Genomic DNA, 55067 nt, shown 5'->3' with positions numbered 1-55067 from the left:
CAGCACATAGCCGCCGATAGTGTCGAAGCTGCGCCCGCTGGCCAGGTTTTCGAAACCGGTGGCCAGGTGCGAGGCTTCATCGAGCAGGGTCTGGGACAGGTTGAAGATATTGCTCGCCGAGGCGCGCACCTGGAACAACTGCGGCGAGGTTTCGAGGATTTCATCCACCGAGCCGGACACGAACTCGAACAACTCGGAGATTTCCGCCAGCCGCGCGCGGGCATCGCGGTCTTCAACCTGGGTGATGCGCAGTCCTGGGTTGCCGTTGAGCATGCCATTGAGCACCTGGCCGAAGCGGTTGGCGTCACGGCCAAAGGCGTCGGCGGCTTGCACGGCGGTTTCGTCGCCGGCCAGCACGGTGTTGACCGCGCCCAAGATACGTTCGGCCAGCAACGATTGGCGCTGGGCCACGGCCACCTGGCTGGCGGGCGCGCCGCGCTGCAACAGGATTTCGACGACTTTTTCCGACTCCATCTGCAATTGCGGCACGGTTTCGGCCAGGGTCGCGGCCACTTGATGCAGGGACAGCACCGTCTGTTCGCTGGCCAGAATCGCGTCGGTGTTCTTCAGCAGGGCTTCCCAATCGGTCTGCACCGCGCGCATTTCGGCGCGCACGGCGCTGGGGGCGGCGGGCAGGCCGGTTTGCGGGTCGCCTTTTTTCAGGTAGCCCCAGCGCTGGGCAAAGTCGTTGCGCGCCTCGCCCAGCAGCTTGAACGCCGCGGCTTTGCCGGCGGCGGCCTCGGTGGCGTTCTTGGCGATACGTTGGGACAGCACGCGCAATTCACCGGCGTGGCCGATGTACTGTTTGTCGTAGGTGGACTGGGTATTGAGGTAGGCGAAGTTGGCGAACAACAGCATGATGAACACGATCAGCGCGATAAACAGCACGATGATCTGCGAGCGGCTACGCGAGCCGGCCTGGGGTTTGACGGTGGTCGCGGTGGTCATGGGGCAACATCCATGAAACCTGGCGTCTGGGCCAGGGCGAACGGGCTGAAGACCTGCCACGACGGGTCGCCGTCGAAATGCCCCTGAATAAACGGCGCGCCCGGCGCGGCGTTGGCCAATAAGGCGTCCTGTGCGAAATGCTGCATGCCCACCACCTCGTCCACCAGCAACCCAACAAACAGGTCATTGAATTCCACCACCAGCACCCGCCGTTGCTTGCGCGCCCTGGACAGCGCCTCGCCAAGGAACCCACCAAGGTCCATCACCGGCAATAAACGCCCGCGCAGGTTAGCCACACCTCGTACCCAGGTCTTGACCCCGGGCATTAAAGTGCAACGTGGCTCATGCAAAACTTCGGCGACTTCTCCCATTGGCGCCACGAACCAATGGGCGCCCACCCGAAAGCCGATCCCGCTCCAGCGCTGCAAGCCGGACTCCTGGGAGGGCAGGTCGGCGGCCAGCAGGCGGCAGCGGCGGTCGATGTCCAGCAACAGCTCGAAGGCGGTTTGCGACTCGGTCATGATGGCGTGCCGTCAGCCGGCCAGCACCTTGTTCAGGGTGGCGATCAGGGTGTCTTCGTCCACCGGTTTGGTCAGGTAATCCTTGGCACCCTGGCGCGCGCCCCAGATTTTGTCGGTTTCCTGATCTTTGGTGGTGATGATGATGATTGGGATGCCGTTGGTTTCCGGCTCTTTGGACAGCTGACGGGTGGCCTGGAAGCCATTGAGGCCCGGCATCACGATGTCCATCAGCACGGCGTCGGGTTTTTCCTGGCGGGCCAGGGCCACGCCGTCCGCGCCGTTTTCGGCCTTGAGCACTTCGTGGCCGTGCTTTTCCAGCATGCCGGTGAGTTTGTACATTTCGGTCGGCGAATCGTCGACGATCAGAACACGTGCCATGGTTTTTCCCCGCTACATTGGTCGGCGCCGGCCCTTGTGAGGCGACGTCAGTGTGCTTGTTCCACTGCGGCGAACCCAGGCACATAGGCCTTGATTGCACCCAGCAGTTCTTCCTTGCTGAAAGGCTTGGTCAAAAACTGATCGACCCCCACGATGCGTCCCTTGGCCTTATCGAACAGGCCGTCCTTGGACGACAGCATGATCACCGGGATCGCCTTGAACGCCGGGTTGTTCTTCACCAGCGCGCAGGTCTGATAGCCATCCAGGCGCGGCATCATGATGTCGACAAAGATGATGTGCGGGTGATGATCCACGATCCGCGCCAGGGCATCGAAACCGTCGATGGCCGTAATGACATCGCACCCCACGTTCTTCAACAGCGTCTCGGCGGTGCGGCGGATCGTTTTCGAATCGTCGATCACCATCACTCTCAAGGCGTTGGAATGCTGTTCCATATCTGCTCTACCATCGCCACAGCGAATCGGTTTTCGGTGTGTACTGCCTGACATTGCCCAAGATGAACGCCGCAAGCCTTGGAATTCAAGGGCTGCTGCGCCGTGGCAGCCTTTTTAGCACAGTCTCGGGGAGCAATCTATCGAGGCACTGGCCAGGTGGTTTTTCCTTGACCCACAACAGCGTCAGCGCCACTCTGACGCCACTTTTATGCGCCCCATTTGCTAGAGGAAATCCCCCATGAGCGTTCGCGTCGGCATTGTCATGGACCCTATCGCCAGCATTTCCTATAAAAAGGACAGCTCGCTGGCCATGCTCCTGGCCGCCCAGGCCCGCGGCTGGACCCTGTTCTATATGGAGCAGCGCGACCTGTACCAGGGTGAAGGCCTGGCCCGCGCACGCATGCGCCCGTTGCAGGTGTTCGCCAACCCTGAAAAGTGGTTCGAACTGCAAGACGAAATCGACAGCCCCCTGAGCGACCTGGACGTGATCCTGATGCGCAAGGACCCGCCGTTCGACATGGAATTCGTCTACTCCACGTACCTGCTTGAGCAGGCCGAACGCGACGGCGTGCTGATCGTCAACAAGCCGCAAAGCCTGCGCGACTGCAACGAAAAGCTGTTCGCTACCCTGTTCCCACAATGCACCCCGCCCACTGTGGTGAGCCGCCGCGCCGATGTGCTGCGTGAATTTGCCGCCAAGCACGGCGACGTAATCCTCAAACCCCTGGACGGCATGGGCGGCACTTCGATCTTCCGGCACCGCGCTGGTGACCCCAACCTGTCGGTGATCCTGGAAACCCTGACCGTGCTGGGTAGCCAGCAGATCATGGGCCAGGCATACCTGCCGGCGATCAAGGACGGCGACAAGCGCATCCTGATGATCGACGGCGAGCCGGTGGACTACTGCCTGGCGCGCATTCCTGCCGCCGGCGAGACCCGTGGCAACCTGGCCGCCGGTGGGCGCGGTGAGGCGCGGCCGCTGTCGGACAAGGACCGTTGGATCGCCGCCCAGGTCGGCCCGACCCTGCGGGAAAAAGGTCTGCTGTTTGTCGGCCTGGACGTAATCGGCGAGCATCTCACCGAAATCAACGTGACCAGCCCGACGTGCATTCGCGAGATCGACAACGCATTTGGCACGAACATCGGCGAAATGTTGATGGCCGCGATAGACGCGAAGCTGCAGGTGGCAAGCTCCAAGCGGCAAGTTTAAGGCCGACCGCGCCAAAGCTTGTAGCTTGTAGCTTGTAGCTTGTCGCTTGTCGCTTGTCGCATGAAGCTAAAAACCAACATTGCGTTATCACGCCGAACCTCGAAATACGCGATGTTGGTTTTTATGTCCCGCCGGTCCGAAACGCATTTGGCACGAACATCGGCGAAATGTTGATGGCCGTGGTAGACGCGAAGCTGCAGGTGGCAAGCTCCAAGCGGCAAGTTTAAGGCCGACCGCGCCAAAGCTTGCAGCTTGTAGCTTGTCGCATGAAGCTAAAAACCAACATTGCGTTATCATGCCGAACCTCGAAATACGCGATGTTGGTTTTTATGTCCCTCCCGTCCGAGCTGCCCCCCGAACTCTCCCACAGTGGCGTGCGCCCGGCTGATCGGCTCGGTTTCACCCTGTTCCTGGCGGCGTTGATTCACCTGGCCGTCCTCCTCGGCGTGAGTTTCACCATGGTCGAGCCCAAGCAGATCACCAAGACCCTGGAAATCACCCTCTCCACCTTCAAAAGCGAAAAAAAACCCGAGAAGGCCGATTTTCTTGCTCAGGACAACCAGCAAGGCAGCGGCACGCTGGACAAGAAAGCCATCCCCAAGACCACTGAAGTGGCGCCTTTCCAGGACAACAAAGTCAATAAAGTCACGCCGCCGCCAGCGCCCAAGCCCGAGGTCAAACAGGCTGCGCCCAAAGCGGCCGTGACCACCGTCGCCCCCAAGCCGCAGAAAGCCCCGACCACGCGCGAAAAGACCAAGACCGAGCCGCAGCCCGAACCGGTGAAACCGGCGCCGACGTTCGACAGCTCACAGTTGTCCGATCAGATCTCCAGCCTGGAAGCCGAACTGGCCAACGAACAACAGCTGTACGCCAAGCGCCCGCGTATCTACCGCCTGAACGCCGCCTCCACCATGCGCGACAAAGGCGCCTGGTATAAGGACGAATGGCGCAAGAAGGTCGAGCGCATCGGCAACTTGAATTACCCGGAAGAGGCCCGCCGCCAGCAGATCTACGGCAATTTGCGCCTATTGGTGTCGATCAACCGCGACGGCACCCTGTATGAGGTGCAGGTGCTGGAATCCTCCGGCCAGCCGCTGCTGGACCAGGCCGCGCAACGCATCGTACGACTGGCTGCACCGTTTGCGCCCTTTACCGGGGACTTGAACGATGTGGACCGCCTGGAAATCATCCGCACCTGGAAATTCGCCAGGGGCGATCGCCTTTCCAGCAACTGATCAGCGCTCACACCCGGCTTGTCAGTTCGCCCCTGCGCCGCCACACTAGCGGGCATGAAAAATGTTAGCCCGACCTACCTCAAGCACCAATTCCTGATCGCCATGCCCCATATGGCCGACCCGAACTTTGCGCATACCTTGACCTACATCGTCGAGCACACCGCCAAGGGTGCCATGGGGTTGGTCGTCAATCGCCCGCAAGAGCTGAACCTGGCCGATATCCTTGAGCAATTGCGCCCCGAAGTCGACCCGCCTGCTCGTTGCCAGGGCGTGCCGATCTACATTGGCGGCCCGGTGCAGACCGATCGCGGCTTCGTGCTACACCCCACCGGGCCGACGTTCCAGGCCACGGTGGACCTGGACGGTGTGTCGCTGTCCACTTCCCAGGACGTATTGTTCGCCATCGCCGACGGCGTGGGGCCCCAGCACAGTGTGATCACCCTCGGCTATGCCGGCTGGGAGGCAGGACAACTGGAAGCCGAGCTGGCCAGCAACGCCTGGCTGACCTGCCCGTTTGACGCCGAGATTCTGTTCGGCACCGCCAGCGAACTGCGCCTGGACGCAGCGGCGGCCAAGCTGGGGATCAACCTCAACTTGTTGACCAGCCAGGCGGGGCACGCCTGATGGCTTTGCGCTTGATCCTCGGGTTTGACTACGGCACCAAGCAGATCGGCGTGGCGGTCGGCCAGGTCATCACCGGCCAGGCCCGCGAACTGTGCACGCTCAAAGCCCAGAACGGCATCCCGGACTGGAATCAGGTCGAAGCCCTGATCAAGGAATGGAAACCCGACGCCGTGGTGGTCGGCCTGCCCTTGAACATGGACGGCACGCCCAGCGATATGTGCCTGCGGGCGGAGAAATTCGCCCGCCGCCTCAATGGCCGCTACAACATCCCCTTCTATACCCACGACGAACGCCTGACCACCTTCGAAGCCAAAGGTGAACGCAGAGACCGTGGCGGGCAGAAGGGCAGTTACCGCGACAATCCCGTGGATGCCATCGCCGCCGCCTTGCTGCTGCAGGGTTGGCTGGATGAAAACACTGCTTTATTTGAATCCTGACTGACGCGGCTTGCCGCGTCTTTTTACGTTTGAGCCCGAACCCTGCCGCCACCTCGACGCGCAAGGCCTAGAAGGAGCCACCATGAGCCTGCCCAATCCCGCCGAACTGATCAGCCAGATGGCGATACGCCTCAAGGCGCACCTGGAACACCGCGGCATCCGAGAACCGCGTTTTATCGGCATCCGCACCGGTGGCGTATGGGTCGCCCAGGCGTTGCTCGAAGCGCTGGGCAGCGACGCGCCACTCGGCACGCTGGATGTGTCCTTCTACCGCGACGACTTCAGCCAGAACGGCCTGCACCCGCAAGTGCGCCCCTCCGCCCTGCCCTTTGAGATCGAAGGCCAGCACCTGGTGCTGATCGACGACGTGCTGATGAGCGGCCGCACCATTCGCGCGGCCATGAACGAATTGTTCGACTATGGCCGCCCGGCCAGCATCACCTTGGTGTGCCTGCTGGATCTGGATGCCGGCGAGCTGCCGATCAGCCCCGATGTGGTGGGCGCCACCCTGTCTTTGGCGGCCCATCAGCGGGTAAAATTGTCCGGTCCCACGCCGCTCGAACTCGAACTGCAAGACCTCGCCCCTTAAACCGCCTTGTAAAGAGTCCCCGCGATGACGCCTCTAGATGCCAAGCGCCCGCTGCAGCTCAATGCTCAGGGCCAGTTGCAACACTTCTTGTCCCTCGATGGTTTGCCCCGCGAACTGCTCACCGAAATCCTCGACACCGCCGATTCGTTCCTCGAAGTCGGCGGCCGGGCGGTGAAGAAAGTTCCGTTGCTGCGCGGCAAAACCATCTGCAATGTGTTCTTCGAGAACTCCACGCGCACCCGCACCACCTTTGAACTGGCGGCCCAGCGGCTGTCGGCCGACGTGATCACGCTGAACGTGTCCACCTCGTCGGCGAGCAAGGGCGAAACCCTGCTCGACACCCTGCGCAACCTGGAAGCCATGGCCGCCGACATGTTCGTGGTGCGCCACGGCGACTCCGGCGCCGCGCACTTCATCGCCGAACACGTCTGCCCGCAGGTGGCGATCATCAACGGCGGCGACGGCCGTCACGCCCACCCGACCCAGGGTATGCTCGACATGCTCACCATCCGTCGGCACAAGGGCAGCTTTGAAAACCTCTCGGTGGCCATCGTCGGCGACATCCTGCACTCGCGGGTGGCGCGCTCGAACATGCTGGCCCTGAAAGCTCTGGGTTGCCCGGATATCCGCGTGATCGCGCCGAAAACCCTGCTACCCATCGGTATCGAGCAGTACGGCGTGAAGGTCTACACCGACATGACCGCAGGCCTCAAGGATGTGGACGTGGTCATCATGCTGCGCCTGCAACGCGAGCGCATGGCCGGCGGCCTGCTGCCGAGCGAAGGCGAGTTCTACCGCCTGTTCGGCCTGACCACCACGCGCCTGGCCGGCGCTAAGCCGGATGCCATTGTGATGCACCCGGGGCCAATCAACCGCGGGGTGGAGATTGAGTCGGCGGTGGCCGACGGCAACCAATCGGTGATCCTCAACCAGGTGACCTACGGCATCGCCGTGCGCATGGCGGTACTGTCCATGGCCATGAGCGGGCAAACCGCGCAACGTCAATTCGAGCAGGAGAACGCCCAGTGAAGCTCAGCATTCTCGGCGCCCGAGTCATCGATCCGGCCAGCGGCCTGGATCAAATCACCGATCTTCATGTGGAAGCCGGCAAGATCATCGCCATCGGCGCCGCCCCTGGCGGTTTCAGTGCCGGTCAGGTTATCGACGCCAAAGGCCTGGTGGCCGCACCTGGCCTGGTGGACCTGAACGTCGCCCTGCGCGAGCCGGGTTACAGTCGCAAAGGCAGCATCGCCAGCGAAACCCGCGCCGCCGCCGCCGGTGGCGTGACCAGCTTGTGCTGCCCGCCGCACACCAAGCCGATCCTGGACACTTCGGCGGTGACCGAGCTGATCCTGGACCGCGCCCGCGAAGCCGGCAATTGCAAAGTATTCCCCATCGGCGCCCTGAGCAAAGGCTTGGAGGGCGAGCAACTGGCCGAGCTGATTGCCCTGCGCGATGCCGGTTGCGTGGCGTTCGGCAACGGCCTGGAAAGTTTCCGCAGCACCCGCACCCTGTGCCGCGCTTTGGAATACGCGGCCACCTTCGATCTGACGGTGATCTTCCACTCCCAGGACCGCGACCTGGCCGAAGGCGGCCTGGCCCATGAAGGCGCCGTGGCCAGCTTCCTCGGCCTGCCGGGCATTCCCGAAACCGCCGAGACCGTGGCCCTGGCCCGTGACCTGCTGCTGGTGGAACAAAGCGGCGTGCGCGCGCATTTCAGCCAACTGACCAGCGCCCGGGGCGTGGCCCTGATCGCCCAGGCCCAGGCCCGCGGTTTGCCGGTGACGGCGGATGTGGCGTTGTATCAGTTGATCCTGACGGATGAGGCGCTGATCGACTTCTCCAGCCTGTACCACGTACAACCGCCCCTGCGCACCCTGGCCGACCGTGACGGTTTGCGCGCAGCGGTGAAGTCCGGCGTGGTCTCGGCGATATCCAGCCATCACCAACCCCACGAGCGCGATGCCAAACTGGCACCGTTCGGCGCGACCGAGCCCGGCATCAGCAGCGTCGAGCTGTTGTTGCCAATGGCGATGACATTGGTGGAAGAAGGCTTGCTGGACCTGCCGACGCTGCTGGCACGCTTGAGCAGCGGGCCTGCCGAGGCATTGCGCCTGCCGGCGGGCAAGTTGGCGGTGGGGGCGGCGGCGGACCTGGTGCTGTTTGATCCGGCCCGTTCTACCGTAGTGGGCGAGCAGTGGCTGTCCAAGGGCGAGAACTGCCCGTTCATCGGCCATAGCCTGCCTGCGAGCGTGCGCTACACCTTGGTGGATGGGCGCATCAGCTACCAGGCCTAAAAGGTCGTCGCGAAAAAGGGTGGGAGGGAGCTTGGCCCCTCCCACCTTTTCAGCTTGAGAGATCAGCGCCCGTTATTGCGCTCGGCATTGCGGATGGATATCTGGGTATTCAACGTCCAGAAGTCATACAACACCCCCACCAGAAACAAACCACCGGTCAGCAGGTAGATCAAACCGGTGATCCACTTGCCCTGGTACATGCGGTGCACGCCGAATACGCCAAGAAATGCCAACAGTATCCATGCGACGTTGTATTCGATGGGCCCGGCGGTAAATCGCAGGTCAGCTTCGCGGTCCATGGCGGGAATCAGAAACAGGTCGATCAACCAACCGATACCCAGCAAGCCAAACGTGAAAAACCAGATCGTGCCGGTCACGGGCTTGCCGTAATAAAAGCGATGGGCACCGGTAAAACCGAAAATCCAGAGCAGGTAACCAATCACCTTGCTGTGGGTATCTTGCTGCGGACCAATCTGTTGATAGGTGTTCATCGCGTACCTCTTTTGCCTCGATAGATAAATTTTTTCACTTTCTTTGTGACTTTTTTACAGGCGCCCGACGTACGGCAAATGGTATCTTCGCTTCCCTGAAAGCCTTATGCCACCTGACCTGTGTAGGACAATTGCGGCGATTCGTCGCGTTTTTCCTGAATTTGACCCCAAGGTTCAGTCGACAAACGGCCTGAGAACGACACAAAAAGCTGTTATAAAGTTGCGCGCAAACCCATAAGAGCCACGCCTAATGCGACCATTTTTCAAGACATGGCTAACCATTTGCCTATTAATGCCACTGGCCGCCCACGCCACCAATCGTGAGCAACGACTTCCCAACGTCAACGGTTTCACCCCTAAAGTCCACAGCACACCGAGCACCGCCAAAGCGGCCAAGCCGACCGTCAGCCGTCCGACTCAACTGAGCAAGGCCCACGGTAAAACGACGCCAGGCCTGATGGCCGTCAACACCAAGCAGAGCAGCAACGTGCTCAGCCGCGCGGTGAATGTGCTCGGTACTCCTTATCGTTGGGGCGGCAGCAGCCCAAGTAAAGGGTTCGACTGCAGTGGTTTGGTGAAATATGCCTTTAACGATGTAAAAGCGGTGGATTTGCCACGCACCTCCAACGCCATGGCTGCCGGCCACGGCTTGAAGGTCGACCGCAAAGACCTGAAACCGGGCGATCTGCTGTTCTTCAAGTTGAAGAGCCGCCAGGTCAACCACGTTGCCATCTACCTGGGCAATGACCGTTTCATCCACGCGCCACGGCGCGGCAAGTCGGTGAGCATCGACACGCTGAAAAAGCCGTTCTGGGACAAGAACTACGTGATTGCCAAGCGGGTTCTGCCGAAAGAGCAGAACAACAACCTGCGCATCGTGCAACGCTGATCCTGAACTGAAATGCAGTAGTAAATGTGGAAAGGGGCTTTTGGCCCCTTTCCACATTTGATTTGTGTCACCCACAAACCATCAGATATCCCCAGGCGCCCTCGCCTTCTCCCGCGCCTCGTCCCGACTGATCGCGCCCTGGGCAACCAGCGCCTTCAAACTCATATCCAGTGTCTTCATACCCAACGCCGCGCCGGTCTGCATCGCGGAGACCATCTGCGCCACCTTTTCCTCGCGGATCAAATTACGAATGGCTGGCGTACCCAGCATGATTTCATGAGCCGCCACGCGCCCGCCGCCGAGTTTTTTCACTAACACTTGCGATACCACCGCTTGCAGCGACTCCGACAGCATCGAGCGCACCATAGCCTTTTCCCCTGCGGGAAAGACATCCACCAGCCGATCCACAGTCTTCGCCGCCGACGTGGTGTGCAAGGTGCCGAACACCAGGTGCCCGGTCTCGGCGGCGGTCAATGCCAGGCGGATGGTTTCAAGGTCGCGCAGCTCCCCCACCAGGATGACATCCGGGTCTTCCCGCAAGGCCGAGCGCAACGCGACTGAAAAACTGTGGGTATCACGGTGCACCTGTCGTTGATTGATCAGGGCGGTTTTTGGAGTGTGGATAAATTCGATGGGGTCTTCCAGGGTCAGGATGTGCTGGCGACGGTGCTGGTTGAGGTGGTCGATCATCGCCGCCAGGGTGGTGGACTTGCCTGAACCGGTAGGCCCGGTCACCAGCACCAGACCGCGTGGCAACTGGGCGATACGCTGGAATACATCGCCCAAGCCCAGTCTCTCCAAACTCAGCACCTCGTTGGGAATGGTGCGAAACACGGCCCCCATGCCACGGTCCTGTTGGAACACATTGACGCGGAATCGCGCCACGCCGGGCAATTCGAACGCAAAATCCGTTTCAAGAGATGTTTCGAAATCCTTTTGCTGATAGTTGTTCAGCAAAGGGCTAAGCAGATCGGCCACTTGGGGCGCAGAGAGTGCCGGCCAGTCCATCGGCCAAACCTCTCCATCCACACGTAGCATCGGCGCCAGGCCGGCCGATAAATGCAGGTCGGAGGCGCCACGGCGCACGCTGGCCTCCAGCAATTGAGTGATATCCATAGGGCTTTCCATTTCCAGTAGAATGCCGCGGACTCCATATCCACGGGCGCAACTTGAATGTCGACGATAGCAGACAACATTGGCGTGGTTAGCCAGCGCATCCGCGCCGCGGCCGAGGCCGTGCAACGTGACCCCGACAGCGTCCACTTGCTGGCCGTGAGCAAGACCAAACCCGCGCAAGCCGTGCGCGAAGCTTGCGCCGCCGGCCTGCGTGACTTTGGCGAGAATTACCTGCAAGAGGCGTTGAGCAAACAGGTCGAATTGACCGACCTGCCCTTGAGTTGGCACTTCATCGGCCCCATTCAATCGAACAAGACTCGTGCGATCGCCGAGCACTTCGCTTGGGTGCATTCCGTGGACCGTCTGAAAATTGCACAACGCCTGTCCGAACAACGCCCAGCCGAGCTGCCGCCCCTGAACATTTGTATTCAGGTCAACGTCAGCGGTGAGGCCAGCAAATCCGGCTGTACGCCCGCCGACTTGCCGGCACTGGCCAACGCCATCAGCGCCCTACCGCGCCTGACGTTGCGTGGCCTGATGGCTATTCCGGAGCCGACCGATGATCGCGCCGCGCAAGACGCCGCGTTTGCCACGGTGCGCGACCTGCAAGCCAGCCTGAATCTGCCGCTCGACACACTTTCCATGGGCATGAGCCACGACCTTGAATCGGCCATCGCCCAAGGCGCCACTTGGGTGCGGATCGGTACTGCCCTGTTTGGCGCCCGCGACTACGGCCAGCCATGAAATGGCTGACTTCCCTCTGAGTAAGGACCTGTCATGAGTAACACGCGTATTGCCTTTATCGGCGCCGGTAACATGGCGGCCAGTCTGATCGGCGGTCTACGGGCCAAGGGGCTGGAGCCGGCGCAGATCCGCGCCAGCGATCCGGGCGCCGACACCCGTGCCCGCGTCAGCGCCGAGCACGGCATCGAAACCTTCGCCGATAACGCCGAGGCCATCCGTGGCGTCGACGTGATCGTACTGGCGGTCAAGCCGCAGGCCATGAAAGCGGTGTGCGAAAGCCTGCGCCCCCATCTGCAGCCGCATCAGCTGGTGGTGTCCATCGCCGCCGGCATCACCTGCGCCAGCATGAACGCCTGGCTTGGCGCACAGCCGATCGTACGTTGCATGCCCAACACCCCGGCGCTGGTGCGCCAGGGCGTGAGCGGGCTGTATGCCACCGCTCAAGTGAGCGCCGAACAGCGCGACCAGGCGCAGGAACTGCTGTCCGCCGTGGGCATTGCCCTGTGGCTGGAGCAGGAGCAGCAACTGGACGCAGTCACCGCCGTGTCCGGCAGCGGCCCGGCGTATTTCTTTCTACTCATCGAATCCATGACCGCCGCCGGCGTGAAACTGGGCCTGCCCAAGGACGTCGCCGAGCAACTGGCCGAGCAGACGGCCCTGGGCGCCGCGCATATGGCCGTGTCCAGCGATGTGGACGCCGCAGAGTTGCGCCGCCGCGTGACCTCGCCGGGTGGCACCACCCAGGCCGCCATTGAATCGTTCCAGGCCGGTGGCTTTGAAGCCTTGGTGGAGAAAGCCCTGGGTGCCGCGGCACACCGTTCGGCCGAGCTGGCCGAGCAACTGGGCAAATAATCGTCCCTTACGAAGGAATTAATGATGCTTGGACTCAATGACGCCCTCATCTTCATCATCCAGACCCTGGGCAGCCTGTATCTGCTGATCGTGTTGATGCGCTTTATCCTGCAATTGGTGCGGGCGAACTTCTACAACCCGCTGTGCCAGTTCGTGGTCAAGGCCACCCAGCCGCTGCTCAAGCCGCTGCGTCGGGTGATCCCGAGCCTGTTCGGGCTGGACATGTCGTCGCTGGTGCTGGCGCTGCTGCTGCAAATCCTGTTGTTCGTGGTGGTGCTGACGCTGAACGGCTACCAGGCCTTTACGGTGCTGCTGTTGCCTTGGGCGCTGATCGGTATCTTCTCGCTGTTCCTGAAGATTCTGTTCTGGTCGATGATCATCAGCGTGATCCTGTCCTGGGTGGCCCCAGGCAGCCGCAGCCCAGGCGCCGAACTGGTCTACCAGATCACCGAGCCAGTGTTGGCGCCGTTCCGTCGCCTGATCCCTAACCTGGGCGGCCTGGATATTTCGCCGATCTTCGCGTTTATTGCCATTCAACTGATACAGAGTTGGGTGATTCCGCGCCTGGCGTTCTATGCATTCATGCCCAAAGAGCTGTTTGGCCTGATCTGACGCGCCGCAACGGTGGGAGGGAGCTTGCTCCCTCCCACTTTTTGTATCTGCGCCATTGGATTGCATCCATGCAGGCCTTTGCTTGCCGCTGGAGTCCCCGCTCTTTAGACTTACGCCTCATTTAAACGAGAGCAGGGTCGATGCCAGCTGCCTTCCCCCCCGATTCTGTTGGACTGGTGGTGCCCCAAGTGGCGCACTTCAGCGAACCGCTGGCCCTGGCCTGCGGCCGGTCGCTGCCAGCCTATGACCTGATCTACGAAACCTACGGCCAACTGAACGCCACGGCGAGCAACGCCGTGCTGATCTGCCACGCCTTGTCCGGCCATCATCATGCGGCGGGCTTCCACAGCGTCGACGAGCGCAAGCCCGGCTGGTGGGACAGTTGCATCGGCCCCGGCAAGCCCATCGACACCAACAAGTTCTTTGTGGTCAGCCTCAACAACCTCGGCGGTTGCAACGGCTCCACCGGCCCCAGCAGCCTCAACCCGGAAACTGGCAAACCATTTGGCGCCGATTTCCCGGTGCTCACCGTGGAAGACTGGGTACACAGCCAGGCCCGCCTGGCCGACCTGCTGGGCATCAGCCAATGGGCCGCGGTAATCGGCGGCAGCCTGGGCGGCATGCAGGCGCTGCAATGGACCATCACCTACCCGGACCGCGTGCGCCATTGCCTGGCTATCGCTTCGGCGCCCAAATTGTCGGCACAGAACATCGCCTTCAATGAAGTGGCACGCCAAGCCATCCTCACCGACCCCGAGTTTCACGGCGGCTCGTTCCAGGAAGCCGGCGTGATTCCCAAGCGCGGCCTGATGCTGGCGCGCATGGTCGGCCACATCACTTACCTGTCCGATGACTCCATGGGCGAGAAATTCGGCCGTGGGCTCAAGAGCGAGAAGCTCAACTACGACTTTCACAGCGTCGAGTTCCAGGTGGAAAGCTACCTGCGTTATCAGGGCGAGGAGTTTTCCGGGCGTTTCGACGCCAACACCTACCTGTTGATGACCAAGGCCTTGGACTACTTCGACCCGGCCGCCCAATTTGATGACGACCTGGCGAGAACCTTCGAAGCCGCTAAGGCCAAGTTCTGCGTGATGTCGTTCACCACTGACTGGCGGTTCTCGCCGGCCCGCTCCCGTGAGCTGGTGGACGCCCTGATGGCCGCGCGCAAGGATGTCTGCTACCTGGAGATCGATGCTCCGCAAGGCCACGATGCCTTCCTGATCCCGATCCCGCGCTACCTGCAAGCCTTTAGCAACTACATGAACCGCATAACTGTGTGAGAACGCCATGAGAGCCGACCTGGAAATCATCCAAGACTGGATACCCGCCGGCAGCCGCGTGCTCGACCTGGGCTGCGGTGATGGCGAACTGCTGAGCTGGCTGCGGGACAACAAGCAAGTCACCGGTTACGGCCTGGAAAACGACCCGGACAACATCGCCGAGTGCGTGGCCAAAGGCATCAACGTGATCGAGCAGGACCTGGACAAGGGCCTGGGCAACTTTGCCAGCAACAGCTTCGACATCGTGGTGATGACCCAGGCCCTGCAAGCCGTGCATTACCCGGACCGCATCCTCGACGAAATGCTGCGCGTGGGCCGTCAGTGCATCATCACCTTCCCCAATTTCGGGCATTGGCGCTGCCGCTGGTACCTGGCCACCAAGGGCCGCATGCCAGTTTCGGATTTCCTGCCCTACACCTGGTACAACACGCCGAACATCCACTTCTGCACCTTCGAAGACTTCGAAGCCCTATGCGGTGAGCGGGAAGCCAAGGTGATCAACCGCCTCGCCGTCGACCAACAGCACCGTCACGGCTGGGCGAGTAAACTATGGCCCAACCTGTTGGGCGAAATTGGCATCTACCGGGTCAGCAGCCCCGGTCTGGCCGACCACAAGATTGCCGTCTAATCACTTTCAAGAGGGACGCTCATGAGCCGCCTGGCTGTATTTCTATTGACCGCGTGCCTGGGCGCCAGCGCCATGGCCGCAGACGCTATCGACGCTAATCGCAAGAAAGACTTCGGTGATATCACCGTCCACTACAACACCTTCACCTCCAGCTTCCTGCAACCGGAAACCGCCCAGAACATCGGCGTGGTCCGCAGCAAAGAGAAAGGTCTGATCAACGTCACGGTGATCAAGGGCGTCACCCCGGTGGCCGCGCAAGTGACGGGCACTATCAAGGATTTGGGCGGCAAGAGCGAAATCCTCACCTTCAAGCAGATCAACGAGAAAGGTGGCATCAACTATCTCGCGCCGTACTCAGTGACCCAGCGGGAATACAAAACCTTCACCATCAACGTTGAAACCGGCGGCAAAGCGCATAGCTTCCAATTCAACCAAGAACTGTTTCCGGCCGAATGATGAACCTTAATCAACTGGTACTGGCCAGCCATAACGCCGGCAAACTCAAAGAACTGCAGGCGATGCTCGGTGAATCCGTGCAACTGCGCTCGATTGGTGAATTCAGCCAGGTGGAGCCGGAAGAAACCGGCCTGTCGTTCGTCGAGAACGCCATCCTCAAGGCCCGCAATGCGGCGCGCATCTCCGGCCTGCCGGCGTTGGCGGATGACTCGGGCCTGGCCGTGGACTTCCTAGGCGGTGCCCCGGGCATCTACTCGGCGCGCTATGCCGACGGCAAGGGCGACGCGGCCAACAACGCCAAGCTGCTCGATGCCCTTAAGGACGTACCGGATGCCGAGCGCGGCGCGCAATTCGTCTGTGTTCTGGCGCTGGTACGGCACGCCGATGACCCGCTGCCGATCCTCTGCGAAGGTTTGTGGCACGGGCGCATCCTGCACGCGGCCAGTGGCGAGCATGGGTTTGGCTATGACCCGCTGTTCTGGGTGCCGGAGCGCAATGTTTCCAGCGCCGAACTGAGCCCGGCCGACAAAAACCAGATCAGCCATCGCGCCCGTGCCATGGCGTTGCTGCGCCAGCGCCTGGGCCTGAAATGACCCAGAATACCTCCGCGCAGCCGCTGATCCACGGCGGCGCGCAAACTCCTCGGGCGGCCTTGCCGGTGCTGCCGCCCTTGGCGCTGTACATCCATATCCCGTGGTGCGTGCGCAAGTGCCCCTATTGCGACTTCAACTCCCACACCGCCGGCCCGGCGTTGCCGGAAGAGGCGTATGTGGACGCCCTGTTGGCCGATCTCGACCAGGATCTGCACGCGGTGTATGGCCGGGAATTGAGCTCGATCTTTTTCGGCGGCGGCACTCCGAGCCTGTTCAGCGCGACGGCACTGGGCCGTCTGCTGGAGGGCGTGCAAGCGCGGATCCCGTTCGCCGACGATATCGAAATCACCCTGGAGGCCAACCCCGGCACCTTCGAGCAAGAGAAATTCGTGGCCTATCGCAAGCTGGGGATCAACCGCTTGTCCATCGGCATTCAGAGTTTCCAGCAGGACAAACTCGAAGCCCTGGGCCGCATCCACAACGGCGACGAGGCCATCCGCGCTGCCGGCATGGCGCGGCAGGCCGGTTTCGATAACTTCAACCTGGACCTGATGCACGGCTTGCCCGATCAGTCCCTGGATGACGCCCTGAGCGACCTGCGCCAGGCCATCGCGCTCAAACCGACGCACTTGTCGTGGTACCAACTGACCCTGGAACCCAACACGGTGTTCTGGAACCAGCCGCCGGCGCTGCCGGAAGATGACACGTTGTGGGATATCCAGGAAGCCGGCCAAGCCCTGCTGGCTGAACACGGTTACGCGCAATATGAAGTGTCGGCCTATGCCCAACCGGGGCGCCCGGCGCGGCATAACCTCAACTACTGGAGCTTTGGCGACTTTATCGGCATCGGCGCCGGGGCCCACGGCAAGCTCAGCCATCCGGATGGGCGCATCGTGCGCACCTGGAAAACCCGCGCACCGAAGGACTACCTCAACCCGGCCAAAAGCTTCCAGGCCGGCGCGAAGGAGCTGACCAACGAAGAACTGCCATTCGAGTTCCTGATGAACGCCCTGCGCCTCACTGATGGTGTCGACGCAAGGCTCTACACAGAGCGCACAGGCCTGGACCTGGCCAGCCTCGACGAAGGGCGCCGCGACGCAGAACAAAGCGGCTTAATGCAGGTCGAACCGTCACGCCTGGCGGCGACCGACCGCGGGCAACTCTTTCTCAATGACCTGTTGCAGAAGTTTTTGAGCTGACGCTCTAAGGAATTCGAATGGATTTGGTACTCGACCTGCTCGCCACCGTATCCCGCTGGAGCCGCAGCAACCTGTCGGAAATCTCCCTGGCACTGGTCGGCTGCTTGCTGGTGCTGTTCGGCGCCGACATCAAAGGCTGGGTCGAAGCCCGCCTGGGCAGCATCGCCGGCGCATTGCGCGTGCCCTTGATGGCGCTGGTCTGCATGATCGGCAGCGGCGCCGCGCTGATCTACGCCACACCGTGGATCGTGCGCGGGTTGAGCCAGTTCAACAACTACAGCCTGGCGCCGGTGCTGGTGGTGGTGCTGGTGTTGATTGGGGTCGTCGCGGATCGCCGCTGATCTCAAATCCAACACAAAAAAATGTGGGAGGGGGCTTGTCCCCTCCCACATTGAGTTGCCTTTCAAGTCAGTGGCGCGTTACGCCAACTTCTCGAACTTCAAATCCCACACTCCATGCCCCAACCGCTCGCCACGGCGTTCGAACTTGGTAATAGGGCGTTCGGCCGGGCGCGGTACGCATTTGCCGTCTTCGGCCAGGTTGCGGTAGCCGGGGGCGACGTTCATCACTTCCAGCATGTACTCCGCGTAGGGCTCCCAGTCGGTGGCCATGTGCAGGATGCCGCCCACTTTCAGCTTGCTGCGTACCAGCTCCGCGAAGGAAGCCTGCACGATGCGGCGCTTGTGGTGACGGGCTTTGTGCCATGGATCGGGGAAGAACAGCATCAAGCGGTCGAGGCTATTGTCGGCGATGCAGCGGTTAAGCACCTCGATCGCGTCGCAGTCGTACACCCGAAGATTGGTCAGGCCCTGGGTTAGCACGCCGTTGAGCAGCGCGCCGACACCCGGACGGTGCACTTCCACCCCGATGAAATCCTGGTCCGGCGCAGCGGCGGCCATTTCCAGCAAGGAATGGCCCATGCCGAAGCCGATCTCCAGGGAACGCGGGGCCGAACGGCCGAACACCTGGTCATAGTCCACCGGCGCGTCGGCAAGCGGCAGCACGAACAGCGGCGCACCTTGCTCCAGGCCCTTTTGCTGGCCTTCGGTCATGCGACCGGCGCGCATCACAAAACTCTTGATGCGGCGGTGCTTGGACGCGTCGTCGGCTTCGGGTGTGTTCGGCGTTTCGTGTGATTCAGTCATCAATGGCTCTTACTTGATCAGACCATCCAGCGGCGAAGAGGCGCTGGCATAGAGTTTTTTCGGCATGCGCCCGGCGAGGTAGGCCAGGCGGCCCGCGACGATGGCGTGGTTCATGGCTTCGGCCATCATGATCGGTTGCTGGGCATGGGCGATGGCCGAGTTCATCAGTACCGCGTCGCAGCCCAATTCCATGGCAATGGTCGCGTCGGAGGCGGTGCCAACGCCCGCATCCACCAATACCGGGATCGTGGCTTCTTCGAGGATGATCTGCAGGTTGTAGGGATTGCAGATTCCCAGGCCTGAACCGATCAGGCCGGCCAGCGGCATCACCGCGATACAGCCGATCTCGGCCAATTGGCGCGCGATGATTGGGTCATCGCTGGTGTAGACCATCACGTCGAAACCTTCCTTGACCAGGGTTTCGGCGGCCTTGAGGGTTTCGATCACGTTGGGGAACAGGGTTTTCTGGTCGGCCAGCACTTCCAGCTTGACCAGGTTATGACCGTCGAGCAGCTCACGGGCCAAGCGACAGGTGCGCACGGCTTCGACGGCGTCGTAGCAACCGGCGGTGTTCGGCAAGAAGGTGTAGCGGTCCGGCGACAGCATTTCGAGCAGGTTCGGCTCGCCCTCGATCTGGCCGAGGTTGGTGCGGCGTACGGCGAAGGTCACGATTTCGGCACCGGAGGCTTCGATGGCCAGGCGTGTTTCTTCCATGTCGCGGTACTTGCCGGTGCCGACCAGCAGACGGGACTGGTAGGTACGGCCGGCCAGGACGAAGGGCTTGTCGTTACGAACGATGCTCATGGGAAATCCTCGTAATGGGGTGAGGTTCTGCAGAATCCGGGCGGCGCCATCGCGCCAAGGGGGCGACTAGCCGCCGCCGATGGCGTGGACCACTTCGACCTGGTCGCCGTCGCTCAACGTGGTGCCCTCGTGCTGGCTACGCGGGACGATGTCCTGGTTGAGTTCCACTGCGACGCGACGCCCGGTCAAGTCCAGGCGGGTCAGCAGGGCCGCGACGGTTTCACCGTCGGGCAGTTCAAAGGATTCGCCGTTCAACTGAATGCGCATGCCACGGGCCGCCATCGTTTTAAGGGGCCCGCATTCTAGCTCGATTGGCCGCCAAAGGTCAGCTCCAAGCGTCAAGCGGTCAGTTGCATGCGCCAGGCAGCCAGGCCCAGAAAGAACCAGCCAAGCAGAAAGGCCAGGCCACCGAAGGGGGTGATGATGCCGAGCTTGCTGATACCGGTCATGGTCAGCACATACAGGCTGCCGGAGAACAGCAGGATGCCGACGACAAACGACACGCCCGCCCAGGTCACCAGCCGACCGGGAATGTGAGCGGCCAGCAAAGCAACGCCGAACAGTGCCAGGGTATGCACCAACTGGTAGGTTACGCCGGTGTGGAAGATCGCCAGATAATCGGCGCTCAGGCGGTTTTTCAGGCCATGGGCGGCGAAGGCGCCAAGAGCAACGCCCGTGAAGCCAAAAAAGGCAGCCAACATCAGAAAACTACGCAGCATGGGAACTCCAGTCAGACTCATCGGGCAGGGTCTGTATAATGGCCCGCTCAACGGGTTCGGCCAAGCCATCTCTATGCTGCGTGTCCTCTTCAGTCGCTTACTCAAAGTCGTGAAATGGTTTGCCATTGGCAGTGTGTTGCTGGTGCTGCTGTTCCGTGTCGTCCCACCGCCGTTCACTGCGCTGATGGTGGAGCGCAAGATCGAGTCTTGGGTCGACGACGAGCCCATCGACCTGCAGCGCACCTGGGTGCCATGGAATGAGATCTCCGACGAGCTCAAGGTGGCGGTGATAGCCGGCGAAGATCAACGTTTCCCACAGCACTGGGGCTTTGATTTCGGCGCGATCCAAGCGGCATTAGCTCACAACGAGCGCGGCGGCTCGATACGCGGCGCCAGCACATTGAGCCAGCAGGTGTCGAAGAATTTGTTCCTCTGGTCCGGCCGCAGTTACCTGCGCAAAGGCCTGGAAGCGTGGTTTACCGGACTGATCGAGGTGCTGTGGCCCAAGCAACGGATTCTTGAGGTATACCTCAACAGCGTGGAATGGGACGACGGGGTGTTTGGCGCGGAAGCGGCGGCGCGGCATCACTTTGGAGTGAGTGCCAAAGGGCTTACCCGTCAGCAGGCCAGCTATCTGGCGGCCGTTCTGCCTAACCCTCGCGTGTGGAGTGCCAGTCACCCAACAGCGTACGTGGCGCGGCGCGCGGCGTGGATTCGACAACAGATGAGCCAGCTGGGCGGGGATGGTTATCTGGCGGAACTGAACAACGCGCGAAAAGCCCCCTGGTCCGACTGACTCAACACAGAACAAATGCAGGAGGGGGCTTGCCCTCGATGACGGAGTGCCAGTCAACTTCTGTGTGACTGATCCACCGCAATCGGGGGGCAAGCCCCTCCCACATTGTTAAGCGGCGATGGACAATTTCAGCTTGTTCATCGCGCTTTTTTCAAGCTGGCGAATCCGCTCAGCCGACACGTTGTACTTCTGCGCCAAGTCGTGCAGCGTGGCTTTTTCTTCCGCCAACCAGCGCTGGTAAAGAATGTCACGGCTGCGCTCGTCCAGCACTTCCAGCGCTTCGTGGAGGTTGTGATTGGAGTTGTCGCTCCAGTCCGCATCTTCCAGCTGACGCGCCGGGTCGTACCGGTGGTCTTCCAAGTAATTGGCCGGCGATTGGAAAGCGCTGTCGTCGTCCGCTTCGGCGGCCGGGTCAAAGGCCATGTCATGGCCAGTCAGACGGCTTTCCATCTCGCGCACTTCACGGGGCTCCACGCCGAGGCTTTCGGCCACGCGGTGGACTTCCTCGTTGTTCAGCCACGCCAGGCGTTTTTTCTGGCTGCGCAGGTTGAAGAACAGCTTGCGCTGAGCCTTGGTGGTGGCGACTTTCACGATGCGCCAGTTGCGCAGGATGAACTCGTGAATTTCCGCCTTGATCCAGTGCACGGCAAACGACACCAGGCGCACGCCCATTTCAGGGTTGAAGCGCTTGACCGCCTTCATCAGGCCGACGTTACCTTCCTGGATCAGGTCAGCCTGGGCCAGACCGTAGCCGCTATAGCTACGGGCGATATGTACGACAAAACGCAGGTGGGCGAGCACCATCTGCCGAGCCGCCCCCAAATCCTGCTCATAGTAGAGACTCTCGGCCAGTTCACGCTCCTGCTCAGGCGTCAGCAATGGAATGCTGTTGACCGTGTGCACATAGGCTTCCAGGTTCGCACCTGGGACCAAGGCATAAGCAGGTTGCAAAGAAGTGGTCATACGAAAAAACCTCCGACTCACATAACTCGTGCAGTTCAGCACTGCGAAAATTGACCGGGAACCGTAGGACAAGTTCCCTAAACCACTGATACGGTCAATACAAACGAAACCACATTAATCTGACATTAACTACTTCGGTGCCAGCTCGCGTAAATGCCGTGCGACCGCAATCCACGCACCGATATACCCCAACAATACCGCGCCGAGCAAGAGTGACAGACCATCGGCAACCGGCACGCCCGCCAGGGCGAAATCGCTGCCGTACAGCCCGGCCAGCCCGACCACCGCATCGTTCAGCCAGTTCAGCCCGAACGCCAGCACACCCCAGGACAAAATCCCCGCACCGAAGCCATAAAGCGCGCCCATGTACAGAAAAGGCCGACGCACATAGCTGTCCGTGCCGCCGACCAGTTTAATCACTTCTATCTCGGTGCGACGGTTTTCAATATGAAGACGAATGGTATTACCTATCACCAAAAGTAATGCAGACACCAACAACACCGTCAAACCGAACACAAACCGGTCACCCAGCTTGAGAATCGCGGCCAGGCGCTCTACCCAGACTAGATCAAGTTGCGCTTGTTGCACCTTGGGCAGCTCTGCGAGTTTTTGTCGCAGGGCTTCAAGGGCGGTCTTGTCGACCTCGTTCGGCGTCACCAGCACCACGCCCGGCAGCGGGTTCTGCGGCAGCTCCTTGAGCGCCTCGCCCAGGCCGGACTGTTGCTGGAACTCCTCAAGCGCCTGATCACGGCTGACGTACTCGGCATCCGCCACGCCCGGCATGTTCTTGATGTCATCGCGCAGCGCTTCGCCCTCCTTGGCGCTGGCGTCCAGATTCAGATACAGCGAAATCTGCGCCGCGCGCTGCCAGGAACCACCCAGACGCTCCACATTATTGAGCAACAGCGACAAACCCATCGGCAGGCTCAGGGCCACGGCCATCACCAGGCAGGTGAAAAAGCTGCCGATCGGCTGCTTGCCCAGGCGACGCAGGCTGTCCAGCAAGCTGGCACGATGGCTTTCGATCCACGCGCGCAACAGGGTGCCGAAGTCCGGCCCGTCGTCATCGTCGTGTTTTTTCTTCTTCGGTTGCGGATCGGCGGGCTTGGGGGCCACGCGCTCGGAAACCTTGGGACTGCGTGTTGCACTCATACGCCAGCCTCCCCGTCACCGATCAAACGACCGCGCTGCAAGGTCAGCATGCGATGGCGCATGCGCGCGATCAGCGCCAGGTCGTGACTGGCGATCAGCACGCTGGTGCCCAGTCGGTTGATATCTTCAAACACCCCCATGATCTCGGCGGCCAGGCGCGGATCGAGGTTACCGGTGGGTTCGTCCGCCAGCAGCAAGGCCGGACGGTGGACGATGGCGCGGGCGATACCGACGCGCTGTTGCTGGCCGGTGGACAGGTCGCCGGGGTAAAGGTCGGTCTTGTCCGACAGCGCTACGCGCTCCAGGGCCGAATCCACGCGCTTGATGATCTCGGCCTTGGACAACCCGAGAATCTGCAACGGCAACGCGACGTTATTGAACACCGTGCGATCAAACAGCAACTGGTGATTCTGGAACACCACGCCGATCTGGCGGCGCAGGAAAGGAATCTGCGCATTGCTGATGGTGGCCAGATCCTGGCCCGCCAACAGCAGCTTGCCGGTGGTCGGGCGTTCCATGGCCAGCAGCAGGCGCAGCAGGGTGCTTTTGCCCGCGCCCGAATGGCCGGTCACAAACAAGAATTCGCCGCGACGCACTCGAAAGCTCAGCTCATGCAAGCCGACATGCCCGTTGGCATAGCGTTTACCGACCTGTTCGAATCGAATCATGAACGCTCCCGCTCGGCAAACAGTGCCTGGACAAAGGGTTCGGCTTCAAAGGTGCGCAAGTCGTCGATACCCTCACCGACACCGATATAGCGAATCGGCAACCCGAACTGTTTGGCCAGGGCGAAGATCACGCCGCCCTTGGCCGTGCCGTCGAGCTTGGTCAAGGCCAAGCCGGTCAACTGCACCGTCTGGTTGAACTGCTTGGCCTGACTGATAGCGTTCTGGCCCGTGCCGGCGTCCAGCACCAGCAGCACTTCATGGGGCGCGTCGGCATCGAGCTTGCCGATCACGCGACGCACTTTTTTCAGCTCTTCCATCAAGTTGTCTTTGGTGTGCAGGCGACCGGCGGTATCTGCAATCAGCACATCAATGTTGCGGGCCTTGGCGGCCTGCACAGCATCGAAGATTACCGACGCAGAATCGGCGCCGGTGTGCTGGGCGATGACCGGGATCTTATTGCGCTCACCCCAGACTTGCAGTTGCTCCATGGCAGCGGCGCGGAAGGTGTCGCCGGCGGCGAGCATGACTTTTTTGCCTTCCGACTGCAGCTTCTTGGCCAACTTGCCAATGGTGGTGGTTTTACCGGCGCCGTTGACGCCTACCACCAGAATCACAAATGGTTTGTTCGGCGTGATCACCAGCGGCGCTTCGACCGGTTTGAGCATCGCGGCCAGTTCGGCCTGCAGAGACTTGTAGAGCGCGTCGGCATCGGTCAACTGTTTGCGCGCGACCTTCTGGGTCAGGCTCTGGATGATCACCGCAGTGGCTTCGACGCCGACGTCAGCGGTCAGCAGACGGGTTTCAATGTCTTCGAGCAATTCGTCATCGATGGTCTTTCGGCCCAGGAACAGGCTAGCCATGCCTTCGCCGATACTGGCGCTGGTCTTGCTGAGGCCCTGCTTGAGGCGGGCAAAGAAACCGGTCTTGCTGGTTTCGGCGGGCGCCGGGGCGATGACCGCAGGCGCGACCTCCTGCACTGGCACCGCAGCAGGCGTCGGCTCGACGACCGCAGGTTGCAGCTCGGGCTCGATCACCGGCGGAATCGGCGGCACCACATGCTCAGTCTGCACATCGTCGACCAGCGCAACTGGCTCCTCGGCCACCGGCAGTTCCGGCCACGGCTTGTGCTCTGGCTCTGGCGCCGCTTCGACCACCGGCTGCAATACCGGCTCGGCCAGAGGCAACACCACGGGCGCCGGCGCCTCGGCAACCGGTGCGGCTTCTATCAGAGGCTCGGGAATAGGCTCAGGTTGAACCTGGGGCTGTTCGACGACGGTTTCCTGCGGCTTTTTGCGCAGCCATCCGAACAGGCCTTTTTTCTCGCCAGCCGCAGCTGGGGTCTTCTTGTCGTCGTTGGAACCAAACATGGAGGACGGCTATCTCAAAGTAGCGACGCGCCAGGGCGCCTCGGTAAATAAAATTCGATGCAGAACAGACTGCTTTAACGCCCGCTTGTTCATGCGCAACATTTTGTAAGGCCAAATAAAGCCTCAGAAAAACGATTCAATACAGGGCTTTAGCGACACAAAATCGGCGAAAAATAGAATAACGTCAGGGAAAACCACTGTTTATTCCATGATTCCTACGGCTGCATACGAGGCGACGTAAGCACCCCGAGCCTGATAGCCGTGGCCGTCGTTAAATCGGATCAGTATCCTAGCACCTCCTCGCCCGCCGACGCTAAGACCAAGCGGGCCGCCCAACAGGTTAAAAAACGAATGAATGCTCTCGCCCGCCGCGCCGCAGGCCTGCTGTTCAGCACAGTTTGTCTGCCTCTTTCAGCCTTGGCTGCCGATCCACAACCGACCCATGAATTCACCCTCGATAACGGCCTCAAGGTGGTCGTACGCGAAGACCATCGCGCGCCTGTGGTGGTTTCCCAGGTTTGGTACAAGGTCGGCTCAAGCTATGAAACCCCGGGCCAGACCGGTTTGTCCCACGCTCTGGAGCACATGATGTTCAAGGGCAGCGCCAAGGTCGGCCCGGGCGAAGCCTCGCTGATCCTGCGCGACCTCGGCGCCGAAGAAAATGCGTTCACCAGCGACGACTACACCGCCTACTACCAAGTACTGGCCCGCGACCGCCTGGGCGTTGCCTTCGAGTTGGAAGCGGACCGCATGGCCAGCCTGCGCTTGCCGGCCGATGAGTTCAGCCGCGAGATCGAGGTCATCAAGGAAGAGCGCCGTCTGCGTACCGACGACAACCCGATGTCAAAAGCCTTCGAACGCTTCAAGGCGATGGCTTTCCCGGCCAGCGGCTATCACACGCCGACCATCGGCTGGATGGCGGACCTGGAACGCATGAAGGTCGAGGAGCTGCGCCACTGGTACCAATCCTGGTATGTGCCCAACAACGCCACCCTCGTGGTGGTCGGCGACGTGACCCCGGACGAGGTGAAGAACCTGGCCCAGCGCTACTTCGGCCCGATCCCCAAACGTGACGTGCCACCGGCCAAGATCCCCATGGAGCTGGCCGAACCCGGCGAGCGCCTGCTGACAATGCGCGTGCAGACCCAACTGCCAAGCGTAATCCTCGGCTTCAACGTACCCGGCCTCGCCACTGCCGAGGACAAACGCTCGGTGCAGGCCCTGCGCCTGATCTCGGCTCTGCTGGATGGCGGCTATAGCGCGCGTATTTCCGAGCAATTGGAACGTGGTGAAGAGCTGGTATCCGCCGCCTCTACCAATTACGACGCTTATACCCGTGGCGACACCCTATTCACCCTCTCGGCCACGCCGAACCAGCAGAAGAAAAAGACCATCGCCCAGGCCGAGGCCGGCCTGTGGCGCCTGCTGGACGAATTGAAAGCCAAACCGCCGACCGCTGAAGAACTGGAACGCATCCGTGCCCAGGTCATCGCCGGCCTGGTCTATCAGCGGGACTCCATCACCAGCCAGGCCACGGCCATCGGCTCCCTGGAGACGGTGGGGCTGTCATGGAAACTCATGGACAGCGAACTCGCCGACCTGCAAAGCGTGACCCCGCAAGACATCCAGAAAGCCGCCCGCACCTACTTCACCCGCGAACGTTTGAGCGTCGCCCATGTTCTGCCCGAGGAGACCGCTCATGAGTGATCGCAAAAGCAGCCGTCTGATTCTGCCCGGCTTGATCGCCGTTACCTTGATCGCCGCGAGCGCCGTGTACTTCCTGCGGCCCAGCGAGTCGGTGGCCAGTCAGGCGCTGGATCAAGCGCAATCGGCCAACAAGCTGCAATCCCTGGCAGAACTGGACGGCAAGGCGCCGACCAACCGCAAGCTGGATGTGCAAACCTGGACCACCGCCGAAGGCGCCAAAGTGCTGTTCGTCGAAGCCCATGAACTGCCCATGTTCGACATGCGCATCCTGTTCGCCGCCGGCAGCAGCCAGGACGGCGACGTGCCAGGTCTGGCGTTGATGACCAACGCCATGCTTAACGAAGGCGTGCCGGGCAAGGATGTCAGCCAGATCGCCAGTGGTTTTGAAGGCCTGGGTGCCGACTTCGGCAATGGCGCCTACCGCGACATGGCGCTGGTGTCCCTGCGCAGCCTCAGCGACAGTGCCAAGCGCGATGCAGCCCTGGCGCTATTCGACCAGGTGATCGGCCAACCGACTTTCCCGGCCGATTCCCTGGCGCGCATCAAGAACCAGATCCTCGCCGGCTTCGAGTATCAGAAGCAGAACCCCGCCAAACTGGCGAGCCTTGAGTTGTTCAAGCGCCTATATGGCAATCATCCGTATGCCCATGCCAGTGAAGGCACGCCAGAAAGCGTGCCGAACATCACCCTGGCGCAGTTGCAGGCCTTTCACGCCAAAGCTTATGCCGCCGGTAATGCGGTGATTGCGGTAGTGGGCGACTTGTCCCGCGCCGAAGCCGAAGCCATGACCGCCAAGGTGTCCGCCTCGCTGCCCAAGGGCCCTGCCCTGCCGAAAATCGCCCAGCCCGACGAGCCCAAGGCCGGCCTGAGCCATATCGAGTTCCCTTCCAAGCAGACTCACCTGCTGTTCGCCCAACTGGGCATCGACCGCGCCGACCCGGACTACGCAGCCTTGTCCCTGGGCAACCAGATCCTCGGTGGCGGCGGTTTCGGCACACGCTTGATGAGCGAAGTACGCGAGAAGCGCGGCCTGACCTATGGCGTGTACTCCGGTTTCTCGCCGATGCAGGTGCGTGGCCCATTCATGATCAACCTGCAGACCCGCGCCGAAATGAGCGGCGGCACCCTGCGCCTGGTGGAGCAAGTGCTGGCCGATTACCTCAAGACCGGCCCGACCCAGAAGGAGCTGGATGACGCCAAGCGCGAGCTGGCCGGCAGCTTCCCGCTCTCGACCGCGAGCAACGCCGATATCGTCGGCCAGTTGGGGGCGATGGGTTTCTACAACCTGCCGCTGAGCTATCTGGAAGATTTCATGAAACAATCCCAGGCTTTGACCGTAGAGCAGGTCAAGGCTGCGCTGAACAAACACTTGAGCGCCGACAAGATGATCATCGTGACCGCCGGCCCGACCATTGCGCAGAAGCCACTACCGCCCCCTACTGATAAACCCGCCGAGCAGCCGCTCGGGGTCCCGGAGCATTAATGGCCAGTTCATCTCGCCCGAAAAAACCTGTCCACAACGTACATAACGGTGTGGGCCAACTGCGCATCATTGGCGGTGAGTGGGGCAGCCGCAAGCTGAGCTTCCCCGACGTGGTGGGCCTGCGCCCAACACCGGATCGCGTGCGCGAAACCCTGTTCAACTGGCTCGCGCCGTACATCGGCGGGGCCAAGGTGCTGGACCCGTTTGCCGGCAGCGGCGCGTTGTTCCTGGAAGCGTTGTCCCGTGGCGCCGCCCAGGCCCAGGCGCTGGACGCCAGCAATGTCGCGGTGTCCAGCCTCAAGGAGCATCTGGGCACCTTGCGCTGCACCAATGGTCAGGTGCAAACCGCCGACGCCCTGCGCTATCTGGAAACCCAGCCCGCCAGTGAATACGACGTGGTATTCCTCGACCCACCGTTCAACCAGAACCTGTTGCCCACGGTGTGTGCGCTGCTGGAAGAACGCCAATGGCTGGCAGCCGATGCGTGGATCTACACTGAAAGCGAAACCGCACCCTCTACCCTGGGCCTGCCTGGCGCATGGCGCCTGCATCGGGAGCAAAAATCCGGGCGGGTGTTTTACGCGTTGTGGCATCGGTTGGTCGAAAGCGGCGCTTAATGCTTTTCAGCACGCGGATTCTTGTGGCGGGCAGGCTCGCCACAGACTGAGAGTTTCATGACACCGACCTCCCACCTGTTCACCCCCGCCTTCGGCCTCGGCAACCCCCACCTGCAAACACTGTGGGGGCCGCTATTGCGCCCCACAACACATATTGAGCGCCAACGCGAGCGCCTGTGGCTGGACGATGGCGACTTTCTCGACCTTGACTGGCATGGCCCTCACGACGCACACGTGCCGCTGGTGCTGGTGCTGCATGGGCTGACCGGCTCATCCAACTCCCCCTATGTCGCGGGCTTGCAGAAAGTCCTCGCCGGTCAGGGCTGGGCCAGTGTCGCGCTGAACTGGCGGGGCTGCTCCGGCGAGCCGAACCTATTGGCGCGCAGCTATCACTCCGGCGCCAGCGAAGACCTCGCGGCGACCATTACGCACCTGCGCGCCAAGCGACCGTTGGCGCCCTTGTACGCGGTGGGTTACTCCCTGGGTGGCAACGTGTTGCTCAAGCATTTAGGGGAAACAGGGGAAATGTCCGGCCTGCAAGGCGCAGCGGCGGTGTCGGTGCCGTTTCGCCTGGATCAGTGCGCCGATCGCATCGGGCTGGGGTTTTCGCGGGTGTATCAGAAACACTTCATGCGCGAGATGCTGGCGTATATCCGCGTCAAGCAACGCCGCTTCCTACAGGATGGCCAGGTCGAGGGATTGAAAACCCTGGAGGCCCTCGGCTCGCTGGAGAAGATGCATACGTTTTGGGACTTTGACGGCCGGGTCACCGCGCCGCTGCACGGCTTTCTGAGTGCCGAGGATTATTACCGCCGCGCGTCGAGCCGTTACTATCTGGGCGGCATCCGCACCCCAACCCTGATTATCCAGGCCGCCGATGACCCGTTCGTGTTTGCCCATAGCTTGCCTGAGGCCAGCGAGCTATCGGATTGCACCGAGTTTGAGCTAACGACCAAGGGTGGCCATGTGGGCTTTGTCGATGGCTCACTGAAACGCCCCGGCTACTACCTGGAGCGTCGAATCCCCCAATGGCTATTGGCCCAGCACGGCTAAACGAGTGGGCGATCAATCGCCCGTAGCAATCGCCCGCTTCGAATCGGTGATCCACTCGCTCCACGACCCCGCATACAACTTACCCAGTGGATAACCTGCCAGGCTCAGGGCGAACAGGTTGTGGCACGCCGTCACTCCCGAACCGCAATAGGCCACCAGTTCTTCCGGCGAGCGCCCCTGCAACTGCGCAGCGAAGCGTTGCTTGAGTTGTTCGGCCGGCAGAAAGCGCCCGTCGCTGCCGAGGTTTTCATTGAATGCCGCGCACTGCGCACCGGGAATATGCCCGGCAATTGGGTCGATGGGTTCGACTTCGCCGCGAAAACGCGCGGGGGCGCGGGCATCGATCAAGGTCATGCCCGGCTGGCCCAGGCGTTTTTGCAGGTGTTCGGCGTCCAGCAGCAGATGATTGTCCGGCTGGCCGACAAAGCTCCCCGGCTCGGTTAGCGGCACGTCAAGGCTCAATGGGAACCCAGCCCTGTGCCAAGCCTTGAGGCCGCCATCCAGAATGGACACGCCGTCGCGCTTGCCCAGCCAGGCCAGCAGCCACCATGCCCGCGCGGCATAAGCGCCGGGGCCGTCGTCGTACAGCACGATATCGGTGTCGGCACTGATGCCCCAGGCCCGCAGTTGCTCGGCGAAGGTGTCCGCCGCCGGTAAAGGGTGGCGGCCGGTCACGCCTTTTACCACCGGACCGCTGAGGTGGCGCTCAAGATCGGCATATTGCGCGCCCTCGATATGGCCTTCGGCATAGCTGCAACGCCCGTATTCCGGGTCTTCCAGGGCGAAACGGCAATCCAGGATTACCAGGCCTCCGGCCTTGCGGCGCTCGGCCAATTGCTGGGGGCTGATCAGTTGGGCAAGCGGCATGGCGGACTCCTGTAAACAGATTCGAGAAAGGGCCTACTTCACTTCTTCCAGTGCCTGATTCAACGGCACGTAAAATTCTTTGAACAATGCGTCCACCGCATCTTTCGCCTGGGGCGTGACGAAGCCGGCCTCCAGCACCAGTACCTGATACACCCCGCGCTTGATCGCTTCGGCACTCAGGTGGGCAGAATTCTCATTGGTGGTGCACAGAAAACGCACCCAGGACGTGAGGATAATCCAGGCATTCAGGGTCAGGGCTTCGGTTTGCACCGGGTCCATATTGAGAATGCCGGCATCGACAAACCCCTGGTAGATAGCGCCGCCCTGGATCAGGCAACGCTGGGAAAAACGCCGATAGCCAGTGGCCAATTCCGGGTCGCTTTCCAGCAGGTGCTCAAGGTCGCGGTGCAGGAAACGGTAGCGCCACATGCCGGCCAATACGGCTTGCAGGTAGAAACGCTTATCCTCCACCTGCATCGCACGCCCTTGGGGCGGACGCAGGAAACTGTCCACCAGCGCTTCGTACTCGCGAAACAGCACGGCGATGATCGCCTGCTTGTTGGGGAAGTGGTAGTACAGGTTGCCCGGCGAAATTTCCATATGGGCGGCGATATGGTTGGTGCTGATACTGCGCTCGCCCTGCTGGTTAAAAAGCTCCAGGCTGGTTTGCACAATACGCTCGCTGGTCTTTACTCGTGGTGCCATAGGGGATCAGCTTCTATACACGGGATGGAGCATCTTACGGGCTATCCCGGCCTGGATAAATCCATCATGTTGCTGCAATGTTATTTGACAATTTAGAGTAATGACTCTAAAAATCCACGCAGACCAATAACAATCGGTACTGCGCCATGTCTGCCAACGTTGCCTACCTGCAAGATTCTCAGGCACTGGATCAACTCCAGGGTCTGTTCGACGCACAGCAGCGTGCCTACGCTGCCAACCCCATGCCGCCGGCTGCGCAGCGTCAACAATGGCTCAAAGCCCTGCGGGATCTGCTCAGCAATGAACGCCAGGCGTTGATCGATGCGATCAGCCAGGACTTCAGCCACCGCAGTGCCGACGAAACCCTCTTCGCCGAACTGATGCCCAGCCTGCATGGCATTCACTACGCCAGCAAACACCTCAAGCGTTGGATGAAACCATCCCGACGCGCCGTAGGCATTGCCTTCCAACCGGCGTCAGCCAAAGTCATCTATCAGCCGCTGGGGGTCGTTGGCGTCATCGTGCCGTGGAACTACCCGCTGTACCTGGCCATCGGCCCGTTGGTCGGCGCGTTGGCGGCCGGTAACCGGGTCATGCTCAAGCTCAGTGAATCCACGCCGGCCACCGGGCAACTGCTCAAGAAGTTGCTGGCGAGAATTTTCCCCGAAGACCTGGTGTGCGTGGTGCTCGGCGAGGCCGATATGGGGATCGCGTTTTCCCGGCTGCGCTTCGATCACTTGCTCTTCACCGGCGCCACCAGTATCGGCAAGCATGTAATGCGCGCGGCGGCGGAACACCTCACGCCGGTGACCCTGGAACTGGGCGGCAAATCGCCCGCCATCGTTTCCACGGAGGTACCGCTCAAGGACGCCGCCGAACGCATCGCCTTCGGCAAAGCGCTGAACGCCGGGCAGACCTGCGTAGCGCCGGATTACGTGCTGGTGCCAGAAGACCGTGTCGAGGGGTTTGTCGAGGCTTACAGCAACGCCGTTCGCGGGTTTTATCCCACGCTGGCCGACAACCCGGACTACACCGCAATTATCAATGAGCGACAACTGGCCAGGCTCAACGCGTACGTCAAAGACGCCACAGACAAGGGCGCCACCCTGATCCCGCTGTACGACCAAGGCCAGGGGCGACGCATGCCTCACAGCCTGCTCCTTAACGTCAGCGACGACATGACCGTGATGCAGGACGAAATCTTCGGCCCGGTGCTGCCGATCGTGCCGTATCGCGGCCTCGATCAGGCCTTTGCCTACATCAACCAACGGCCTCGCCCGCTGGCGCTGTATTACTTCGGCTACAACAAGGGCGAACAACAGCGCGTGCTGCACGAAACCCATTCCGGCGGCGTGTGCCTGAACGACACCCTGCTGCACGTCGCCCAGGACGATATGCCGTTCGGCGGCATCGGCCCCTCGGGCATGGGCCACTACCACGGTCACGAAGGTTTCCTGACGTTCAGCAAGGCCAAGGGGGTGCTGATCAAGCAACGTCTGAACGCGGCGAAGCTGATCTACCCGCCCTACGGCAAGTCCATACAGAAGTTGATCCAGAAGCTGTTCGTCCGCTGATTCCGCCACCTACGGGATAACAACAACAATGAACCCTAGCCTCACGGATTCCCCCGCGCTGTCACGGCGCGGCGTCTTGAAAATCGGCCTGTGCGCCAGTGCCTTCCTGGCCACAGCAGGGCTGGGCGCCAGCCTTACTGGCTGCTCCAGCAGCACTCCGGCCAGCGGCTTTGCCATGCTGCGCAACAGCGATCTGCCGTTTTTGCGCGCGGTGATCCCTGTCTTACTGGAGGGCGTGGCCAGCGCCCAGGCGGTCGCCAGCGGCATCGACGGCACTCTGAAAAAACTCGACTTCAGTCTGCAGCACCTGTCGCCGGAAATGTTCAAGCTCACCCAGCAATTGTTCGACGTGCTGAGCATGGGCCTCACTCGCGGCCCGCTCACCGGAATTTGGGGCAGTTGGGAAAACGCCAGCGTTGAACAGATCCGCCACTTTCTACAGCGCTGGGAAAACAGTTACCTGAACCTGCTCCGCATGGGCCAGGGCTCGCTACTCAAACTGGTGATCATGGCCTGGTACTTCCAGCCGGTGTCCTGGGCCCATTGCGGCTACCCCGGGCCGCCGAAGATCTGATCCGCATCCCCCACAATAAAAACAAGAGACGACCCTGATGCCCGTACCCGATCTGTTCCGCGAAGGCCTGGCCCGTGGCTGGAAAACCCACAATGGCAGCGCCCTCGATCAAGACCTGACCCTGGAAGCCGACGTGGCGATCATCGGCAGCGGCGCTGGGGGCGGCACCACTGCTGAAATTCTCAGCGCGGCCGGTTACAAGGTGCTGCTGATCGAAGAAGGCCCGCTCAAGACCAGCAGCGACTTCAAGTTGCTTGAGGACGAGGCCTACACCAGCCTGTATCAGGAAGGCATTGGCCGCATGAGCAAGGACGGGGCGATCACCATCCTCCAGGGCCGCGCGGTGGGCGGTACGACACTGATCAACTGGACCTCAAGTTTTCGTACACCGGACGCGACCCTTTCCCACTGGGCCAGCGAATATGCGGTCAAGGGCCACAGCAGCGCCGAGATGGCGCCGTGGTTCGAAAAAATGGAGCAACGCCTGGGCATCGCCCCGTGGGCCGTCCCGCCCAACCCCAACAACGATGTGATCCGCAAGGGCTGCGAAAAACTCGGCTACAGCTGGCATGTGATCCCGCGCAACGTGCGTGGCTGCTTTAACTTGGGTTATTGCGGCATGGGCTGCCCGGTCAATGCCAAGCAATCGATGCTGGTCACCACCATCCCCTCCACCTTGGAACACGGCGGGGAGCTGCTCTACCTGGCGCGGGCCGAGCATTTCAAATACCGCGGCGACACCGTCAGCAGCCTGGAATGCATGGCGATGGACGCCCGCTGCGTAGCACCCACAGGGCGCAAAATCACGGTCAACGCCAAACACTATGTACTGGCCGGGGGCGGCATCAACAGCCCGGCGTTGCTAATGCGTTCGGACGCGCCGGACCCACATTCGCGGCTGGGCAAGCGGACCTTTCTGCACTTGGTGAATTTCTCCGCGGCGCTGTTCGACGAGGTGATCAACCCGTTCTACGGCGCGCCGCAGTCGATCTACTCCGACCATTTCCAATGGCAGGACGGCACTACCGGTAAAATGTCCTACAAACTCGAAGCGCCACCGCTGCATCCGGCGCTGGCCAGCACTCTGCTGGGCGGCTACGGCACACAGAATGCGCTGGATATGAGCCAGTTGCCCAATACCCACGCGATGCTGGCGTTGCTGCGCGACGGTTTCCACCCTGACAGCCCGGGCGGCAATGTGGAACTGCGCGGCGACGGCACGCCAGTGCTCGACTATCAGGTCTCAGATTACGCCTGGGACGGTCTACGCCGGGCCTTCCAAAGCATGGCCGAGATCCAGTTCGCGGCGGGCGCCAAGTCCGTCAAACCGCTGCATCACGATGCACGCTATGTGAAAACCCTGGCCGAAGCCCGCACGCTGATCGAGGGTCTCAATCTGGAACTGCACCGCACCTGCCTGGGCAGCGCTCATGTGATGGGCGGTTGCGCCATGGGTGAAGACCCCAAAATGGCCGTGGCCGACAGCCTTGGCCGTCATCACCAATTGCGCAATCTGTCCATCCACGATGGCTCATTGTTCCCCACCAGCATCGGAGCCAACCCGCAATTGTCGGTGTATGGATTGACCGCGAAACTGGCGACTTCATTGGCCGAACGTCTGAAAACGGCGTGAAAACACCTAGGATTCACGGCATTTATCTACGTAAGTCGACTTGGCCGACCGGGAAGGCTGCGATACCATCCGGTTCCCCAACGGACTCCGCCAGGACGACGCGATGAACCGAGTGTTGTACCCAGGTACCTTCGACCCGATTACCAAAGGCCATGGCGATCTGGTCGAACGCGCCTCTCGCTTGTTCGACCATGTGATCATCGCGGTCGCTGCCAGCCCCAAGAAAAACCCGCTGTTTCCCCTGGAACAGCGCGTGGAGCTGGCGCGTGAGGTCACCAAGCATTTGCCTAACGTGGAAGTCGTCGGCTTCTCCACGTTGTTGGCGCACTTCGCCAAAGAGCAGAACGCCAATGTATTCCTGCGTGGCCTGCGGGCGGTGTCGGACTTCGAATACGAATTCCAACTGGCCAACATGAACCGCCAACTGGCGCCGGATGTCGAGAGCCTGTTCCTCACGCCGTCGGAGCGTTATTCGTTTATTTCCTCGACGTTGGTCCGAGAAATCGCGGCATTGGGCGGGGATATCACCAAGTTCGTGCATCCGGCCGTGGCCGATGCGCTGACGCTGCGCTTCAAGAAGTAAGACCGCTCAATCGGCGCCTGCTCGCACTGCGGGCGCCAATGCGGCACAATTGCGCGCATTCGTTTTCAGATGCCTTGGCTGACGGCCCTGGCAGGAGTTTCCATGTCCCTGATCATCACCGACGATTGCATCAATTGCGACGTCTGCGAACCCGAGTGTCCGAACGCTGCAATCTCTCAAGGCGAAGAGATCTACGTGATTGACCCCAACCTCTGCACCCAGTGCGTCGGCCATTACGACGAGCCTCAATGCCAGCAGGTGTGCCCGGTCGATTGCATTCCGCTGGATGAAGCCCATCCGGAGACGCAAGAGCAGTTGATGGATAAGTACCGGAAGATTACCGCTAAGAATTGAGCCTATTTAGTGCCTGTTAGGGCCTTACCGGGGGCAAGCCCCCTCTCACATTTTTTGAATGTATTCACAAACTGTGGGAGTGGGCTTGCCCCCGATAGCGATACCAGCCATCACCCAGCAATCAGCTCTGGCACCTGGGGCAAAACACACTGGCCCGCTGCCCCAGCACCACATTGCGCAGCTCAGTCCCACAGACCTTGCACGCCTCGCCGCCTCGGCCGTAGACGAACAGTTCCTGCTGGAAGTACCCCGGCTGCCCGTCGCCACCAATGAAATCCCGCAACGTCGTGCCGCCGCGCTCGATGGCCGCCGCCAGCACGCGCTTGATCTCGATCGCGAGCTTTAAATAACGCCCGCGTGAAATGCCGCCGGCCGCGCGACGCGGATCGATCCCCGCCGCAAACAACGCTTCCGTCGCATAGATATTGCCCACACCCACCACCACCGCGTTGTCCATGATGAACGGTTTGACCGCCATGGACTTGCCGCGAGATTGTTGAAACAGGCGCTCGCCGTCGAACAGGTCGGTCAACGGTTCCGGCCCCAGGCGCAGCAGCAGCTCGTGGTTGTGCGGGTCATGGCTCCAGAGCATCGCGCCGAAACGCCGCGGGTCGGTGTAGCGCAGGGCCAGGCCGGATTCGAGTTCGATGTCCACATGCTCATGCTTGGCCGCCGGCATGCCGGTTTCCACCAGACGCAAATTACCGGACATGCCCAAGTGGCTGATCAGGGTGCCCACTTCGGCATTGATCAACAGGTACTTGGCGCGCCGTTCCACCAGCACGATGCGCTGCCCGGACAGGCGCACATCCAGGTCTTCGGGAATCGGCCAACGCAGGCGCCGCTCGCGCACCACCACACGGCTGACGCGCTGCCCCTCCAGGTGCGGGGCGATCCCGCGTCGGGTGGTTTCGACTTCAGGTAACTCGGGCATGTACGCCTCTTGGGTAATAAATCAGTTCGCGCCCAATTCGCGGATCGACAACTTCATGCTCTCGAAGTCGTAGTCCGACAGGCCCACGTAATCGAGCACCAGGTGGCCGACGGCATTCCACTCATGGTCTACCGACTGGTTGCCCAGCACCCGATAGGAAGCGCAGATGTGCTCGGCCATTTTCAGGATCGCCAACAAGTTCTTCAGCGGCGCATTGCGCGAGGACTCATCGCTGAAAACCGCCAGGGCGTTGTGGTGGTTGGCAATCGCGTCGGTCACATGTTCCGGCAAACGCCAAGACTTGGCGGTGTAGTAACCCACCACCGCATGGTTGGTATTGAACGCGTTGTTCTCGGTATCGACCACGCGGCAGTCCGGCCCGGCGTTGGCGTAGGCCTCTTCGAGCACCGGCATATAGTTGGGGAACCGTTTGAGCATCAGCGGCACGCCGCAATCGTGGAACAGCCCCAGAGCATAAGCTTCGTCCACCGCCTGAGAACCGGTGCGTTTGGCCACGCTCAGGCTGGTCATGGCCACATCCTGGGCGGTGTCCCAGAAACGGTTGAGGGTGACGATGGTTTCATCGCTCATCTCGCCCCGGATAGACAGAGCGTTGATCAGGTTGATCACCGAACGGCTGCCCAGCAGGTTCACCGCGCGTTGGATCGAGGCGATCTTGTTGCTCAGGCCGTAATGCGCCGAGTTGACGATTTTCAGCAGCGCGCCGGACAGGCCCGGGTCCTGGGAGATCAGCCGCGCGATCACGTCCAGATCCGGATCGGGCATGTACTGCTCCATCTGCAAATCCACCATGATCTGCGGCTGCGGCGGCACGCTGATGCCTTGCAGGGCCTGTTGAATCTGTTCGGCGGTAAGCTCTTGGGACATAAGTACACACTCCGGGCTAGGCCGCGATTCTAACCCCTAAGCAAAGCTGACCGACACCTCAAAAACCCGATCAATGTGAGAGCTGGCTTGCCTGCGATAGCATCGCCGCCGTACGTCAGATACACCGCGCCGTCGGTATCGCAGGCAAGCCAGCTCCCACATGAACCGGCGCGCAAAGGGTATACTCCCGCTCTTTTTTCCGGAGCGACGTCATGTCCCTGCCAAGCCTGCGTCTCAAAGCCAACGCCGATCGTCGTTTGCGCAACGGCCACCTGTGGGTCTACAGCAACGAAATCGACGTGGCCGCCACCCCACTCCACGGCTTCCAGGCAGGCGACCAGGCCATCCTGGAAGCTGCCGGCGGCAAGACCCTGGGCATCGTGGCCATGAGCCCGAACAACCTGATCTGCGCCCGCCTGCTGTCGCGCGACATCAAGTTGCCATTGGACAAGTCGCTGCTGGTGCACCGCCTGAACGTTGCCCTGTCCCTGCGTGATCGCCTGTTCGACAAGCCGTTCTACCGCCTGGTCTATGGCGATTCCGACCTGCTGCCGGGCCTGGTGGTCGACCGATTCGGCGACATTCTGGTGGTGCAGATCGCCTCGGCGACCATGGAAGCCCATAAAGACGACGTGATCGCCGCGCTGACCCAAGTGCTCAAGCCCAGCGGCATCCTGTTCAAGAACGACTCCGCCGCACGCGACGCCGAAGGTCTGAACCGTTACGTCGAAACCGTGTTCGGCCTGGTGCCGGAGTGGGTGGCGCTGGAAGAAAACGGCGTGAAGTTCGAAGCCCCGGTTATCCAGGGCCAGAAAACCGGTTGGTTCTACGACCACCGCATGAACCGCGCCCGTCTGGCGCCGTATGCCAAAGGCAAACGCGTACTGGACCTGTACAGCTACATCGGCGGCTGGGGTGTGCAAGCCGCGGCGTTCGGCGCCAGTGAAGTGTTCTGCGTCGACGCTTCGGCCTTCGCCCTCGACGGCGTGGAGCGCAATGCCGCGCTGAACGGCTTTGCCGAGAAAATGACCTGCATCGAAGGCGACGTCTTTGAAGCGCTCAAGGAGCTCAAAGCCAGCGAAGAGCGCTTCGACGTGATCGTCGCCGACCCACCGGCCTTTATCAAACGCAAAAAAGACATGAAAAACGGCGAAGGCGCTTACCGCCGCCTCAACGAGCAAGCCATGCGCCTGCTCAGCAAGGACGGCATCCTGGTCAGCGCTTCGTGCTCCATGCACCTGCCGGAAGACGACCTGCAAAACATCCTGCTGACCAGCGCACGCCACCTGGACCGCAATATCCAGATGCTGGAGCGCGGCGGCCAGGGCCCGGACCATCCGGTGCACCCGGCGATTGCCGAGACGCGGTATATCAAGAGCATTACGTGCCGGTTGTTGCCCAATAGCTGATGCTGGCCTGACCGTTCATTTGTAAACGGCTCATGTGTGGGGGCAGCCGCCCCCACACTTCTTTGCGAAATTTCAGACAACACTGATCGCCCTATGAGGCATTGACCGGGTCTCTCTTCAAATCGATTCTCAGCCCTCATTCAAGGTCTGAGCACCCCTCGATGACCCACCTGACCTCCCCCGCCCGAAAAACCGCCGCCATCGCCTTGCTGATGAACATGACGATCCTCGGCGTATTCCCCCTGGACGTGATTCTGCCCTCCTTTCCCTCCATGGCTCGCTACTTCGATACGGCCGTGGCCGATATCGCGTTATCGGTGAGTCTGTTTTCAATCGGTTTATCGTTGTCGCTGCTGCTGGTCGGACCATTGTCCGACCGCGTGGGGCGCAAGCGTGTGTTGATAATCGGTATGGGCGTCGCCGTCATGGGCTCGGCGGGTTGTGCCATGGCGCAGGACTTTGCCTGGTTTATGGTCTTCCGAATGATCCAGGCGATCGGGTGCGGCAGTTTCGTACTGTCCCAGGCACTGGTGCAGGATCTATTCATCGGCAAAGAACAAGAGCGATTGCGCATTGCCATGGTCACGGCCAGCGGCATCTGTATTTCCGTGTCACCGTTGTTCGGCAGTTGGCTGCAGACCTGGCTCGACTGGCGCGGCAGCTTTCAGGTGTTTGTCATCATTGGCCTGCTATTGATCCTCAAGGCTTGGCTCCTGCTCGACGCTCCAAGCCCGCCCTCCGATACTCGACTCTCGATTGTGAACGCGTACCGACAGGTGCTGCGTGATCGAAGTTTCGTCGGTTACTGGCTGATCTCGGCACTGGCCTTCAGTTGCCATTTCGCCTTTATCGTCGTGTCGCCCATCATCCTGATGGAGCAATTGGGCCTTACGCCTTATCGGTTCGCCCTGGTCTTGCTGCTCTATGGCGCCGCCTACGTGCTGGGTGGCATCGCTGCGGGCTGGATGAACCGATGGATGGACGGCAATACGCAGATCGTCACCGGTCAGCGACTGATCGCATCGGCGGGCGTATTGATGCTGGCGCTCTATCACTTGTGGGGCCTGACGGTCATGACAGTGATGCTGCCGATGATCCTCTGTACCGCCGGAACGACCATCACCCGCCCCATTGCAACCTCCCGCGCCATGGGCCGATTCCCCCTGGCCGCCGGGACCTGCGCGTCGGCGGGAAACGTGATTATTTTTGTCTGTGGCGGTTTGGTCAGCAGCCTGGTCAGCCAGTCGGGCGAACAGGTGATGAACGTGCTGGCGATCACCTTTCTGGTTCTGAGCGGTATCGGCATGGGCCTGAACGCCAGGGAGCAAAGGTCTGCGCACGCGGCCTAAGGGCCCACTTCACGCTTGCGCCCATTCCCTCCAGCCGCCAGCGGTGTAGAATCGGCCCTATTCATCGCCAGTCATCCCCCGGCGGGTTTATGAGCTCAAGGCCACGGCGCGCGGCGATCCCGCAGCGTTAGAGGCAACCTCCGGACACACGGCTATTTCTGAGTGTTCCAGACGTCAATAGAAGCTCACTCCCCTGTTTAGTACCTGATTAGCCGCCCGGAGTGCTCCATGCCAGATTACCGCTCGAAAACATCCACCCACGGCCGCAACATGGCCGGCGCCCGCGCATTGTGGCGCGCCACGGGGATGAAAGATGACGACTTCAAGAAGCCGATCATCGCGATTGCCAACTCCTTTACTCAGTTCGTACCCGGCCACGTCCACCTCAAGGACCTGGGCCAACTGGTCGCCCGCGAGATCGAACGCGCCGGTGGCGTGGCCAAGGAATTCAACACCATCGCCGTGGACGACGGCATCGCCATGGGCCATGACGGCATGCTGTATTCGCTGCCGAGCCGCGAAATCATCGCCGACTCCGTGGAATACATGGTCAACGCCCACTGCGCCGACGCCATCGTGTGCATTTCCAACTGCGACAAGATCACCCCCGGCATGCTGATGGCCGCCCTGCGCCTGAACATACCGGTGATCTTCGTCTCCGGCGGCCCGATGGAAGCCGGCAAGACCAAGCTCGCCTCCCATGGCCTGGACCTGGTGGACGCCATGGTCATCGCCGCCGATTCCAGCGCTTCTGACGAGAAGGTCGCGGAATACGAGCGTAGCGCCTGCCCGACCTGCGGTTCATGCTCCGGCATGTTCACCGCCAACTCGATGAACTGCCTCACCGAGGCCCTCGGCCTGGCGCTGCCGGGCAACGGTTCCACCCTGGCCACCCACAGCGACCGCGAGCAATTGTTCCTGCAAGCCGGTCGTACCATCGTCGAGCTGTGCAAGCGTTACTACGGCGAGAACGATGAGTCGGTGTTGCCGCGCAATATCGCCAACTTCAAGGCGTTCGAAAACGCCATGACCCTGGACATCGCCATGGGCGGTTCCACCAACACCATCCTGCACCTGCTGGCCGCCGCACAAGAAGCCGAGATCGATTTCGACCTGCGCGATATCGACCGCCTGTCCCGCCATGTGCCGCAACTGTGCAAAGTCGCGCCGAACATCCAGAAGTACCACATGGAAGACGTGCACCGAGCTGGCGGGATCTTCTCGATCCTCGGCTCCCTGGCCCGTGGCGGCCTGCTGCACACCGACCTGCCGACCGTGCACAGTAAGACCATGGCCGAAGGCATCGCCAAGTGGGACATCACCCAGACCGACGACGAAGCCGTGCATACCTTCTTCAAGGCCGGCCCGGCGGGCATCCCAACCCAGACCGCATTTAGCCAGTCGACCCGCTGGGACACCCTCGACGACGACCGTGAAAACGGCTGCATCCGCAGTGTCGAGCACGCCTACTCCAAGGAAGGCGGCCTGGCCGTGCTGTACGGCAACATCGCCCTCGACGGCTGCGTGGTCAAAACCGCCGGGGTGGATGAGTCCATCCATGTGTTCGAAGGCAACGCCAAGATCTTCGAAAGCCAGGACAGCGCCGTACGCGGCATCCTCGCCGACGAAGTCAAAGAAGGCGACATCGTGATCATCCGCTACGAAGGCCCCAAAGGCGGCCCGGGTATGCAAGAGATGCTCTACCCAACCTCGTACCTGAAATCCAAGGGCCTGGGCAAAGCCTGTGCGCTGCTGACCGACGGGCGTTTCTCCGGCGGCACCTCGGGCCTGTCCATCGGCCACGCTTCGCCGGAAGCTGCTGCCGGTGGCGCGATTGGCCTGGTGCAGGATGGCGACAAGGTGCTGATCGACATTCCGAACCGCTCGATCAACCTGTTGATCAGCGACGAAGAACTGGCGGCGCGCCGGGTTGAGCAGGACAAAAAAGGCTGGAAGCCGGTTGAAAAACGTCCACGTAAAGTGACCACTGCGCTGAAGGCTTATGCCCTGCTGGCCACCAGCGCCGATAAGGGTGCTGTGCGTAACAAGGCGATGCTCGACGGTCTGTAAGACCTGCGCCCATAAAAATGCCCCGCCAAGTGCGGGGCATTTTTTTTGCCTGGCCAAATCTCAATGCCAGCGCGCCAGTTAGCACATTTGCAACTGAACTACTGCAATCGGGGGCAAGCCCCCTCCCACATTTTTGATCAGTTACTGAATCTCCTCCGGCTTGACGATCACCCAGTTCTTGTCTGCCGTCACCGGCAAGCCTTCCTTGGCCTGGGCCGCGGCGTGCTTGGCCATCATGCCGTTGAGCTGGGCCATGTATTTGTCCTTGCGGTTGACCCACAGGTGGATACCGCCCTTGGCCACGTCCACATCGTGGAACAACATGTAGCCGTCGCTGGTCGGGGTGTCGCCGCCGACGATCACCGGCTTTTTCCATTCGTCGATGTAGGTGAGGATCGCCGCGTGCTTACCGGCCATCCAGGTCGCCGGGGTCCACAGGTAGGGGGTGAGCTCCAGACCGAGGTTGGCCTTCTCGTCATACTTGCCGGCGCTGATCTGTTTGCGCGCGGTGGTCAGTTCGCCGGTCTTGCGGTCCTTGAGCAGGGTGGTCACGCCAATGACGTTCTCGGGTTTGACGTTGTAGCCGTACTTCGGATCGGCAGCGACCATGCGCACCAGCTCTTCGGAAGCGGCGGTCATCACATACACCTCGATGCCGTTTTCCGTCAGCTTGTTGTACAGCTCGGCCTGGCCGGTGAAGACTTTCGGCGGCTGCACTTCGGACGTCTTGACCACATCGCCTTCGTAATAACTGACCGGCACGGGCTTGCCGGAGGCCATCAGTTCGTCGACCTGGACCTTGAGCTCCTTGAGGGTGAAGCCGGAGAACACTTGAGCGACCCATGGGTAGCAGACCATGTCGTCCACTTCGCACAGGCGATAGTAGTAACTGAACAGGCTTTCCTTGTGGTCGGCAGTGTCTTTGAACGGCATCAGCTTGAGCGATGGATCCAGGCTTTCGCGGGTGATGAGCCCCTTGTTTTCCATGTAGGGCAACAGCGACTCTTCGAGGTCGTAGCGGTAGCTGGTGTTGTCCATGTCGAACACCGCGAAGTTACCTTTATTGGCATTGGCGGCGATCATCTCGTTCAGTTGCTTGGCGGCCGGGGCGGGCCAGTGTTTCAACTCGGTGGCGGCGAACGCCTGGCTGGCCAGGCCAAGGCAGAATGCGGCGGATACCAATAGTGTCGGCGCGAGCTTCATAGGCGTTGTCTCCCTGAGTGAAAGACACCGACGCTAGCAAATCCCTGTGACAATTCCCGCTTCGAGCGCGACCGCACGCGTCCCGTTTCCGTCAAGGCCATGCGCGTGAGCGTCAAACACTTATTCCAAAAACGACAGTTACCATTCCATATCGGTATTAATTCATTATTTATCAAGCTGTTAGGCTCCCCGGTTGGCAATCGCAGGCTCACGCGATTGGCGCACTCACAATGGAGTTCAAATGAATCTGCCGCTGATTCTCAACCTACTGGTGTTCCTGGCGCTGTTGCTGGGCCTGGCTCAAACCCGCCGCACTCAGTGGAGCCTGGCCAAAAAGGTTCTGTTGGCGCTGGTACTGGGCGTGGTGTTCGGCGTGGTGCTGCATGCCATCTATGGCGCCGGCAACCCGGTGCTCAAAGCCTCCATCGGATGGTTCGATCTGGTCGGCAATGGCTACGTGCAACTGCTGCAAATGATCGTGATCCCGCTGGTATTTGCCTCGATCCTCAGCGCAGTGGCGCGCCTGCATAACGCGGCGTCCCTGGGCAAGATCAGCTTCCTGACCATCGGCACCCTGCTGTTCACCACCGCAATTGCGGCGATGATCGGTATCGGTCTGACCAACCTGTTCGGCCTCACCGCCGAGGGCCTGGTGGCCGGTACTCAGGAAATGGCGCGCCTGCAGGTGATCCAAAACGATTACGCCGGCAAAGTCGCCGACCTGAATATCCCGCAGCTGCTGCTGTCGTTCGTACCAGCCAACCCATTCGCCGACCTGGCGCGGGCCAAGCCGACGTCGATCATCAGCGTGGTGATTTTCGCCGCGTTCCTGGGGGTGGCCGCGCTGCAACTGCTCAAGGACGATGTGGAAAAAGGCCAGAAAGTGCTCAATGCCATCGACACCCTGCAAGCCTGGGTAATGCGCCTGGTGCGCCTGGTGATGAAGCTCACGCCCTACGGTGTGTTGGCGCTGATGACCAAGGTCGTAGCCAGTTCCAACCTGCAAGACATCATCAAGCTCGGTAGCTTTGTGCTGGTGTCCTACCTGGCCCTGGGCCTGATGTTCGTGGTGCACGGCCTGCTGTTGTCGGCGGCCGGGATCAATCCGCTGCGCTTCTTGCGCAAAGTGTGGCCGGTGCTGACCTTCGCGTTCACCAGCCGCTCCAGCGCAGCGACCATTCCCTTGAGCATCGAAGCGCAGACCCGTCGACTGGGCATCCCGCAGTCCATCGCCGGTTTCGCCGCCTCGTTTGGCGCCACCATTGGCCAAAACGGCTGCGCAGGCCTCTACCCTGCCATGCTGGCCGTGATGGTGGCGCCGACCGTGGGCATCAACCCGCTGGACCCGCTGTGGATCGCAACCCTGGTGGCAATTGTGACCTTAAGTTCGGCAGGCGTTGCCGGCGTGGGCGGCGGCGCGACCTTTGCCGCGCTGATCGTGCTGCCGGCGATGGGCTTGCCGGTGTCACTGGTGGCGCTGCTGATTTCCGTGGAGCCGCTGATCGACATGGGCCGCACGGCGTTGAACGTGAACGGTTCGATGACAGCCGGTGCGATTACCAGCCAGATCATGGGGCAGACGGATAAGGGATTGTTGGAGGCGGATGAGCATGCGCAGTTAGCGCAGGCCTGATAGACCGCTATCGGGGGCAAGCCCCCTCCCACACTTGAAGGTATTCACAAATCAAAATGTGGGAGGGGGCTTGCCCCCGATGCTTTTAGGCTTTTTCCCAGACTTCAAAGTTGTAGGCTGGCTTGTCGCCCTCAGCCGCATTCACAGCATTCGACACCAGCGTCCACTGGCTGCGGTCAAACTCCGGAAACCACGCATCCCCTTCCGGACTCAACGCCACCCGCGTCAAATACAGGCGATCGGCCTGTTCCAGGCCCTGCGCATACAACTGCGCGCCGCCGATCAACATCAGCTCGTCCACGCCCTGCTCCAGTGCCCATGCCTCGGCGCGCTCGACGGCGGCCTCCAGTGACGGAAAAACTTCCGCACCTTCAAGCGCCAGGCCGGTCTGACGGCTGACTACCAGGTTCAAGCGCCCCGGCAGCGGTCGGCCCAGGGAGTCCCAGGTTTTGCGCCCCATGATGATCGGCTTGCCGAGGGTGGTGGCCTTGAAATATTTGAAATCCCCCGGCAAATGCCAGGGCATGCGGTTGTCGACGCCGATCACGCGGTTTTCACCGAGGGCTGCGATCAGGCTTAGAGGGAGAGTTTTTTTCATGGCGACGAGAATACCAGAGCCGCGAGTCAGCGGTTATGCTCCAGGCTCACTTGCTCAACAGGACAGCGCGTGACTGCACTGAACTCGCTCCACACACTCTGGCTGACCGAAACCGTGCGCTTGCGTGAAGAACACGCCGGCAACCTCGAAGACCTGGAAGCCAACCGCCTGGCCCGCACGGCCGGAGGCGACCTGCCAACGCGCATTCAACGCCGCGCCTTGCACTTGGCCGAGCGCGATGGCCTGGTGGCCGCCCTTACCCGCTGGTTGCAAGGCGCGCGCCTGGCCCTGGTGCTACTGGCGATACTCGCGGTGGTCAGCGGCGCCGGCCTGGCGTTTGCCGCGCTGGGCAACGGATCGGCGCCAGTGAACGTGTTCTGGGCCTTGGGCAGCCTGCTCGGCCTGAACCTGATTCTGCTGATCAGTTGGGCCTTGGGCCTGCTATTTGCCGGCGAACATAGCGCCAGCCTCGGGCGCCTGTGGCTGTGGCTCAGCGAAAAATTCGCCCGCGATGCCAAGGCCGCGCAGTTGGCGCCGGCCCTGTTACTGCTGTTGCAGCGGCAGAAACTCAATCGCTGGGCCGTAGGCGTACTGGTCAACAGCCTGTGGCTGCTGGCATTGCTCAGTGCATTGGTGATCCTGCTGACATTACTCGCCACCCGTCGCTACGGCTTCGTGTGGGAAACCACCATCCTCGGCGCCGATACTTTCGTGGTCGTGACACAAGCACTGGGCACCTTGCCTGCCCTGCTCGGCTTCAATGTGCCGACTGTAGAGATGATCCGCGCCAGCGGGGATTGCGCCCTGAATATCGAGAGCGCCCGCCAAGCCTGGGCCGCCTGGCTGGTCGGTGTGTTGCTGGTCTACGGCCTGCTGCCGCGCCTGACCCTCGCCCTGCTGTGCCTGTGGCGCTGGAAACGCGGGCGCGCGGCCCTGCGCCTGGACCTCAACCTGCCCGGCTATAGCCAACTGCGCGAACGCCTGATGCCGAGCAGCGAGCGCCTTGGGGTCAATGATGCTGCGCCCGAACACCTGCACGCCGTCACTGGCGGCGTGAGTGAACAGCACAGCGCCGGCGCCCTGTTGGTAGCCATCGAGCTGGACGACCAATACCCCTGGCCGCCCAAACTGCCCGCCAGCGTCAGTAACGCCGGCATCCTCGACAGCCGCGAATCGCGCCACAAACTCCTCGAACAGCTCAGCCGCTTCCCGCCCGCGCGCCTGGCCATCGCCTGCGACCCTCGGCGCTCGCCGGATCGCGGCAGCCTGGCGCTGATCGCCGAACTGGCCCGCAGCGCCAGCGCCACCCGCGTCTGGCTGTTACAGGCGCCGCCCGGCCAGGCGCTGGACGCCGAGCGCCTGGGCGACTGGCACAACGCGCTGCAACAGCTCGAACTTCCCTTCGCCGACTGCGCGCCGCTGAACTGGCTGGAGACCGGTCATGACTAAGCCTCTGAAACTCGCCGTGGTCGGCCACACCAACGTCGGCAAAACCTCGCTGTTGCGTACACTGACTCGCGACGTGGGCTTCGGCGAAGTGTCCCATCGCCCCAGCACCACGCGTCATGTGGAAGGCGCACGCTTGTCGGTGGACGGTGAAGCCTTGCTGGAGCTGTACGACACGCCCGGCCTGGAAGATGCCATCGCCTTGCTCGATTACCTGGAACGCCTGGACCGTCCGGGTGAACGCCTCGACGGCCCGGCACGCCTGGCGCGCTTCCTGGAGGGCAGCGAAGCGCGCCAACGCTTCGAACAAGAAGCCAAAGTGTTGCGCCAACTGTTGGCCTCGGACGCCGGCCTGTACGTGATCGATGCCCGCGAACCGGTGCTGGCCAAGTACCGCGACGAGTTGCAGGTGCTGGCCAGTTGCGGCAAGCCGTTGTTGCCGGTGCTCAACTTTGTCAGCAGCAGCGACCACCGCGAGCCCGATTGGCGCGAAGCCTTGGCCCGCCTGGGTTTGCATGCGCTGGTGCGCTTCGACAGCGTGGCGCCGCCCGAAGACGGCGAACGGCGTCTGTATGAAAGCCTGGGGCTCCTGCTGGAAAACGCCCGGCCGCAGTTGGAGCGGTTGATGCTCGATCAGCAAGCCCAGCGCCAGGCTCGCCAGCAAAGCGCCGCGCGGTTGATCGCCGAGCTGCTGATCGACTGCGCCGCGTGCCGGCGCAGTGTGGTCAGCGAGGACGAACACAACGCCATCGGCGAACTGCGCAAGGCCGTGCGCCAACGGGAACAAAAGTGTGTGGAAGCCTTGCTCAAACTGTTCGGGTTCCGCCCCCAGGACGCCGCCGCCAGTGATTTACCGTTGCTGGACGGGCGTTGGGGCGACGACCTGTTCAACCCGGAAACCCTCAAGCAACTCGGCGTGCGCGTCGGCGGAGGCATCGCTGCCGGTGCGGCGGCTGGCGCGGGGGTGGACCTGCTGGTCGGCGGCCTGACCCTCGGCGCCGCCGCCCTGGCCGGCGCCATCGCTGGGGGCGCGCTGCAAACCGCGCGCAGCTACGGCAATCGCTTGATGGGCAAGCTCAAGGGCCACCGCGAGTTGACCGTGGACGACAGCGTGCTGCGCCTGCTCGCCCTGCGCCAACGCCAGTTGCTCAAAGCCCTCAACCTGCGCGGCCATGCGGCGATGCACAGCATCAAAGTGGACACACCCCAGGACAAAACCTGGCGCGAAGGCAAATTACCCGACGCCCTGCATAAGGCCCGCGCCCACCCGCAATGGTCGTCCCTCAACCCTCACGCCAAACTGAGCCAGGCCGAGCGCCAGGAACAGATCGACGCCCTCGCCGAGCGCCTCGATCAGGACTGAGCCGTCAGCAACCGCCGAGCCTTGGCTTTGAGCCATTCAAGGTCGAGCAGCGGCACGTTGGCCTGCTTGGCCTGTTCATCCCAATACCGCAGACGCACACTCACCGCGCAGAGCGGGTCCTGTTCAAAGGCGCGGGCCTCGACGGCGCTCATCACGCCGCCTTGATACGCCAGGGTGCGGCGGCTGGCCTCGCTCAGTTGTGCGTAGTAGTCGGGCTGGCTGAAGGTCAGGTAACGCTTGGCCTGGACGTGATATTCCACAAGCCTGGCCAAGCGTTCGCTGAAACCGGCCCGGCGCAGGTAATCCGCCCCCAGCCGCTCATGACTGACCACGCCGTAACCGCCCATGCTCTCGGCTCGTTGGTCGCAGAGATGGCCGATATCGTGGAAAAACGCCGCCAATACCACTTCGTCATCGAAGCCTTCGGCCACGGCCTGTTGCGCGGCCTGGGACATATGTTCGATCTGCGACACCGCTTCGCCGATGTAGTCCGCCGTGCCGTGCTGTTCGTACAGACCGAACACCTCGGCAATCACCTGTTCAGGATGCATCACGCCTCACCCCACAGTGCCGCGACGTTGCGCTCGCCCAGCGCCGGCCCCACGCTCATGCCCACGCCGGTATGCATCAACGCGGCACTGACCCCCGGCGCCGCCCGTACCAAAGAAAACGGTCCCGGCCCGCGCGCGCCATAGACCCCCTGCCAGCGCTCGACCACCTGGATCCCACAGCCCAGGGTCTGCTCGGCCAGTTCGAGCATCCAGTTGTCCACCTGTTCGCCGTTGAAGGGCGACGCATCCAGGCCGTAATCATGGGAATCGCCGATGATCAGCTCGCCATAGGGCGTAGGACTGATCAACAGATGAATTCCGTGCTCGTGCAGGTGCGGCGCTTCGCGCAGGATTTGCGCCTGAACCGCCGCCGCTTCCGGTAAGTCGGCAAATGCGCCGTAATGCACGCAACTGAGGCCCGTAAGCAAGGCATGCTGCAGGTTCAGATTCAGCGCCGGTCGCGCCCGCAGCATTTGCAGGCGGCAGATACTCGGATGCAGTTCGGCCAACGCTTCGGCCAATAGGGTTTGGTAGTCATGGCCGGAGCAAACGATGATCTGTTCGCCGCGAAAGCTGCCGGCGGTGCTGTGCAACAGGCCCGGCTCGACATCGCGCACCAGGGTGGAAAAGTGAAATTCCACGTTCAGGTGCTGCCTCAGGTAGCGGATCAGCGCCGGGAGCGCCTCGCGTGAATACAGTTGCTGATCGTCGCGGCCATGCAAAGCGGCCCGGTGATGGCGGAACTGGCCGCCGTACAAATCACGCATCGCCGCACTTTGCAGCAGCTCCACGTTGTACCCGTGTTCCTGCGCGCGCCCGGCGCAGAAGGCTTCCAGCAGGTGTTCTTCCGCTTCGGTGCGGGCGAACAGGTAGGCGCCGTTGCGCTTGAGTTGCAGACCCGCCACCTGAGCCCAATGCCCCCAGATATCACGGCTTTGCTGCGCCAGATCGAGCATCGCTCCCGGTGGCTGGCCAGTGACCAAAGCCTGGCCGAAGTTGCGTACCGAGGCGCCCAAGGGCGTAGCGCTGCGTTCGAACACCTTGACCTTGAGGCCGCGTCGAGCCGCGGCGTAGGCGTGGGACAGGCCGAGGATGCCGGCGCCGACAATCAGTAGGTCGCTGTGCTGTGTCATGTAGTGATGTCCTGTTTTCAAGACCGCTATCGGGGGCAAGCCCCCTCCCACCTTTTGAATGCCTTTCGATGTGGGAGGTGGCTCGCCCCCGCTAGAACCTTCAGCCAAAACCGAGTAATTACTGGCCCGCGACCTTCTCCGACTTACCGTCATAGCGCTTGCGCCATTCGGCCAGGATGCTGTCGCGGTTTTTCGAAGCCCAGGCAAAGTCATTCTTGATCAGGCGTTGTTCGTAGTCGGCCGGCAATTCGGTCTGCGGCTTGGCAATGCCCGGCTGGGCGAGGACTGCGAAGTTGTCCTTGTACAGCTCCATGGCTGCGGGGCTGGCGGAGAAGTCGGCGAGTTTTTTCGCCGCATCGGCGTGGGCGGTGCCTTTCATCACGGCGGTGGCTTCGATGTCCCAGCCCAGGCCTTCCTTGGGCAGGATGATGTCCAGTGGCGCGCCCTGGCGTTTCAACTGCACGGCTGGGTATTCGAAGGAAATCCCGATCGGAAACTCACCGGAAGCCGCCAACTTGCACGGCTTGGAACCGGAGTGAACGTACTGGCCGATGTTCTGGTGCAGGTCGTCCATGTACTGCCAGCCTTGCTTCTCGCCATAGGTCTGCAACCAGGCGCTCACGTCCAGAAAACCGGTGCCGGATGAGGCCGGGTTGGGCATCACGATCTTGCCTTTGTACTCAGGCTTGGTCAGGTCTTGCCAGCTCACCGGCTTGGTCAGGCCCTGCTTCTCGGCTTCGACGGTGTTGAAGCAGATTGTCGCGGCCCACACGTCCATGCCGACCCACGCGGGCGGGTCGGCAGGGTCGCGGTAATTCTTGCCGATCTTGTCCAGGTCCTTCGGCGCGTAGTTATCCAGCATGCCTTGCTGGTCGAGGATCGCCAGGCTCGATGCAGCCAGGCCCCACACGGCATCGGCTTGGGGGCGGTCTTTTTCGGCCAGCAGCTTGGCGGTGATGATGCCCGTGGAATCGCGCACCCATTTGATCTCGATATCGGGGTTGGCCTGTTCGAAGGCCTTTTTATAGCTCTTCAACTGCTCGGCTTCGAGGGCCGTATACACGGTGAGATCAGTTTTGGCGAAGGCATTCAGGCTGAATGCGGTGAGTACGGCAGCGACCAGCGCCAGGGGCTTGAACATGAGGAACCTCCTTCAGGGTTGTTTATTGGCCGGGCGCGCTCTGGCGCCAGGCTTGGGAGCGACGCAGCGCGCCGCGCGATGCCCACGCCAGCAGCAGCGAAACGCTGGCCGAGGTGAACAGGATCAGGGTGGACATGGCCGCCGCACCGCCCACGTTCCCGGCGTCGTCCATGTTCAACACGGCGACGGCGGCAAGGATGGTGTCGGGGCTGTAGAGGAAAATCGCGGCGGACACGGTAGTCATCGCCGACACGAACAGGTAGCGCACGATATCCAGCAAGGCCGGCAGGCAAATCGGCACCGTGACTTTCAGGTAATGGCGGTACAGCGGCGCCTTGAGGGACAGCGCGGCGGCTTCGAACTCGGCATCGAGCTGACGCAGCGCGGTCGTAGCGGTCATCTGCGCGGTGGTCAAATAGTGAGCAATGGTGCACACCACCAGCAGGGTCATGGTCCCGTAGAACACATGCAGCGGGTTGCCGTTGAGGTTGAAAAAGAACACGTAGCCCAGGCCCAGCACCAACCCCGGCACCGCCATCGGTACGAAGCTGAGCATGCGCAGCGCTAGGTTGAGGTGCTTCTGGCCCTTGGTCTTTTCCATCAGATAGGCGCCGGTGAAGATCAGGACGCTGCCGATCACGGCCGTACACAGCGCCATGGTCAGGCTGTTGCGGTAGGCCAGCCAACCACCGCCGGCGGTGTCCTCGAACTGGTAATGAGCGAGGGACAGCGACAGGTTGTACGGCCAGAACTTCACCAGCGAGGAATACACCGCCATGCCAAATACCAGCAGCAACAGCGCGCAGATCAGCAGCACGATGACCAGGTAGCAACCGTCCCTCAAGCGCGACGGCGCCGGGCGGAAGACTTGGGCGCGGCCGCTCATGGCATCGCCGTGGCGACGGCGCAACCAGGCGTCCACAGCGAAGCTGAACAGCGCCGGCACCAGCAACACCATGCCGATCAACGCACCGCGACCGAACTGCTGCTGGCCGACCACCGCCTTGTAGGCTTCCAGCGCCAGCACCTGATAATCGCCGCCGGCCACCACAGGCACGCCGAAATCGGTGATGGTCAGCGTGAACACCAGGCAGAACGCGGCGAACACCGCCTGGCGCGTGGCCGGCCAGGTGATGCTGCGAAACGCCCGCGCCGGGCTGGCCCCCATACTTGAGGCGGCATCGAACAGGCGCGCATCGGCCAGCGAGAGCGCCGACAGCAAAATCATCAGGGCGTGTGGGAAGGTGTAGATCACTTCACCGAGCACGATGCCCCAGAAGCCGTAGATATTTTCCGCGATCAACCCGCGCAACAGGCCTTGGTTGCCGAACAGGTACACCAGCGCAATGCCCGGCAACATCGACGGCGCCATCAGCGGCAACAGCGACAAGCCGCGCCAGATCGCTTTGCCGGGGATCAGCGTGCGTTGCAGCGCGTAGGCAAACAGGTAGGCCAGCGGTACGACGATGGCCGCCACGCTGAGGGAGACTTTCAGGCTATTGCCCAGCAACCAGTGGAAGTTGGCGCCGGTGAGCAGTTCCCGCGCCGCGACCAGGCCGCCACCCTGCCCGGCCTCGTTGCTGAAACCACGCCAGAAGATCGCCAGCAACGGCAGCAACACCGCGACACTCAGCAGGCTCAGCCAGAGCCATTTGCCGCCGACCACAAAAATGCGGTCGCCCCACTCGGCACGGGACACCTGACGCATCGCAGGCAAGCTCATCACTGCGGCCATCTCAGGCAAACACCTGTAGGCTGCGCGGCGGCAAAGCCACCCAGATGTCCTGGGCACCCAGGCGCGGCATGGCTTCGGGGGCGAGTTCGGCCAGCAGCGGATGACCGGGCAGGTGCTCCAGCTCAAAACTCATGCGGCAGCGGTTGCCGAGAAAGGTGATCTCACGGACCTTGGCCGGGAAGAGGTTTTCTTCGTGCACGGGAGGGTTGACGCTGATCGCTTCCGGGCGGCAGAACAGCCGACCGGACTTGGCTCTACCGGCGTCATCGGCCAGGCGCATCGTCATCCCGCCGACCTGAGCATGGCTGATGCTGTTGCGGCTGAACGGCAACCAGTTGCCCTGGCCGACAAACTCCGCCACGAACGGCGTGGCCGGGCGGTCGTAGATTTCCTGCGGCGTGGCGTATTGCTCGACCTTGCCGTTGTTCATCACGGCAATGCGGTCGGCCATCAACATGGCTTCGTCCTGGTTGTGGGTCACCATCAAGGTGGTGATGCCCAGGCGCCGTTGCAGCTGACGCAGTTCGGTGCACAAGTGCTCGCGCACCCGTGCATCGAGGGCCGACATCGGCTCATCCAGCAGCAGCAACGACGGCGCCGGCGCGAGCGCGCGGGCCAGGGCGACCCGCTGCTGCTGGCCGCCGGAGAGTTGACCGGGGTACTTCTTTTCGCTGCCGAGCAGGCCGACCAACTCCAGCATCTGGCCGACACGCTGGCGCACTTCGTCGCGGCCGCTGCCGGTGAGGCCATAGCCGATATTCGCTTCGACGGTCAGGTTGGGAAACAGTGCGTAGGACTGAAACAGAATGCCGTAGTCCCGGGCCTGCGGCGGCAGCAGGGAAACGTCACGGCCGCCCAGGTAAAGTTCGCCGTTGTCCTGGCGCTCCAAGCCGGCAATGCAGCGCAACAAGGTGGTCTTGCCGCAGCCCGACGGGCCCAGCAGGCACACCAGTTCGCCGGCGGCGACGTCCAGGGAGACGTTGTCCAGCGCGGTGAACGCACCGAAGCGCTTCTGGATGCCGCGCACTTTCATGGGCGCGCCGGGTTGGGTCAGGGCTGTGTTCATGGTGGCACCTCATCAAACTGATGAAGGCCATGCTAGGCAGGCAATGCGTCGCTCTTGTGGCAGGAAGGCAAAACGCGGCGATAGTGGTATTCGCAGATTTGTGTAGGACTCTTCGAAGTGAGTTGCTGGGGTATCGCCAATCGGGGGCAAGCCCCCTCCCACACTTGAAGGCATTTGAAGTGCGCCCCAAAAGTTGGACACCTATCCAACTCTTGGGGCTTTTTCATGAG

58 protein-coding genes (1 of these 58 running past the window's edge) are annotated in these 55067 nt (G+C 61.7%); 33 read left to right on the top strand and 25 right to left on the bottom strand.

Going from position 1 to position 55067, the window contains the following annotated elements; translation table 11 throughout:
- The 4 genes in view from QRN41_RS07320 to pilG are tightly spaced (at most 47 nt apart) and all read right to left on the bottom strand, a layout consistent with a single transcriptional unit that may run on beyond the window.
- On the bottom strand, nt 1–948 hold the start of the coding sequence (locus QRN41_RS07320) for a methyl-accepting chemotaxis protein (protein WP_123479275.1). 1104 nt of this gene lie to the left of the window's left edge; only the first 948 of its 2052 coding nucleotides appear in the window; its start codon is at nt 946–948; its stop codon lies off the left edge, out of view.
- Entirely contained in the window at nt 945–1469 is a 525-nt protein-coding gene (locus QRN41_RS07315; protein ID WP_285421413.1) for a chemotaxis protein CheW, read from the bottom strand. Before QRN41_RS07315 ends, QRN41_RS07320 begins: the two co-directional genes overlap by 4 nt.
- A gap of 12 nt (nt 1470–1481) precedes the next feature.
- Nucleotides 1482–1847 (bottom strand): twitching motility response regulator PilH, encoded by a 366-nt coding sequence (pilH, locus tag QRN41_RS07310; protein WP_034101258.1) that lies wholly within the window; start codon nt 1845–1847, stop codon nt 1482–1484.
- A 47-nt stretch (nt 1848–1894) separates the two neighbouring features.
- Complete coding sequence (pilG, locus tag QRN41_RS07305; protein WP_034101259.1) at nt 1895–2302, bottom strand: twitching motility response regulator PilG; 408 nt, start codon at nt 2300–2302, stop codon at nt 1895–1897.
- 238 nt (nt 2303–2540) lie between these two features.
- Between pilG and gshB the strand changes: the two genes are divergently transcribed.
- The 7 genes from gshB to QRN41_RS07270 all read left to right on the top strand — a co-directional run bounded on the left by gshB (nt 2541) and on the right by QRN41_RS07270 (nt 8694).
- The gene (gene gshB / locus QRN41_RS07300; RefSeq protein WP_167417841.1) at nt 2541–3512 is read left to right on the top strand and encodes a glutathione synthase; all 972 of its coding nucleotides are present in this window, start codon (nt 2541–2543) and stop codon (nt 3510–3512) included.
- A gap of 329 nt (nt 3513–3841) precedes the next feature.
- The gene (locus tag QRN41_RS07295) at nt 3842–4747 is read left to right on the top strand and encodes an energy transducer TonB (protein WP_285421412.1); all 906 of its coding nucleotides are present in this window, start codon (nt 3842–3844) and stop codon (nt 4745–4747) included.
- 54 nt (nt 4748–4801) lie between these two features.
- Nucleotides 4802–5371, top strand: a complete 570-nt coding sequence (locus tag QRN41_RS07290; protein WP_285421411.1) for a YqgE/AlgH family protein — start codon at nt 4802–4804, stop codon at nt 5369–5371.
- Nucleotides 5371–5808 carry a Holliday junction resolvase RuvX gene (gene ruvX / locus QRN41_RS07285; protein WP_003176676.1) on the top strand — a complete coding sequence of 146 codons (438 nt, stop codon included), beginning with the start codon at nt 5371–5373 and terminating at the stop codon, nt 5806–5808. Before QRN41_RS07290 ends, ruvX begins: the two co-directional genes overlap by 1 nt.
- An 82-nt stretch (nt 5809–5890) precedes the next feature.
- On the top strand, nt 5891–6397 hold the full coding sequence (pyrR, locus tag QRN41_RS07280; protein WP_034139672.1) for a bifunctional pyr operon transcriptional regulator/uracil phosphoribosyltransferase PyrR: 507 nt from the start codon (nt 5891–5893) through the stop codon (nt 6395–6397).
- A 24-nt stretch (nt 6398–6421) separates the two neighbouring features.
- Nucleotides 6422–7426, top strand: coding sequence for an aspartate carbamoyltransferase catalytic subunit (locus QRN41_RS07275; protein ID WP_034101265.1), 1005 nt, complete (start codon nt 6422–6424; stop codon nt 7424–7426).
- Nucleotides 7423–8694, top strand: coding sequence for a dihydroorotase (locus QRN41_RS07270; protein WP_285421410.1), 1272 nt, complete (start codon nt 7423–7425; stop codon nt 8692–8694). The genes QRN41_RS07275 and QRN41_RS07270 overlap by 4 nt, the downstream gene beginning before the upstream one ends.
- A 62-nt stretch (nt 8695–8756) precedes the next feature.
- Here the strand turns inward: QRN41_RS07270 and QRN41_RS07265 are convergent, their stop codons facing one another.
- Entirely contained in the window at nt 8757–9185 is a 429-nt protein-coding gene (locus QRN41_RS07265) for an NINE protein (RefSeq protein WP_034101268.1), read from the bottom strand.
- A 250-nt stretch (nt 9186–9435) separates the two neighbouring features.
- On the opposite strand from QRN41_RS07265, the gene QRN41_RS07260 reads away from it, so the two are divergent.
- A complete protein-coding gene (locus QRN41_RS07260) occupies nt 9436–10074 on the top strand; it encodes a C40 family peptidase (protein ID WP_034101269.1) in 639 nt (212 codons plus the stop codon).
- 81 nt (nt 10075–10155) lie between these two features.
- On the opposite strand, the gene QRN41_RS07255 is transcribed toward QRN41_RS07260, so the two are convergent.
- Nucleotides 10156–11190 carry a type IV pilus twitching motility protein PilT gene (locus QRN41_RS07255; RefSeq protein WP_285421409.1) on the bottom strand — a complete coding sequence of 345 codons (1035 nt, stop codon included), beginning with the start codon at nt 11188–11190 and terminating at the stop codon, nt 10156–10158.
- Between the two features lie 57 nt (nt 11191–11247).
- On the opposite strand from QRN41_RS07255, the gene QRN41_RS07250 reads away from it, so the two are divergent.
- From QRN41_RS07250 to QRN41_RS07210, 9 genes are all read left to right on the top strand, one after another.
- Nucleotides 11248–11934, top strand: a complete 687-nt coding sequence (locus tag QRN41_RS07250; protein WP_284185109.1) for a YggS family pyridoxal phosphate-dependent enzyme — start codon at nt 11248–11250, stop codon at nt 11932–11934.
- A gap of 33 nt (nt 11935–11967) precedes the next feature.
- The gene (proC, locus tag QRN41_RS07245; protein ID WP_034101272.1) at nt 11968–12786 is read left to right on the top strand and encodes a pyrroline-5-carboxylate reductase; all 819 of its coding nucleotides are present in this window, start codon (nt 11968–11970) and stop codon (nt 12784–12786) included.
- 24 nt (nt 12787–12810) lie between these two features.
- The gene (locus tag QRN41_RS07240) at nt 12811–13398 is read left to right on the top strand and encodes a YggT family protein (RefSeq protein ID WP_034101273.1); all 588 of its coding nucleotides are present in this window, start codon (nt 12811–12813) and stop codon (nt 13396–13398) included.
- Between the two features lie 140 nt (nt 13399–13538).
- Nucleotides 13539–14678, top strand: a complete 1140-nt coding sequence (gene metX / locus QRN41_RS07235; protein ID WP_034139676.1) for a homoserine O-succinyltransferase MetX — start codon at nt 13539–13541, stop codon at nt 14676–14678.
- A gap of 7 nt (nt 14679–14685) precedes the next feature.
- Nucleotides 14686–15306: a methionine biosynthesis protein MetW gene (gene metW, locus QRN41_RS07230; protein ID WP_034101277.1), complete on the top strand. Its 621-nt coding sequence runs from the start codon at nt 14686–14688 to the stop codon at nt 15304–15306.
- A 21-nt stretch (nt 15307–15327) separates the two neighbouring features.
- Nucleotides 15328–15762: a DUF4426 domain-containing protein gene (locus tag QRN41_RS07225; RefSeq protein WP_034101278.1), complete on the top strand. Its 435-nt coding sequence runs from the start codon at nt 15328–15330 to the stop codon at nt 15760–15762.
- Nucleotides 15759–16355: an RdgB/HAM1 family non-canonical purine NTP pyrophosphatase gene (gene rdgB / locus QRN41_RS07220; protein ID WP_034101279.1), complete on the top strand. Its 597-nt coding sequence runs from the start codon at nt 15759–15761 to the stop codon at nt 16353–16355. Before QRN41_RS07225 ends, rdgB begins: the two co-directional genes overlap by 4 nt.
- Nucleotides 16352–17554, top strand: coding sequence for a radical SAM family heme chaperone HemW (gene hemW, locus QRN41_RS07215; RefSeq protein WP_285421408.1), 1203 nt, complete (start codon nt 16352–16354; stop codon nt 17552–17554). The genes rdgB and hemW overlap by 4 nt, the downstream gene beginning before the upstream one ends.
- A gap of 17 nt (nt 17555–17571) precedes the next feature.
- Nucleotides 17572–17895 (top strand): DUF3392 domain-containing protein, encoded by a 324-nt coding sequence (locus QRN41_RS07210; RefSeq protein WP_016972961.1) that lies wholly within the window; start codon nt 17572–17574, stop codon nt 17893–17895.
- A 78-nt stretch (nt 17896–17973) separates the two neighbouring features.
- Here the strand turns inward: QRN41_RS07210 and trmB are convergent, their stop codons facing one another.
- From trmB to QRN41_RS07190, 4 genes are all read right to left on the bottom strand, one after another.
- Nucleotides 17974–18699: a tRNA (guanosine(46)-N7)-methyltransferase TrmB gene (gene trmB / locus QRN41_RS07205; RefSeq protein WP_034101282.1), complete on the bottom strand. Its 726-nt coding sequence runs from the start codon at nt 18697–18699 to the stop codon at nt 17974–17976.
- Between the two features lie 9 nt (nt 18700–18708).
- Nucleotides 18709–19503 carry a thiazole synthase gene (locus QRN41_RS07200; RefSeq protein WP_285421407.1) on the bottom strand — a complete coding sequence of 265 codons (795 nt, stop codon included), beginning with the start codon at nt 19501–19503 and terminating at the stop codon, nt 18709–18711.
- 66 nt (nt 19504–19569) lie between these two features.
- Nucleotides 19570–19770 (bottom strand): sulfur carrier protein ThiS, encoded by a 201-nt coding sequence (thiS, locus tag QRN41_RS07195; RefSeq protein ID WP_167417039.1) that lies wholly within the window; start codon nt 19768–19770, stop codon nt 19570–19572.
- A 71-nt stretch (nt 19771–19841) separates the two neighbouring features.
- Complete coding sequence (locus QRN41_RS07190; protein ID WP_034139680.1) at nt 19842–20222, bottom strand: DUF423 domain-containing protein; 381 nt, start codon at nt 20220–20222, stop codon at nt 19842–19844.
- A 73-nt stretch (nt 20223–20295) separates the two neighbouring features.
- Here QRN41_RS07190 and mtgA point away from each other — a divergent pair, with 73 nt between their 5' ends.
- Nucleotides 20296–21018 (top strand): monofunctional biosynthetic peptidoglycan transglycosylase, encoded by a 723-nt coding sequence (gene mtgA, locus QRN41_RS07185; RefSeq protein ID WP_167417038.1) that lies wholly within the window; start codon nt 20296–20298, stop codon nt 21016–21018.
- Between the two features lie 108 nt (nt 21019–21126).
- On the opposite strand, the gene rpoH is transcribed toward mtgA, so the two are convergent.
- The 4 genes from rpoH to ftsY all read right to left on the bottom strand — a co-directional run bounded on the left by rpoH (nt 21127) and on the right by ftsY (nt 25168).
- Nucleotides 21127–21981 (bottom strand): RNA polymerase sigma factor RpoH, encoded by an 855-nt coding sequence (gene rpoH, locus QRN41_RS07180; RefSeq protein ID WP_005792286.1) that lies wholly within the window; start codon nt 21979–21981, stop codon nt 21127–21129.
- 129 nt (nt 21982–22110) lie between these two features.
- A complete protein-coding gene (gene ftsX / locus QRN41_RS07175) occupies nt 22111–23133 on the bottom strand; it encodes a permease-like cell division protein FtsX (protein ID WP_034101290.1) in 1023 nt (340 codons plus the stop codon).
- A complete protein-coding gene (ftsE, locus tag QRN41_RS07170; protein WP_003176700.1) occupies nt 23130–23801 on the bottom strand; it encodes a cell division ATP-binding protein FtsE in 672 nt (223 codons plus the stop codon). Before ftsE ends, ftsX begins: the two co-directional genes overlap by 4 nt.
- The gene (gene ftsY / locus QRN41_RS07165; RefSeq protein WP_285421406.1) at nt 23798–25168 is read right to left on the bottom strand and encodes a signal recognition particle-docking protein FtsY; all 1371 of its coding nucleotides are present in this window, start codon (nt 25166–25168) and stop codon (nt 23798–23800) included. The genes ftsE and ftsY overlap by 4 nt, the downstream gene beginning before the upstream one ends.
- Before the next feature lie 351 nt (nt 25169–25519).
- Here ftsY and QRN41_RS07160 point away from each other — a divergent pair, with 351 nt between their 5' ends.
- The 4 genes from QRN41_RS07160 to QRN41_RS07145 are packed head-to-tail and all read left to right on the top strand — an operon-like array spanning nt 25520 to nt 30028.
- Nucleotides 25520–26875, top strand: a complete 1356-nt coding sequence (locus tag QRN41_RS07160) for a M16 family metallopeptidase (RefSeq protein ID WP_034101292.1) — start codon at nt 25520–25522, stop codon at nt 26873–26875.
- On the top strand, nt 26868–28358 hold the full coding sequence (locus QRN41_RS07155) for a M16 family metallopeptidase (protein WP_285421405.1): 1491 nt from the start codon (nt 26868–26870) through the stop codon (nt 28356–28358). The genes QRN41_RS07160 and QRN41_RS07155 overlap by 8 nt, the downstream gene beginning before the upstream one ends.
- Complete coding sequence (rsmD, locus tag QRN41_RS07150; protein WP_034101294.1) at nt 28358–28975, top strand: 16S rRNA (guanine(966)-N(2))-methyltransferase RsmD; 618 nt, start codon at nt 28358–28360, stop codon at nt 28973–28975. The genes QRN41_RS07155 and rsmD overlap by 1 nt, the downstream gene beginning before the upstream one ends.
- A gap of 57 nt (nt 28976–29032) precedes the next feature.
- Nucleotides 29033–30028, top strand: coding sequence for a hydrolase (locus tag QRN41_RS07145; RefSeq protein WP_285421404.1), 996 nt, complete (start codon nt 29033–29035; stop codon nt 30026–30028).
- Nucleotides 30029–30040: 12 nt separating this feature from the next.
- Here QRN41_RS07145 and QRN41_RS07140 read toward each other — a convergent pair whose 3' ends face one another.
- Both QRN41_RS07140 and QRN41_RS07135 read right to left on the bottom strand, forming a co-directional pair.
- On the bottom strand, nt 30041–30895 hold the full coding sequence (locus tag QRN41_RS07140; protein ID WP_285421403.1) for a sulfurtransferase: 855 nt from the start codon (nt 30893–30895) through the stop codon (nt 30041–30043).
- A 33-nt stretch (nt 30896–30928) separates the two neighbouring features.
- Complete coding sequence (locus QRN41_RS07135; RefSeq protein ID WP_034101297.1) at nt 30929–31600, bottom strand: TetR/AcrR family transcriptional regulator; 672 nt, start codon at nt 31598–31600, stop codon at nt 30929–30931.
- Between the two features lie 146 nt (nt 31601–31746).
- On the opposite strand from QRN41_RS07135, the gene QRN41_RS07130 reads away from it, so the two are divergent.
- From QRN41_RS07130 to QRN41_RS07110, 5 genes are all read left to right on the top strand, one after another.
- Nucleotides 31747–33174, top strand: coding sequence for a coniferyl aldehyde dehydrogenase (locus QRN41_RS07130; protein ID WP_285421402.1), 1428 nt, complete (start codon nt 31747–31749; stop codon nt 33172–33174).
- A 28-nt stretch (nt 33175–33202) separates the two neighbouring features.
- On the top strand, nt 33203–33748 hold the full coding sequence (locus QRN41_RS07125) for a twin-arginine translocation pathway signal protein (RefSeq protein ID WP_285421401.1): 546 nt from the start codon (nt 33203–33205) through the stop codon (nt 33746–33748).
- Between the two features lie 37 nt (nt 33749–33785).
- Nucleotides 33786–35381, top strand: a complete 1596-nt coding sequence (locus QRN41_RS07120; RefSeq protein ID WP_040266975.1) for a GMC family oxidoreductase — start codon at nt 33786–33788, stop codon at nt 35379–35381.
- Nucleotides 35382–35484: 103 nt separating this feature from the next.
- Nucleotides 35485–35964: a pantetheine-phosphate adenylyltransferase gene (gene coaD / locus QRN41_RS07115; RefSeq protein ID WP_003176711.1), complete on the top strand. Its 480-nt coding sequence runs from the start codon at nt 35485–35487 to the stop codon at nt 35962–35964.
- A gap of 102 nt (nt 35965–36066) precedes the next feature.
- Entirely contained in the window at nt 36067–36318 is a 252-nt protein-coding gene (locus QRN41_RS07110; RefSeq protein WP_034101300.1) for a YfhL family 4Fe-4S dicluster ferredoxin, read from the top strand.
- A gap of 121 nt (nt 36319–36439) precedes the next feature.
- Here the strand turns inward: QRN41_RS07110 and mutM are convergent, their stop codons facing one another.
- A complete protein-coding gene (gene mutM, locus QRN41_RS07105) occupies nt 36440–37252 on the bottom strand; it encodes a bifunctional DNA-formamidopyrimidine glycosylase/DNA-(apurinic or apyrimidinic site) lyase (protein WP_083377934.1) in 813 nt (270 codons plus the stop codon).
- A 21-nt stretch (nt 37253–37273) separates the two neighbouring features.
- Nucleotides 37274–38086 carry an HDOD domain-containing protein gene (locus QRN41_RS07100; protein ID WP_173603591.1) on the bottom strand — a complete coding sequence of 271 codons (813 nt, stop codon included), beginning with the start codon at nt 38084–38086 and terminating at the stop codon, nt 37274–37276.
- 266 nt (nt 38087–38352) lie between these two features.
- On the opposite strand from QRN41_RS07100, the gene QRN41_RS07095 reads away from it, so the two are divergent.
- From QRN41_RS07095 to ilvD, 3 genes are all read left to right on the top strand, one after another.
- Complete coding sequence (locus QRN41_RS07095) at nt 38353–39549, top strand: class I SAM-dependent rRNA methyltransferase (protein WP_034101304.1); 1197 nt, start codon at nt 38353–38355, stop codon at nt 39547–39549.
- A gap of 161 nt (nt 39550–39710) precedes the next feature.
- Nucleotides 39711–40898 (top strand): MFS transporter, encoded by a 1188-nt coding sequence (locus QRN41_RS07090; protein WP_285421400.1) that lies wholly within the window; start codon nt 39711–39713, stop codon nt 40896–40898.
- Between the two features lie 228 nt (nt 40899–41126).
- Nucleotides 41127–42968 (top strand): dihydroxy-acid dehydratase, encoded by a 1842-nt coding sequence (gene ilvD / locus QRN41_RS07085; protein WP_034101306.1) that lies wholly within the window; start codon nt 41127–41129, stop codon nt 42966–42968.
- Between the two features lie 141 nt (nt 42969–43109).
- Here ilvD and QRN41_RS07080 read toward each other — a convergent pair whose 3' ends face one another.
- Nucleotides 43110–44171, bottom strand: coding sequence for a haloacid dehalogenase-like hydrolase (locus tag QRN41_RS07080; protein WP_243269802.1), 1062 nt, complete (start codon nt 44169–44171; stop codon nt 43110–43112).
- 241 nt (nt 44172–44412) lie between these two features.
- On the opposite strand from QRN41_RS07080, the gene QRN41_RS07075 reads away from it, so the two are divergent.
- Entirely contained in the window at nt 44413–45804 is a 1392-nt protein-coding gene (locus tag QRN41_RS07075; RefSeq protein WP_167417030.1) for an L-cystine transporter, read from the top strand.
- 85 nt (nt 45805–45889) lie between these two features.
- On the opposite strand, the gene QRN41_RS07070 is transcribed toward QRN41_RS07075, so the two are convergent.
- A complete protein-coding gene (locus tag QRN41_RS07070) occupies nt 45890–46402 on the bottom strand; it encodes a dihydrofolate reductase (protein WP_169902349.1) in 513 nt (170 codons plus the stop codon).
- A gap of 69 nt (nt 46403–46471) precedes the next feature.
- On the opposite strand from QRN41_RS07070, the gene QRN41_RS07065 reads away from it, so the two are divergent.
- A complete protein-coding gene (locus tag QRN41_RS07065) occupies nt 46472–47851 on the top strand; it encodes a DUF2868 domain-containing protein (RefSeq protein WP_285421399.1) in 1380 nt (459 codons plus the stop codon).
- Nucleotides 47844–49211 (top strand): DUF3482 domain-containing protein, encoded by a 1368-nt coding sequence (locus QRN41_RS07060; RefSeq protein ID WP_285421398.1) that lies wholly within the window; start codon nt 47844–47846, stop codon nt 49209–49211. The genes QRN41_RS07065 and QRN41_RS07060 overlap by 8 nt, the downstream gene beginning before the upstream one ends.
- Here the strand turns inward: QRN41_RS07060 and QRN41_RS07055 are convergent.
- From QRN41_RS07055 to QRN41_RS07035, 5 genes are all read right to left on the bottom strand, one after another.
- Entirely contained in the window at nt 49202–49762 is a 561-nt protein-coding gene (locus QRN41_RS07055) for a phosphonate degradation HD-domain oxygenase (protein WP_094064318.1), read from the bottom strand. The genes QRN41_RS07060 and QRN41_RS07055 overlap by 10 nt on opposite strands.
- Entirely contained in the window at nt 49762–50895 is a 1134-nt protein-coding gene (locus tag QRN41_RS07050) for a TIGR03364 family FAD-dependent oxidoreductase (protein WP_285421397.1), read from the bottom strand. The genes QRN41_RS07055 and QRN41_RS07050 overlap by 1 nt, the downstream gene beginning before the upstream one ends.
- Before the next feature lie 118 nt (nt 50896–51013).
- Nucleotides 51014–52036, bottom strand: coding sequence for a putative 2-aminoethylphosphonate ABC transporter substrate-binding protein (locus QRN41_RS07045; RefSeq protein WP_285421396.1), 1023 nt, complete (start codon nt 52034–52036; stop codon nt 51014–51016).
- A 22-nt stretch (nt 52037–52058) separates the two neighbouring features.
- The gene (locus QRN41_RS07040; RefSeq protein ID WP_285421395.1) at nt 52059–53771 is read right to left on the bottom strand and encodes a putative 2-aminoethylphosphonate ABC transporter permease subunit; all 1713 of its coding nucleotides are present in this window, start codon (nt 53769–53771) and stop codon (nt 52059–52061) included.
- Nucleotide 53772: 1 nt separating this feature from the next.
- Nucleotides 53773–54837: a putative 2-aminoethylphosphonate ABC transporter ATP-binding protein gene (locus tag QRN41_RS07035; protein WP_034139701.1), complete on the bottom strand. Its 1065-nt coding sequence runs from the start codon at nt 54835–54837 to the stop codon at nt 53773–53775.
- Between the last annotated feature and the right edge of the window lie 230 nt (nt 54838–55067).

It is taken from the genome of Pseudomonas sp. efr-133-TYG-23 (genome assembly GCF_030209215.1).
Taxonomy (GTDB): Bacteria; Pseudomonadota; Gammaproteobacteria; order Pseudomonadales; family Pseudomonadaceae; genus Aquipseudomonas; species Aquipseudomonas rhodesiae.
This window is presented reverse-complemented; position numbering and strand designations above follow the sequence as displayed.

Bases quoted from the DNA above. Each gene is read 5' to 3' on its own strand.
- proC (WP_034101272.1), top strand. From the start codon at position 11,968: ATGAGTAACACGCGTATTGCCTTTATCGGCGCCGGTAACATGGCGGCC.
- pilH (WP_034101258.1), bottom strand. From the start codon at position 1,847: ATGGCACGTGTTCTGATCGTCGACGATTCGCCGACCGAAATGTACAAA.
- QRN41_RS07055 (WP_094064318.1), bottom strand. From the start codon at position 49,762: ATGCATCCTGAACAGGTGATTGCCGAGGTGTTCGGTCTGTACGAACAG.
- QRN41_RS07090 (WP_285421400.1), top strand. From the start codon at position 39,711: ATGACCCACCTGACCTCCCCCGCCCGAAAAACCGCCGCCATCGCCTTG.
- QRN41_RS07225 (WP_034101278.1), top strand. From the start codon at position 15,328: ATGAGCCGCCTGGCTGTATTTCTATTGACCGCGTGCCTGGGCGCCAGC.
- QRN41_RS07315 (WP_285421413.1), bottom strand. From the start codon at position 1,469: ATGACCGAGTCGCAAACCGCCTTCGAGCTGTTGCTGGACATCGACCGC.
- QRN41_RS07265 (WP_034101268.1), bottom strand. From the start codon at position 9,185: ATGAACACCTATCAACAGATTGGTCCGCAGCAAGATACCCACAGCAAG.
- QRN41_RS07275 (WP_034101265.1), top strand. From the start codon at position 6,422: ATGACGCCTCTAGATGCCAAGCGCCCGCTGCAGCTCAATGCTCAGGGC.
- ftsX (WP_034101290.1), bottom strand. From the start codon at position 23,133: ATGAGTGCAACACGCAGTCCCAAGGTTTCCGAGCGCGTGGCCCCCAAG.
- gshB (WP_167417841.1), top strand. From the start codon at position 2,541: ATGAGCGTTCGCGTCGGCATTGTCATGGACCCTATCGCCAGCATTTCC.
- trmB (WP_034101282.1), bottom strand. From the start codon at position 18,699: ATGACTGAATCACACGAAACGCCGAACACACCCGAAGCCGACGACGCG.
- QRN41_RS07135 (WP_034101297.1), bottom strand. From the start codon at position 31,600: ATGGCACCACGAGTAAAGACCAGCGAGCGTATTGTGCAAACCAGCCTG.
- rpoH (WP_005792286.1), bottom strand. From the start codon at position 21,981: ATGACCACTTCTTTGCAACCTGCTTATGCCTTGGTCCCAGGTGCGAAC.
- QRN41_RS07040 (WP_285421395.1), bottom strand. From the start codon at position 53,771: ATGGCCGCAGTGATGAGCTTGCCTGCGATGCGTCAGGTGTCCCGTGCC.
- mtgA (WP_167417038.1), top strand. From the start codon at position 20,296: ATGCTGCGTGTCCTCTTCAGTCGCTTACTCAAAGTCGTGAAATGGTTT.
- thiS (WP_167417039.1), bottom strand. From the start codon at position 19,770: ATGCGCATTCAGTTGAACGGCGAATCCTTTGAACTGCCCGACGGTGAA.
- coaD (WP_003176711.1), top strand. From the start codon at position 35,485: ATGAACCGAGTGTTGTACCCAGGTACCTTCGACCCGATTACCAAAGGC.
- QRN41_RS07130 (WP_285421402.1), top strand. From the start codon at position 31,747: ATGTCTGCCAACGTTGCCTACCTGCAAGATTCTCAGGCACTGGATCAA.
- QRN41_RS07260 (WP_034101269.1), top strand. From the start codon at position 9,436: ATGCGACCATTTTTCAAGACATGGCTAACCATTTGCCTATTAATGCCA.
- QRN41_RS07060 (WP_285421398.1), top strand. From the start codon at position 47,844: ATGACTAAGCCTCTGAAACTCGCCGTGGTCGGCCACACCAACGTCGGC.
- metX (WP_034139676.1), top strand. From the start codon at position 13,539: ATGCCAGCTGCCTTCCCCCCCGATTCTGTTGGACTGGTGGTGCCCCAA.
- QRN41_RS07200 (WP_285421407.1), bottom strand. From the start codon at position 19,503: ATGAGCATCGTTCGTAACGACAAGCCCTTCGTCCTGGCCGGCCGTACC.
- mutM (WP_083377934.1), bottom strand. From the start codon at position 37,252: ATGCCCGAGTTACCTGAAGTCGAAACCACCCGACGCGGGATCGCCCCG.
- QRN41_RS07110 (WP_034101300.1), top strand. From the start codon at position 36,067: ATGTCCCTGATCATCACCGACGATTGCATCAATTGCGACGTCTGCGAA.
- QRN41_RS07240 (WP_034101273.1), top strand. From the start codon at position 12,811: ATGCTTGGACTCAATGACGCCCTCATCTTCATCATCCAGACCCTGGGC.
- ruvX (WP_003176676.1), top strand. From the start codon at position 5,371: ATGGCTTTGCGCTTGATCCTCGGGTTTGACTACGGCACCAAGCAGATC.
- QRN41_RS07125 (WP_285421401.1), top strand. From the start codon at position 33,203: ATGAACCCTAGCCTCACGGATTCCCCCGCGCTGTCACGGCGCGGCGTC.
- QRN41_RS07045 (WP_285421396.1), bottom strand. From the start codon at position 52,036: ATGTTCAAGCCCCTGGCGCTGGTCGCTGCCGTACTCACCGCATTCAGC.
- QRN41_RS07155 (WP_285421405.1), top strand. From the start codon at position 26,868: ATGAGTGATCGCAAAAGCAGCCGTCTGATTCTGCCCGGCTTGATCGCC.
- pyrR (WP_034139672.1), top strand. From the start codon at position 5,891: ATGAGCCTGCCCAATCCCGCCGAACTGATCAGCCAGATGGCGATACGC.
- QRN41_RS07290 (WP_285421411.1), top strand. From the start codon at position 4,802: ATGAAAAATGTTAGCCCGACCTACCTCAAGCACCAATTCCTGATCGCC.
- rdgB (WP_034101279.1), top strand. From the start codon at position 15,759: ATGATGAACCTTAATCAACTGGTACTGGCCAGCCATAACGCCGGCAAA.
- pilG (WP_034101259.1), bottom strand. From the start codon at position 2,302: ATGGAACAGCATTCCAACGCCTTGAGAGTGATGGTGATCGACGATTCG.
- QRN41_RS07080 (WP_243269802.1), bottom strand. From the start codon at position 44,171: ATGAAGCTCGCGCCGACACTATTGGTATCCGCCGCATTCTGCCTTGGC.
- QRN41_RS07120 (WP_040266975.1), top strand. From the start codon at position 33,786: ATGCCCGTACCCGATCTGTTCCGCGAAGGCCTGGCCCGTGGCTGGAAA.
- rsmD (WP_034101294.1), top strand. From the start codon at position 28,358: ATGGCCAGTTCATCTCGCCCGAAAAAACCTGTCCACAACGTACATAAC.
- QRN41_RS07145 (WP_285421404.1), top strand. From the start codon at position 29,033: ATGACACCGACCTCCCACCTGTTCACCCCCGCCTTCGGCCTCGGCAAC.
- ilvD (WP_034101306.1), top strand. From the start codon at position 41,127: ATGCCAGATTACCGCTCGAAAACATCCACCCACGGCCGCAACATGGCC.
- ftsE (WP_003176700.1), bottom strand. From the start codon at position 23,801: ATGATTCGATTCGAACAGGTCGGTAAACGCTATGCCAACGGGCATGTC.
- ftsY (WP_285421406.1), bottom strand. From the start codon at position 25,168: ATGTTTGGTTCCAACGACGACAAGAAGACCCCAGCTGCGGCTGGCGAG.
- QRN41_RS07210 (WP_016972961.1), top strand. From the start codon at position 17,572: ATGGATTTGGTACTCGACCTGCTCGCCACCGTATCCCGCTGGAGCCGC.
- QRN41_RS07050 (WP_285421397.1), bottom strand. From the start codon at position 50,895: ATGACACAGCACAGCGACCTACTGATTGTCGGCGCCGGCATCCTCGGC.
- QRN41_RS07190 (WP_034139680.1), bottom strand. From the start codon at position 20,222: ATGCTGCGTAGTTTTCTGATGTTGGCTGCCTTTTTTGGCTTCACGGGC.
- QRN41_RS07075 (WP_167417030.1), top strand. From the start codon at position 44,413: ATGAATCTGCCGCTGATTCTCAACCTACTGGTGTTCCTGGCGCTGTTG.
- metW (WP_034101277.1), top strand. From the start codon at position 14,686: ATGAGAGCCGACCTGGAAATCATCCAAGACTGGATACCCGCCGGCAGC.
- QRN41_RS07255 (WP_285421409.1), bottom strand. From the start codon at position 11,190: ATGGATATCACTCAATTGCTGGAGGCCAGCGTGCGCCGTGGCGCCTCC.
- hemW (WP_285421408.1), top strand. From the start codon at position 16,352: ATGACCCAGAATACCTCCGCGCAGCCGCTGATCCACGGCGGCGCGCAA.
- QRN41_RS07250 (WP_284185109.1), top strand. From the start codon at position 11,248: ATGTCGACGATAGCAGACAACATTGGCGTGGTTAGCCAGCGCATCCGC.
- QRN41_RS07070 (WP_169902349.1), bottom strand. From the start codon at position 46,402: ATGAAAAAAACTCTCCCTCTAAGCCTGATCGCAGCCCTCGGTGAAAAC.
- QRN41_RS07295 (WP_285421412.1), top strand. From the start codon at position 3,842: ATGTCCCTCCCGTCCGAGCTGCCCCCCGAACTCTCCCACAGTGGCGTG.
- QRN41_RS07035 (WP_034139701.1), bottom strand. From the start codon at position 54,837: ATGAACACAGCCCTGACCCAACCCGGCGCGCCCATGAAAGTGCGCGGC.
- QRN41_RS07160 (WP_034101292.1), top strand. From the start codon at position 25,520: ATGAATGCTCTCGCCCGCCGCGCCGCAGGCCTGCTGTTCAGCACAGTT.
- QRN41_RS07140 (WP_285421403.1), bottom strand. From the start codon at position 30,895: ATGCCGCTTGCCCAACTGATCAGCCCCCAGCAATTGGCCGAGCGCCGC.
- QRN41_RS07095 (WP_034101304.1), top strand. From the start codon at position 38,353: ATGTCCCTGCCAAGCCTGCGTCTCAAAGCCAACGCCGATCGTCGTTTG.